The organism is Oligella ureolytica DSM 18253 (assembly GCF_000373745.1).
GTDB classification, from domain to species: domain Bacteria; phylum Pseudomonadota; class Gammaproteobacteria; order Burkholderiales; family Burkholderiaceae_B; genus Oligella; species Oligella ureolytica.
The window spans coordinates 1-57671 of sequence record NZ_KB892357.1 but is presented as its reverse complement, the minus strand read 5'-3'; the positions used below and the strand labels follow the sequence as shown (position 1 = coordinate 57671).

Below are 57671 nucleotides of genomic sequence, written 5' to 3'. Positions count from 1 at the left end.
CGACGTAGTTAAGTTGCACTTATTGTACGGTGGTCAAAAAGACGGCTCTATCTCTAACCCTGCTTTAACAGCTTATGGTGTTGGTGAGGCTTATGATTTCTACACTACTGGTTTAGGTGGTAATGAGTTCTTCGGTGATGGTTACACTCAGCACTCTTGGTTGGCAGGTTTGTCTGCTCCTGTGGGTGATGCCGGTAAGGTAATGTTCTCTTACGCTGGCTCAGTTGCTGATAACGATAAAGTAACTATTAATGGTGTTGCTGGTAAGTTAAAGGCTAAGACTCATAACTTTGCTTTAGGTTACCGTCACGCTTTATCTAAGCGTACCTCTGTTTACGGTGTAGCTTCTTACGGTTGGTCTGATTTAGACAACAATCGCACTAGCCATGAAGTTGAAACTAAGCGCACTCAAGCGATTATCGGTTTACAACACCGTTTCTAATTATCCGCATGGTCTAACCGTGTAGATAAATAGCTAAAAAAGCCACTCTTCGGAGTGGCTTTTTACATTTGTCTTTCTGTTCCTATTTCTGATCTGTTCTGATTGTTCTCTTTTCTCTAATTACTAATCTGTCGTATCATTGCCTAGTCAATAACTTGGTGTAATTTACAACACAATACGAAATCTTTGAATTTTATTGTAACGTCGTCGCTTGTGGTGTTCAGCTATCTACTTCGCCACTTAGGTGCTGTGTATTTACAATTAATAGTCGGGTTTTGTAATGCTTTAGCAATATTCTAACTACCCTTAGGGTGTTAGAAAATGATACAATAGAAAAGTTTATTTAAGCGCTATGTTTTGGTGGGGTTATGTAGTATGCAGGTTGTAACTTAGCCTTGATGTTTGCCTTAGATTTGACGATTCATAAGCTTTAGTAAAAAGGTGTTTCATGAATATAGCTGAGTATTTTCCGGTACTTATGTTTGTGCTGGTAGCAGGGGGCCTTGGGGTCCTATTGTTGTTGCTTGGGGTCGTATTAGGTCCCAGAAACCCATATGATGCGAAGCTGTCCCAGTTCGAGTGTGGTTTCGAGGCCTTCGATGATGCGCGCATGCGATTCGATATTCGTTACTACTTAGTCGCCATTTTGTTTATCCTATTCGACTTAGAGATTGCCTTTTTGTTCCCATGGGCGATTGCCAATGATCAAGTTGGTCTAGTCGGTTTCTTTACAGTCCTAGCATTTTTAGTCATCTTGACCGTTGGCTTTATCTATGAGTGGAAGAAAGGCGCGCTGGATTGGGATTAATTTTCAGAAAAGGGTTAGAAAATGTCTGAACAAACTCAATTAAAAGAAAAGGGCTTCCTGGTAACCTCAGTGGATGCGGTCATGAATTGGTACCAGACCGGTTCTATGTGGCCCGTTACCTTCGGTTTGGCCTGTTGTGCGGTGGAGATGATGCATGCGGGTGCGGCTCGTTATGACATGGACCAATTTGGTATTATTTTCCGTCCCACACCGCGTCAGTCAGATGTGATGATTGTTGCCGGTACCTTATGTAACAAAATGGCGCCTGCATTGCGCAAGGTCTATGACCAAATGGCCGAGCCGCGTTGGGTTGTATCTATGGGCTCCTGTGCCAATGGTGGCGGTTATTATCATTATTCTTATTCGGTGGTTCGAGGCTGTGACCGTGTAGTGCCGGTCGATATCTATGTGCCGGGCTGTCCGCCGACATCTGAGGCGTTGATTTATGGCTTGCTTCAGTTACAAAACAAGATCCGTCATTCCAAGACGGTTGCTCGTGAAGCGTAGGGGGCTTTGATGACACGCTTACATAATTTACAGCAAACCTTAGTCAATCTTTTGGGTGAGCAGGCTCAATTAGTAGAGCATGCCAATCAATTGACACTGACAGTGAGTCCGGAGCATTGGATTCAAACCTGCTCAATGCTACGAGAGCATGAGGATTTGCATTTTGAGCAGGCCATTGATCTTTGCGGTGTGGACTATCTTACCTACGGTGGCGTATCAGTTCATCCCGAGGATAATCAGCCGATATTGCATGGCGCAGATGGTCAGGGTGAAGAGGTGGTTGCAGAGGCTTCCGACATGATGCAGACTGAGCAGCCAAGTCAGTTCCCGGGTCGCTTTGCCGTGGTGTTGCACTTGTTATCTCTTAAGCATAATTGGCGCTTACGTGTACGCACCTTCCCTCAAAGTAATGATTTCCCGGTTGTACCGAGTCTGGTCAATATCTGGAATGGTCTTGATTGGTTTGAGCGCGAAGCGTTTGACCTGTTCGGTATTGTTTTTGAGGGTCATCCGGATTTACGACGTATTTTGACTGACTATGGCTTTATTGGTCATCCTTTCCGCAAGGACTTCCCGGTGATTGGTCATGTTGAGATGATTTATGATCCTGAAACTCAACGTGTAGTTTATCAACCCGTCACAATTGAAAATCGTGAGATCACGCCACGTGTGATTCGCGAAGAGGGTTATGGAGCAGGGCAAGAGTAATTATGGCAGATATTAAAAGTTATAACTTAAACTTTGGTCCACAGCACCCGGCAGCTCACGGCGTATTACGCTTGATTCTTGAGCTTAATGGTGAGGTGATTTTACGCGCTGACCCGCATATCGGTTTATTACACCGCGGTACCGAAAAGCTCGCAGAGCAGCGTACCTACCTCCAAGCGTTGCCGTATATGGACCGTTTGGACTATGTTTCTATGATGGTCAATGAGCATGCGTTTTGCTTGGCCACCGAAAAGCTTTTAGGTATCGAGGTACCTAAGCGTGCGCAGTATATTCGCACTATGTTTGACGAGATCACTCGTATCCTGAATCACTTGATGTCCGTCGGTTCTCATGCGCTTGACGTAGGCGCGATGGCCGTTTTCTTATATGCTTTCCGTGACCGTGAGTACCTCATGGACTGTTATGAGGCAGTTTCCGGTGCGCGCTTGCATGCGGCCTATTATCGTCCCGGTGGTGTTTACCGTGACTTGCCTGATAGCATGCCGAAGCACGAGATTGACTCTAAGTATCGCAGCGTTCGCGAGATGAAGCGATTAAACGAATGGCGTCAGGGTTCTTTGCTCGATTTTATCGAGGCCTTCGTTGATTATTATCCTTCCGCTATTGATGAGTACGAGACCCTACTGACTGATAACCGTATCTGGAAGCAGCGTTTGGTTGATGTGGGTGTGGTGACACCTGAGCGTGCGCTCAATAAGGGCTTTACAGGTGTGATGTTACGCGGTTCAGGAGTCGAGTGGGATATCCGTCGTAAGCAGCCTTATGCCGCATATGATGAGTTGGACTTTGATATTCCTGTCGGTGTCAATGGCGACAGCTACGATCGTTACTTATGTCGTATCGCAGAGTTACGCGAGAGCACCAAGATCATTAAGCAGTGTGTACAGTGGTTACGTGCCAACCCCGGTCCGGTAATTGTCGAAGACCATAAAATCGCACCCCCTAAGCGTGTCGATATGAAAACCGGTATGGAGGAGTTGATCCATCACTTCAAGTTATTCTCCGAGGGTTACCCTGTGCCTGAGGGTGAGGCGTACGCCGGCGTTGAGCACCCCAAGGGTGAGTTTGGTATTTATATGATTTCCGATGGTGCTAATAAGCCATATCGTATGAAGATCCGTGCACCGGGCTTTGTGCATTTACAGGGCCTAGACGAAATGTCACGCGGTCATATGCTGGCGGATGCGGTCACCATTATTGGTACGCAGGATATTGTATTTGGTGAGATTGACCGCTAGGGAGCCACGCTTCACAGCATCAATGAATTACAGGAATTAAAAATGTTACTTTCTGAACAGGCTTATAAACAGATTGACAAGGAATTGGCTAAGTATCCTGCCGATCAGCGTCAATCAGCAGTGATGGCTGCATTGCGTATTGCCCAAGTGGAAAAAGGCTGGGTTTCGGATGAGGTGATTGTCGATGTGGCCGAGTATATCGGTATGCCGGCAATTGCTGTACAAGAGGTCGCCACCTTTTACGATATGTATGAATTAAAGCCGGTAGGTAAATACAAGCTCACAGTCTGTACTAACCTGCCCTGTGCTTTAAGAGATGGCGAAAAAACTGCGCACTACATTAGTGAAAAATTAGGTATTGCAATTGGCGAAACAACTGCAGACGGCTTGATTACTTTACAAGAAAGTGAGTGTCAAGGCGCGTGCGGTGATTCACCTGTTTTATTAATTAATAACCATCATATGTGTGTCCGCATGGACAAAGAGCGTATCGATGAGTTGTTAGCCGATATTCAAAGTGAGGGTTAATCGTTATGGGTTTACAACGAATTATCCAAAAGTATAGCGGCGGACTGGAAATTAACCCGGGTGGTGATTTGGCGAACAGCATGATTTTTCATGGTCGTCATATTAATCCCCAAATTCTAAAAGGTTTAGACGGTACTAACTGGGGTATCGAGGGTTATATGGCGCGTGGTGGCTATGAGGTCCTACGCAAAATCTGCTCCGGCGAGTTAGATCGAGAAACCGTTATCAATGAGTTAAAGCTTTCTGCTTTGCGTGGCCGTGGTGGGGCAGGCTTCCCTACGGGTCTGAAGTGGAGCTTTATGCCTAAGTCCTACGAGGGGCAGATGTATGTTGTCTGTAACTCTGACGAGGGTGAGCCGGGTACATTTAAAGACCGCGATATCTTGCGTTTTAATCCTCACTCTGTGATTGAGGGCATGATCATTGCCGGTTTTGCCATGGGCGCATCGGTGGGTTACAACTACATCCACGGTGAGATTTTTGAGGTCTATGAGCGTTTTGAAGAAGCGCTTGAGCAGGCTCGTGCACATGGCTTCTTAGGCGATAACCTACTCGGTAGTGATTTCAGCTTCCAATTGCATGCACATCATGGTTATGGAGCTTATATTTGTGGTGAAGAGACCGCTTTGCTGGAGTCACTAGAGGGCAAAAAGGGTCAGCCACGCTTTAAACCGCCATTCCCAGCCGGTTTCGGTGTCTATGGCAAGCCGACCACGATTAACAACACAGAAACCTTTGCCAGTGTACCTTATGCGCTAGCGATGGGTGGTCAGCAGTATTTAGAGCTTGGTAAGCCTAACAACGGTGGTACTAAGTTATTTTCTATTACAGGTGACGTTGAGCGTCCCGGCGTGTATGAAATCCCTATGGGTACACCCTTTGCGACCTTATTAGAGCTCGCAGGCGGTATGCGTAATGGCGCCAAGCTAAAAGCAGTCATTCCGGGCGGTTCAAGTGCGCCGGTGTTGCCGGCAGACATCATGATGGACTGTACGATGGACTATGACAGCATTGCCAAAGCCGGCTCGATGTTGGGTTCCGGCGCGGTGACCGTGATGGACGATAGCCGTTGCATGGTTCGTTCGTTACTGCGTTTGTCTTACTTCTATATGCACGAGAGCTGCGGTCAGTGTACTCCTTGTCGTGAGGGGACCGGTTGGTTATGGCGAGTTGTTAACCGTATCGAACACGGGGAAGGTCGTCCGGAGGATCTGGATGAGCTTGATCGTATCGCCGGCAACATCATGGGTCGCACGATTTGTGCCCTTGGTGACGCAGCTGCCATGCCGGTTAAGGGTTTCTTAAAGCATTTCCGTGATGAGTTCGCGTACCACATTGAACATAAGCAATGTGTCGTAGCGCCATATATTTAATAGGTTTTTACCATGGTTGAACTTACCGTTGATGGCAAGAAAGTATCAGTTCCTGAGGGCAGCTTCGTTATGCATGCGGCCACGGAATTAGGTCTTTACGTGCCACACTTTTGTTATCACAAAAAATTATCCATTGCCGCTAACTGCCGTATGTGCTTAGTGGAGGTTGAAAAAGCGCCTAAGGCGTTACCGGCTTGTGCGACACCTGTTGCCGAGGGCATGGTGGTGCACACTAAATCGCCCAAGGCCTTAGCAGCACAGCAAGCTGTGATGGAGTTTTTATTAATTAATCACCCCCTCGATTGTCCAATCTGTGACCAGGGCGGTGAGTGTCAGTTACAAGACTTGGCTGTGGGTTACGGCCACGATGCCAGTAACTATAAAGAAGAAAAGCGTGTGGTTTTCCATAAGTCAATGGGTCCACTGATCTCCGCAGAGGAGATGACGCGTTGTATCCACTGTACTCGTTGCGTGCGCTTTGGCCAAGAGATTGGCGGCGTCATGGAATTAGGTATGGTACATCGCGGTGAGCATGCTGAAATTACCTCATATTTAGGTGAGGCAGTAAGCTCTGAGCTTTCGGGTAATATGATTGATTTATGCCCGGTTGGTGCCTTGACTTCTAAGCCTTTCCGTTACCAAGCCCGTACTTGGGAATTAGCACGACGTCGCTCAGTGAGCCCGCACGATAGCGTGGGTTCCAATATCGTGGTTCAGGTTAAAAATGAGCGCGTACTCCGTGTGGTGCCATTTGAAAATGAAGCAGTTAACGAGTGTTGGATTAGCGACAAGGATCGTTTCTCCTACGAAGGTTTATATGCCGAAGATCGTCTAACCACACCGATGGTCAAGAGCGATGATGGCGTCTGGCGCGAAACCTCTTGGGAAGATGCCTTAGTTGCCGCTACCGATCTGCTAATTAAGGCCAACGAACAGCAAGGTGTTGGCAGTATCGGTGCGTTTGCCGCTGAATACGCTACACTCGAAGAAATGAGCTTACTCAGTAAGTTGATTCGTGGTTTAGGTTCTGACCATATTGATAGCCGTCTACGTCTGGGTGATGAAAATATCGACAAGGCATTAGAGGGTACACCTTGGTTGGGTATGCCGATTGCCGAGTTAAATACGCTTGATGGCGTGTTAATTGTTGATAGTAATTTACGTCAAGACCACCCATTATTTGCTCAGCGCTTACGTCAGGCAGCTAAAGCCGGTGCGCGTATTGTGTTACTGGACAGTAACGGTGAGGACCCATTGTTCCCGGTCGCCGCTCGCCTAACCGTCGCACCTAGCCAGCTATGTGCTGCGATTGATAGCATTGGCAAAGCAATCGCTAAGCTTCAAGAAGGTGCTGAGGTTGATGAAAACGATCAGTTCAGTCAAATTGCCAATATCTTAATCAGCGGTACAAAGCCTGCTGTATTTATGGGTAACGGCGTATTGAGTAAGTCTTCTGCGAGTAATGTCCTCGCGCACAGCCATGTTCTTGCGCAAGCTTTGGAAGCACCTTTAGGTTACTTGACCCGTGGTGCTAACCACGTGGGAGCATGTGTTGCCGGTGCCGCCCCTCAAAATGGCGGAATGAATGCAGCACAAATGATGAAGAATCCACTCAGTGCCTATGTTGTATTGCATGCAGAGAGCTTGGACTTTGATGATCCGATTCGCGCTCGCGAGTTGTTTGCTCAAGCCTCAACCATTGCGTTAACTTCTTATGCTTCTGATGCTAAGCAGTGGGCCAAAGTCATGCTACCGGTCGGTCCGTTTACAGAGACCTCAGGTACCTTTATTAATGCTGAGGGCCGTGCGCAAAGCTTTAAAGGCGTGGTTCCGGCGCTGGGTAATAGTCGCCCGGCTTGGAAGGTATTACGCGTTATCGGTAATTTATTAAAATTAGCGGATTTCGACGCTGAAAGTTCTGAAGCGATTCGTGATGTCGTCTTAGCACAAAACTATACCGGTCAGTTTAATAATCAAGTCAAGGCAGAGCCTTATAATCCTAATGTCGCGGTAAATGCTTTTGAGCGTGTGGCTAATATGCCAATTTACCGCTCGGATGCGGTTGTTCGTCGTGCGCCGGCGTTACAGCAACAAACGCCTAAGTTGGTTGCCGGTCTTAATGCCGCTACCATGGCCGCATTAGAGGTTGAAGAGGGCGATCAGGTACTTGTTAAGAGTAATCGTGGCGAGGTCGTTCTACCGGTTAAATTGCAAAATCAGCTGGTTGATAACACGGTCAGCGTACCATTGGGCTATGAGCAAACTGCTGTACTTGGTGGTGCCCTTGTTCAATTATCAGTGGAGAAAGTCTAATGAATACTAATATTTGGGGCTGGTTTACTGATGCTGTTTCAGCAATTGACACATGGGGTGCCGGTTTGCTTGGCGAAACCCTGTGGTTGGTCATCTGGACAGTTATCTTGATCCTTGTGATCGCGATGCCGATTATTATTTGTGTGGCTTTCTTAACACTTTGGGAGCGTCGCATGATTGGTTATATGCATATGCGTCGTGGTCCTAACCGTGTGGGTCCCGGTGGTATTTTACAGCCTTTTGCTGACGTTCTTAAGCTACTGACTAAGGAAGTGATCGTACCGTCCAAAGCGCACAAGGTCATGTATAAGTTATCACCTATTATGACTTTGGTTCCGGCACTCGCCGCTTGGGCTGTGATTCCCTTTGGTCCCGAAGCGGTGTTGGCCAATGTCAACGCAGGTATTTTATACATTGCAGCGATTACTGCCTTAGGTGTTTACGGGGTGATTTTTGCCGGTTGGGCATCTAACTCTAAGTATCCGTTTTTGGGTGCGATGCGTGCATCAGCGCAAATGATTTCTTATGAGTTATCGCTAACCATGGTTTTGGTGACGGTGATTTTAGTTTCCGGCACGATGAACATGAACGGCATTGTCTTCCAGCAGACCGAAGGGTTTTTTGCAGATAAGGGCTTAACTATCCTTTCTTGGAACTTTATCCCATTATTCCCTTTATTCATTGTGTACATTATCTCGATCGTAGCTGAGACTAACCGTCACCCCTTTGACGTGGTAGAGGGCGAGTCTGAGATTGTTGCGGGTCACATGGTTGAGTACTCCGGCATGGGCTTTGCCATGTTCTTCCTGGCAGAGTACGCCAATATGATTTTATTGTCGGCTCTCTGCTCCATCTTCTTCTTAGGTGGTTGGTCAGCGCCGTTCGATATTATTCCATTCACATGGATCCCGGGCTGGTTGTGGTTAGGTCTTAAGACCTTCTGCGTGGTATCACTATTTATTTGGTTCCGTGCATCGTTCCCACGCTTCCGTTATGACCAGATCATGCGCTTAGGTTGGAAGGTGTTCATTCCTGTTACCGTGGTCTGGTTCTTGGTGGTGGCGGTTTGGATGCAAACACCATTAAGTATTTGGAATTAAGGGTGAAATTATGAGTAAATTTAAACGCTTTGTTGACAGCTTTATGCTGAAAGAGTTGCTAAAAGGGATGATGCTCACCGGCGGTTATTTCTTTAAGCCGAAGTTCACCCTTAAGTATCCCTACGAGAAAACACCAATGTCTCCTCGTTTCCGTGGTTTACATGCTTTACGTCGCTACCCTAATGGGGAAGAGCGTTGTATTGCCTGTAAATTGTGTGAGGCGGTGTGTCCGGCCATGGCGATCACCATTGAATCGCATGAACGCGAAGACGGTACACGTCGCACAAGCCGATACGATATTGATTTAACCAAGTGCATTTTCTGTGGTTTTTGTGAAGAAAGTTGCCCGGTTGACTCAATTGTCGAGACGCACATTCACGAGTATCACGGTGAAAAGCGCGGTGATTTGTACTTCACAAAAGACATGTTGCTGGCGATTGGCGATCGTTATGAAGACGAAATCGCTAAGCGTCGTGAAGCAGATGCGCCGTATCGCTAATAGGTGGAGATCATGATTTTTTCAACAGTTCTTTTTTATATTTTGGCCTTTGTGGCAATCGTCGCGGGAGCACGCGTCGTTCTGTCACGTAGTCCGGTGGTTGCCGCCTTACATCTGATGCTGACTTTCTTCACTGCGTCTATGCTGTGGATTTTAATTGGCGCAGAGTATCTCGGCCTATTGCTGGTCATTATTTACGTCGGTGCCGTGATGGTGATGTTCCTCTTCGTGGTGATGATGATTGATATCGTACCGGAGAGTTTACGTCGCGGTTTCCGTGCTTATTTGCCGCTCGGCCTGGTGGTTGGTGGGGTGATGGTATTAGAAATTGCTTCTGTGTTGGGTACTGTCTATTTTGGTACTGGCGGACCGATTGCTCAGGACTTACCTTCGTCCTATAACAACGTGGTTGAAATCGGTAATGCGATGTACACCGAGTATAGCTATGCGATCCAAGTCGGTGCTTTAGTTTTATTAGTCGGTATGATTGCTGCCGTAGGTATCACCTTACGTGAGCGTAAAAATCGTAAATACACTAGCGTTAGCGAGCAACTAAGAGCTAATCCAAAAGAGCGCGTACGTTTAGTGAATATTGCTTCGGAAGCAGAGGCTCAACAGCTAGCTGTCGCTGAAAATCAAGAGGGAGAGAGCAAATGACATTGAGTTTGGCGCATTATTTGATATTAGGCGCAGTGCTATTTGCCATTGGGGTTTTTGGAATTGTCTTAAACCGTCGCAATATGATTGGTATTTTGATGTCAATTGAATTGATTTTGTTATCGGTCAATATGAACTTTGTGGCATTTTCTCAATGGCATCCCGGGCCTGATGGGCTACCGGATACGGCAGGACAAATCTTTGTGTTTTTTGTCTTGACGGTTGCTGCTGCTGAAGCTGCTATTGGTTTAGCTATTTTAGTGATGCTATTCCGTAAGATTAACTCGATTAACGTTGACGACATTGGTCGTCTGCAAGGCTAAGGGGGTAAACCATGGAATCAACTTTATCTCCAATGTTCTTACTCGCTATCGCCTTAGCGCCTTTGCTGGGGTCGATTGTGGTGGGTTTATTTGGTACCGGCTTTTTCGGTCGCCAAGTAACACGTACCGGCGGACATGGCCTTACGATTGCACTAGTAGCTTTTTCTACCATTGCTTCCTTATATGTGTTGTACCAAGTCGTTGTCAACGATGCGTACTTCAATGAGACGATCTATACGTGGGCGCTTATCGGTACGGTACCTATTGAGATCGGGTTTTTAGTGGATTCACTGACAGCCACAATGATGGTTGTGGTGACTTCGGTGTCACTGATGGTTCATATTTATACCATCGGCTACATGTCTGACGATCCCGGCTATAACCGTTTCTTTAGTTATATTTCACTCTTTACTTTCTCTATGTTGATGTTAGTAATGGCAAACAATATGCTTTTACTATTCTTCGGCTGGGAGGCAGTAGGTTTAGTGTCTTATCTATTGATTGGTTTCTGGTACGAAAGACCAACGGCTATTTTTGCCAATATGAAGGCCTTCTTAGTTAACCGTGTCGGTGACTTCGGTTTCTTATTAGGTATCGGTCTGTTATTTGCTTATAGCGGCAGTCTTAACTACGAGCAGGTATTTGCGAGCAGCTCTTTATTGTCATTTACTTATTTACCAGGTACGGATTGGACCATCGTTACCGTGGCAGCGATTTGTTTGTTTATCGGTGCGATGGGTAAATCAGCTCAGGTGCCATTACATGCTTGGTTACCTGACTCGATGGAAGGTCCTACGCCGATCTCTGCGTTAATTCACGCGGCAACCATGGTAACCGCCGGTATCTTTATGGTGGCGCGTTTCTCTCCGGTGTTTGAGTTATCTAACACTGCGTTGTCCTTAGTGATTATTGTGGGTGCGATTGGTGCGTTATTCCTCGGTATTCTTGGTTTAATTCAAAACGATATTAAGCGTGTCGTTGCTTACTCGACTTTATCGCAATTAGGTTATATGACCGTAGCGCTGGGTGCTTCAGCCTACAGTGCAGCAGTATTCCATCTAATGACTCACGCTTTCTTCAAGGCGTTATTGTTCTTAGGCGCGGGTTCAGTCATTATCGGTATGCACCACAATCAAGATATCCGCTACATGGGTGCGATTCGTAAGTATATGCCGATTACATGGATTACCTTCTTGATCGGTACGCTGTCTTTGGTCGGTACACCTTTCTTCTCAGGTTACTATTCCAAAGAGCACATCATTGAAGCAGCTCACGCAGCCAATGTCTGGGGTGCAAGCTTCGCGTACTACTGTGTACTCATCGGTGTGTTTGTTACGTCGCTCTACTCGTTCCGCTTGTACTTTGTCGTGTTCCACGGTAAAGAGCGCTTTGATCAGGTACCTGCCGACGATCCGCATCGCTTGGCAGAAGGTGAGAAGCCAAAAGAATCTTCTTGGGTGGTTACTTTGCCATTGATTCTGTTGGCCATTCCTTCAGTACTTGTTGGGGCATGGGCGATTGAGCCGATGTTATTCGGTGATTTCTTCAATAACGTGATTTACGTTGATGGTGCACTGCATCCTGCGATGGCTACGATTGCATCAACTTTCCATGGTTGGTATGCTTACGGCTTACATGCTGTTCAGACAGTACCATTCTGGTTAGTGGTGGCCGGTTTTGTCGTAGCGCTCTATCTCTATGTGATTAGCCCAACAACACCCGCTAAAATTTACAATGCCTTCTCCGGTGTTAACCGTATTTTGGAAAACAAATACTATGTTGACTGGGTTTATGAGAATGTCTTTGCCCGTGGTGCGCGCGTGATTGGTAAGGGCTTCTGGAAGGGCGGCGATAGAGGCGTGATTGACGGCTTCATCATTGGTGGTAGTACCAAGCTGATTGCCGGTATTGCGGCGATTAGCCGTAAGCTACAATCCGGTTATGTCTATCACTATGCAGCGTCCATGTTGGTAGGTGTTATTGTTTTAATCTCTTTCTTTGTATTGGTGCGATAAGATGACAACATTTCCTTGGCTTTCCTTATCGATTTTTGTGCCAATTATTGCCGGTATCTTTGTACTCGTGTTCGGTCATGATGACCGAGCTGAGTACACCAAGAAAATGGCCTTGGTCGGTGCGATCGTTAGTTTCTTAGTCACTCTGCCGTTACTAATCGGTTTTGACTCAACGACTGCAGAAATGCAGTTTGTGGAAAGTGTGCGTTGGATTTCGGCATTTAACGCACACTATCATCTGGGTATTGACGGTATTTCCGTTTGGTTAGTGCTTTTAACCGCATTTATTACCATTATGGTAGTGATTGCCGGTTGGAAGGTGATCACTGACCGTGTCGCACAGTACTTTGCATCTTTCCTGATCTTGTCAGGCATGATGGTCGGTGTATTTGCGGCACTCAACGGCTTATTGTTCTACGTGTTTTTCGAGGCGACTCTAATCCCTATGTACATCATCATCGGTGTATGGGGTGGTCCAAATCGTGTTTACGCAGCCTTTAAGTTCTTCCTATATACCTTATTAGGTTCTTTATTGACCCTAGTTGCTTTCATCTACCTATACACCAAGGCCGGTACCTTTGATATCGCCGCTTGGCATGCATTACCGCTAACGCTCAATGAACAGCTGTTTATCTTCGTTGCGCTTTTTGCAGCCTTTGCGGTCAAAGTGCCTATGTGGCCGGTACATACGTGGTTACCTGATGCTCACGTTGAAGCGCCGACCGGTGGTTCTATCGTCTTAGCAGCGATCATGCTGAAACTGGGTGCTTACGGTTTCTTGCGTTTTTCTTTACCCATTGCGCCGGATGCCTCTCACGAGCTTGCTTGGTTGATGATCGCTTTGTCGCTAGTGGCATTAATCTACATTGGTCTAGTGGCCATTGTTCAAGACGATATGAAGAAGCTGGTCGCTTATTCATCCGTTGCTCATATGGGTTTCGTGACCTTAGGTGCTTTCCTATTTACTGAAGCCGGTGTTGAGGGTGCCATTGTTCAAATGATCTCTCACGGTTTTGTCTCCGGTGCGATGTTTATGTGTATCGGTGTGCTGTATGACCGTTTACATAGCCGCCAGATTGCCGATTACGGTGGTGTGGTCAAGGTCATGCCTAAGTTTGTGACTTTCTTTGTGCTGTTCTCAATGGCTAATAGTGGTCTACCTGCGACATCGGGTTTCGTCGGTGAGTTTTACGTGATCATGGGTGCGGTTGATTTCAACTTCTGGGTTGGTCTGTTAGCTGCAACGTCATTGATTTTAAGTGCCTCTTACTCACTATGGATGGTTAAACGAGTGGCTTACGGTCCTGTGACAAATCCTGAGGTTTCAAAAATGCTCGATATCGATAATCGTGAGTTTTTGGTCCTAGGTCTGTTTGCAATCTTTGTGTTGTATATGGGTATTCATCCGAAACCATTTACTGATGTGATGCATGTTTCAGTTCAGCATTTGCTAGAACAGGTTGCACAATCCAAACTGTAGGTTAGAACAATGATAGAAAATCAATTTAATTTTGCCATGGCCTTGCCGGAGATCTTGCTTTGTCTCTTGGCAATGGGTGTGTTGTTGGTCGATGCCTTTGCTCGCAGTAAGGACAGTGTGTTGTCTTATGCCGCTAGTTTGGCTTCGTTAATTTTGATATTGTTGGTAGTTTTGTTCCAGTGGAATGCCGGTGTTAGCGGTTCTACCTTCTATCAAATGTATGTAGCAGACTCACTCGGCCATTTCCTTAAGGTCGGCTCAGTCATTGCCGTGATTGTGACCTTGATTTACAGCCGTCAATACTTAGTTGACCGTAGTATGGTCAAAGGTAATGAGTTTTACGGTTTGGTCTTATTCTGTTTATTAGGCCAGTTTGTGATGATTTCGGCCTCCAGCACCCTGACGATTTACTTAGGTTTAGAGTTGATGTCTTTATCACTTTACGCCTTAGTGGCTTTACGTCGTGACTCGCTAAACAGCGCCGAAGCGGCAATGAAGTACTTCATCTTAGGCTCTCTAGCTTCCGGTGTGTTGTTGTACGGTATTTCACTTATCTACGGTGCAACCGGTGCAATTCACTTGGCTGCCATTATGCAAAGCTTGCAGAGTGGTGAGGCAGAGTTAACTGTCTTACTGCTTGGTTTGGTGTTTGTGGTGTCAGGGATTGCCTTTAAGTTTGGTGCGGTACCGTTCCATATGTGGGTGCCTGACGTTTACCAAGGTGCGCCAACTGCTGTTGCGCTGACTATTGGTTCCGCTCCTAAGTTCGCCGTGATGGCGATGGCTTTACGCTTCTTAATTGAAGGGCTAAGTGAAGTAGCGATTAGCTGGCAGCCAATGCTGATCATTATGGCTGTGTTGTCTTTAGCCATTGGTAATATCACGGCGCTTTTACAGACTAACTTTAAGCGTTTATTGGGTTACTCAACCATTTCTCATATCGGTTTTGTTCTCTTAGGCTTACTCGCCGGTGTCGATGCTAATGGTCAGGTGACGAGCGGTGCTTATGCCACTGCCTTGTTCTACCTAGTGACTTATGTGTTAACCACATTAGCCAGCTTCGGTATCATTTTGATCTTGAGCCGCGCGGGCTTTGAATCAGAAGAAATCTCTGACTTCAAGGGCTTAAACCGTCGTAGTCCTTGGTTAGCCTTTGGTGTGTTAATCCTGATGTTCTCACTGGCCGGTATCCCGCCTTTTGTTGGCTTCTACGCCAAGTTAGCGGTGTTGCAGTCAGCAGTTAGTGCCGGTCACGTTTGGTTAGCGGTGGTTGCCGTTCTCTTCTCTCTTATCGGTGCATTCTACTACTTGCGTGTAGTGAAAGTGATGTACTTCGATGAGCCTGAAAAGGACGCACCTGCATTAAACTCATCATTGAGTTTCCGCGAAGGTGTGTTATCTATCAATAATTTATTAATTCTTGTTTTAGGTATCTTGCCAGGCGGCTTAATGGCTCTATGTGTACAGGTTATTGATGCTTCATTGAAGTTCTAATTACCGAGTGCTGTGGCACTTTGAACATTGAATAACACCGAATTCCTTGAGAGGAGTTCGGTGTTTTTTTTGGGGGTGCTGAGTAAATGAGTTTTAAGTTATATAAAATTATAGCTTGTAGGCTATAATATGCTTTGTGTATTAAGTGGAGCAATAATATGGAAGTCGTAAATTTAAAAGAATTAATAACTAAACGTTCCGAAGAGAGTCAAGAGCGAATTAACCAGTTATGCGATGAGATCCTCTTGGATAATGCTTTGATGCAGTTAAGAAATGAAGTTCGACTATCTCAGCAAGAGCTTGCTAAAAGAATGGGAATTTCTCAGCCATCACTGTCTGCTATGGAAAAGATTAATCTCAATATGAAATTAACAACCCTCAAAAAATATATTGAAGCAATCGGTGGCAAGGTTTCCCTTAGTGTTGAGCTTCCTAGCTCCAAGAAAATAGTAATAAAGATTTAATAGAAAGCACTCGGTTTAAAGATTCGCTTTGAACGTGCTTGAATGATCGAAAATTCCACTCTGAACTCTGAATTCTGAAAGAGGGGAACTGTTCAAGAGCCTTCGTAACATGACCCTTGAACTCGTGAATCTGATAGTTCCCATGGAGCCTTTGCCGTTTTCAAGGCTGTTTTTTGTTTTTTTGAGTGTTTTATCAATTGACTACTTCGTAGACTTCGTCGCAAGGTAAGCTAAGCAATTTTGCTGCCATCTCTGCTCTGAGTTCAACTATGCGAGCTTTTTCTTCTGGCGTTTTATTTTCCTTATCTACGATCGCAATAAATTCCGGTAGAAGTAAACCGTCTTTGACTTGTAATTTTACTGTCTTGCCACGATAGGAAAACTCAAAATAATACAGTTCTACTCGCGGACCGCGTCCGCTTCGACGCAAACTGGGGTCAATGTGATATCGATTATCGGTGACAGCACGGGTCACCATTTCTATTGCATCGCGAGCTCCGCGTCCGGGAGTAAATGGTGTGCGAACTTCAATTTCACGACGTTCCGGTGGATTGCCGTTATCTAGAAGAGGCAGTGCCAGCCGCATGACTTGAAAAGCATGGGCAACACCATTTAGAAGAACAGTACCATGATAGCGGAGTAAATCCTCGTGGGTGTAGCTAAAAAGTTGACCATTTTCTTTAACAATTATTGTCGCTGATTTCATATTGATAAGATCCTATAGTTTGAAACAAAAAACTTCTTTGTCGCACCGATGGAACTTGAATTTCCTAGTAGGTGCGACTCGCTGCCTAACTCTTAATCAACGAGCTCGTAGATATCCTCGCAAGGAGCACCGAGTAGCCTATCTGACATGTCCACTTTGAGTACTTCAAGTCGTGCGTCTTCTTCTGCTGTTCGATCTTTTTTGTGTTCGAGCGTAACGAACTCCTCTCGTACCAAGCCCTCTTTAACTTGTAGTTTAACTGTTGTACCACGATAGTTAAAAACAAAATAATATCTGGCTAACAATGGACCTCTTTCAGTGCGAGCTAAGTTTGGATCGATGTGGTACCGGCCATCGGTGGTGGCGCGAGTGACCATTTCTATACCATCTCGGCCACCGGGTCCTTGAAAGGCAGTGTGAATTTCAATTTCGCGACGCTCTGGTGGATTACCATTATCCAGCAAAGGGATTGCGCGTCGCAGTACCTGAAAAGCATGAGCAACACCGCCAGGAAAACCGGTACCGTGGTAGTTAGTTAGATCTTTGTGACGGTAGGTAAAAAGTTGACCGTTTTCTTTGACAGTTATTTCAGCTGTGTTCATTGAGAGTAACTCCTGTTTCTACATATCAAAAAGACCATGAATCATGGTCTTTTTCTTTGCCATTTAGTTTTATGGCGAGTGATTAAATGTCTACTTGACGTAGATGATTAAGCTTCAACTAGAACCACTTCAAATAGTTCGTCAGAGCTTAGTGGCAGGATTCTATCGGCCAATTCAAGTCGAAGTTCTGCGAGTAACTCGTTTTCTTCATCATTGCGTTTTGGCTTTCTGGCTAAGGCAATATAATCGTCACGAATGTGCTCTGGTTTAATGCGTGTCTCGACGACTTTGCCGCGATACTCAAGGCGGAAATAGTATTTACCAGTTGGACCCTCGGTCACATCGTCACCACCGAGTGAGGTGTCTATCTTGTAACGACCGCTAGTTACGGCGCGTGCGAGCATTTCGAAGGCGTCTCTGGCGCCTGGACCTGGAAATGCTGTCGTAATTTGTAGCTCACGACGCTCGACTGGTTTACCATCTTCTAATAGTGGCAAAGCAAGTTCAAGTACCTTAAACGCTTGTGATAGACCGCATGGCGATTTGTAGCCATGGTATTTGATAAAATCATCATAGGTGAAAGTCATTAAGTTGTCATTTTCAGAAACGGTCAGTGTTGACATGTGTTGATCCTTATTCATACGATTGTTAAAAACACGGAATTTCTCTAATTGAAATCCCTATGCACAAAAATATTACATAGGAAAAGCCCTGGACTGTCAAAATGGTATTTTCGTTGACTTCGTACGAAAATATCGTACGAAGTCAAACAAATTATTTTTTATTTCTAATTGGCTAAGTCAGCGTTTAGTGTTTTAACAATTTTTGCCCCTATCGTAAATGACTCTCGCCAAATGCAAGTGATGGTTCTTTCTTCGGATAATGCTTGGGGCAATTGAATAATAGAGATATTGTTCGGTAGTGGTATGCTCTCGACCCACCTTTTAGGCATGAGAGCAAAACCATAACCTGCTAATACCAGCGCTAGCCGATGGCTGATGCTAAGACCATAACTTCGGGTCAAGGCCGAGTTCAGCATAGGTTCTAAACCTCGAGTGATTATCTCGGGTATAAAGTCGTCCTCACTCAATGGTAACAAACTGAGGGCGGATGGGGTGACGGGATCCAATAGCGGTTTTTCTAAATCAGAGCGGCAGAGCAGAACAAAAGACTCATGAAATAACTCGGCATGGGAAAAGCCGTCCGGCACCTCCGTTGAAGCAGTAATAAGAAAATCAATCTCTCGTTCCTGTAGGCGACGTAAAAGACCGTGGTGCTTACCGCTAACAACCTCAACCTTGGTTTGATTTGAGTCTTGTTGGCACTTCTCTATGATATGCAGCAAATCATTAGGAGAGAGCGATGAAATCACCCCAACACGCAAGGTTGGTCCGAAGGGAATAGGGCTGTCATTACGTAGATTTTCAAGCTGCGTAATACTGGCTAAAACAGAAGCAATAACATCTAATACTGTATTGCCGTAAGTGGTTGGGGAAACCCTATTGCCACGTTCAAAGATTGCCTGACCTAGGGAGCCTCTGAAAATCTCAGCTTATTCTTGAGCTTTTCTGAAAACGACTCGAAAACTCAAAAAAACAGCTAAAAAAGATCGCTTTCAAGGTAAAATCACCTCTTTTAGCCCTTAATTCGCCGTTTTGGCGGATTAAGGGCGCACTAACCCTAAGCTAGCAAGTGTTTTCTGCCGATCATGAGGTTCGTTAGCCCCGCCAGCAGACACAAACGGTTATGGTTTTTATCAAGCCCTTTGTAACGAACTTTGTTATAGCCAAATACGCACTTGATGTAGCGAAACGGATGCTCAACTTTAGCGCGTAGCTTGGCTTTCATTTTTTCAATTTCCTGCTCATTTTCGGTCATGGTTTTACGTTTACTGATTCGAGCACTGATCAACCAAGCAAGATTTTTGCGCTCTTTGTTTTCTTTACGTTTTTCAACACCTAGGTATCCAGCATCACCAAATACGCGTTTTTCTTCGCCATGCAGTAAGCTTGCCGTCATGGTTACGTCGTGCACATTGGCAGCCGTACTTTCCACACTATGAATCATACCTGTGACATCATCCACGCCGATATGCATCTTCATGCCAAAGTGCCATTGGTTGCCTTTCTTGCTGGAGTGCATTTCTGGGTCGCGCTTGCGGCTTTGATTTTTCGTTGAGCTCGGTGCGGAAATAATGCTGGCATCCACAATGGTGCCTTCGCGAAACAGCAAGCCTTGATGCTGCAAGTGCTTGTTAATTTCCTTCAGAAATAGCTTGCCCAGCCCATGCTTTTCAAGGAAGTGACGGAAGTTTAAAATCGTTGTTTCATCAGGAATATTGTCTGACAAACGCAATCCTGCAAAGCGGCGCATTGATTCAATTTCATACAGCGAATCTTCCAGAGCTGGATCGCTGAGGTTGTAGAATAGTTGCAAGCAATGCACACGCAGCATCACACTGAGCGGATAAGGGGGACGCCCCATTTCACCTTTTGGGTAATGCTTAGCGGCGCGATTCTCCAAGCGCTTCCAAGGAATAATGGCATCCATTCTTTCCAAGAAAATCTCACGACGCGTCTTACGCTTTTTGTTCTGGTATTCTGCTTCGGCAAAGGTCAACTGGCTCATGATTCGGCTCGCTGGGCTAAAAAATGGTCGATGCGGCTATTATCGCAAAAAGTGGGGAGTTATTCAGAGGTTCCCTAGAATTTCCTCGACTTTACGGATTTGATGGGAAAGACCAGAGGTCGAGATATCCATCGCTGTAGCAGCAAGTCGGAAGCTATTATGCTTGGCAACCGCCTCAACCAAAAGCAGGTCACGGATGGAAACAGAGGCTAATTTGTTCGAGATTACTTCACGTACCGTCAAAATTTATAAACTCCCATAAATAATTCACTTTTTCTATAATACCGATACGAATTGATATCAATTAAAGTTTTGATACTAATTATCATAATCATTCTTATTTGGTTTTATTGGAAAGTCATATGAATTTGAAAAAGAAGTGTGTTGCCAGTTTCGCCATGCTGTTTTGTTTATCGGCTAGCCCTTTAGCAGAGGAATTTACATTTACCGATGTGACTGGTCAAAAAATTGTTTTGAAAGCACAGCCTGAGCGTATTGTTACTTTACCTAATCCTGCCGCTCCGACGTTTATCGCTATCGAAGGTTCTTCCAAACGTATTGTGGGTATGAATCAAGGTTCCAAACGAGCCTTTAATAACGGGATGATGAGCGTCATGTTTCCTGAAGCACTCGATATCAGTAGTGATGTAGTTGCTGAAAGTGGTGGTTGGATGCCCAATGTTGAAGGGATAGCTGCATTAGAACCGGATTTGGTGATTCAGTGGGGTGGTCGTGGAGACGATTTAATTGCGCCCTTACGTAATGCTGGTATTCCGGTTGCACTTATGGTCGGTGGTGGCAATAACGGAACAGAAGAGTTAGCACGAGAAAATATGCGCATGGCGGCCGAAATCACGGGACAAACTGAAAAATATAATCGCTTGATTGAGTGGCGTGACGAGGTTATTAACGAGATTACTTCGGCACTAGCGGCAGCTGATATAAAAGACAAGCCAAGTATTTTGCATTTGCGTTCTGCTAAATCACGTTTACGGGCAACTGGTGAAAAAAGCTGGCAGCAGACCTTTATTGAGTTGGTCGGTGCCGTTAATGTAGCCGATGGCGTTGGTGTAGAAAAAGTAGTCAGTATTGAGCAAATTTTAGAATGGGATCCCGATATTATCATGCTCTCCTCTGAAGAAATTGATGCTGGGCTTGAAGTTATTTACGACCATCCATTGTTTTCACAATTAACTGCAGCCAAAGAAAAGCGTGTTTATAAAACGCCGGTGGGTGGTTATATCTGGGATAGTGCCTCGCATGAGAGCCCATTTACATGGATGTGGTTAGCTAACTTGACTCATCCTGAAATTTTCCAGTTTGACTTACGTGCAGAATTGCCCGAGCGTTTTCAGCTTTTATATAACTACGCGTTATCGGAAGCCGAAATCGATCAGATTTTACGGGTTGAGATGAATGGTGAGGCTAGAGGCTATCAGGTCTTTAGTAAGAAATGAGTAATAGCCAAACTTTAGTGAATACGGACAATCAACAAAAATCGCGAGTGGATTTTAGCTCTTTTCGATATGTTTACTGGCCTGTGCTAGTGATGCTTTTACTGCTTGCTGCTTTTGTTGGCTTAGTTGCAGGCCGTTATAACATCTCATACCCCGAGGTCTTTTCAATTTTATACCGTGGAGTTTTAGGGTTGGGTAGCGGCAGCATTCAAGAATTGGTGGTACTAAATGTGCGCTTACCGCGAATTCTTTTAGCAGGTATTACTGGTGCCGGCTTGGCGATTAGTGGGGTGGCGCTGCAGACACTGTTTCGTAACCCCTTGGTTTCTCCCAAGGTCTTGGGGCTTTCATCCGGTTCAGCACTGGGCGGTACCTTAGCTATCCTGATCGGTATAAGTGGGCCTATGTTGATGGGGGCGACTTTTATTACTGCTTTCGGCGCATTATTTTTGGTGGTGTTCATCTCAAATGTTGCTGGTCGAACATTGATGACCATTGTGTTGGCAGGGATAGTAATTGATGCTTTATTTGCTGCAGGGGTGTCCTTGGTTCAATTCGTAGCAGATCCTGAGGATAGTTTACCAGCCATTGTTTTTTGGTTGATGGGTAGCTTTGCCACTGCCAGTTGGAACAAAGTCGCACTAACGTCTATTCCATTAATAGTCGGTATTTTTCTGCTTAACCAAATGCGTTTTCGTATTGCAGTATTGGCCATGGGTGATGACGAGGCTCAGGCCTTTGGCATCAAGGTTAAGCAATCGCGATTGATGGTGTTTGGCCTGGTTTCTTTGGTCATTGGTACCTGCGTCACTGCGTCTGGTGTAGTTGGCTGGGTAGGGTTGGTGATTCCTCATATGGCTCGACTCTTAGTAGGAGAAGATCAATTTAAGTTATACCCGACCACCATTATTTTAGGGGCTACTTTTATGATTTTTATTGATACTTTAGCGCGTAGTTTAGTGGCAGCAGAAATACCTTTGGGAGTATTGACAGCCTTAATTGGTGCTCCCGTTTTTGTATATTTACTCTGCACCCGCAAAAGAAGGGGCTGGTGATGAATGAATTAAAAACTGCTCATGTTAGCGTAGAGCAAGCTGAAGTGCGTTTTGGTTCTCGCGTAGTATTTGACAATCTCAGTTTCCATCTTACTAAAGGCGAGACGATGGTTATCTTAGGGCCTAATGGCCGTGGCAAAACTACCTTGCTAAAATCATTAATCGGTACTCAGACGCTAACTCGCGGTCGACGGAAAATACCGCGTTTAATCGGTTATGTGCCACAGCATCAACATGGCAGTGAAGAGCATCGCAGTTTAGATGTGGTTTTAATGGCGCGCGCTGCATTGCTTCCAATGTTTTCTCTACCGACTCGCCGAGATCAGGAAAGAGCGTTTGATGCCTTGGAGCGAGTAGGTGCAAGTCACTTGGCTAATCAACGTTTTGGTTCATTGTCTGGAGGTGAGCGTCAGTTGGTGTTATTAGCAAGAGCGCTAGCAACCGGAGCTGATCTGTTGATTTTAGATGAACCTGCCGCAGCCCTGGATCTTGCTAATCAGGACTTGCTACTGAGCGTTTTGTATGAGTTGCGCTCTGAGCGCAGTCATACAGTTATTTTTACTACCCATAATCCGCAACACGCCCTTTATCTAGCCGATAAGGTGCTGTTGATGCATGAAAAGGATGAAATACGCTTTGGTGCAGCGGATAAATTATTAAGCGAGGCCGAATTATCACGGCTATATAAAATCCGCTTGCGTCGTTTGCAGATGCAAGAAGGCGAGTATCGACAAAGTACTGTGTGCCCAATCTTTGGATTAAATCAAAGCTATGACAATTTGAACTTGGGTGTTGATTGTAGATATGCCAAGGGGCAACAATGAAGGAGCTGAACAGCCAGGCAAGCAATCCACAACGGGCAGAATGGCTTGCTTTGTTAGCTAGAGCGGAGTGTGAGTACCTTGAGAGCCTATGGGCTGATTTGGGTAAAAATAAACAACCGCAGATCATATCTGGACCGGAAACCGGCTTATTGCAGTTGACTACTCGTGCAGGTGGTGGTGCCGTCGCTTTTCAGTTTGGTGAAGCAACTTGCAGTCGTTGTGTAATTCAACTGGGTAAGGTTCGAGGTTATGCAGTACAGCTGGGTTCAAATCTTCGCAAAGCTGAATTAGCGGCTTACCTTGATGCCTTATTCCAGGAGCTGGGTGATGAACAGAGGCACATCATATTAGTGCCGATTCGAGAGCGTCTTGCTCAAATAAACGTTGAGCGAGAAATGTTGGTGTCATCCACCTCAGTGCAATTTTTTACTACTAAAACATCGTGATTTAAATGAAGATTCCTTTAAATACAGAAATTGATAGTCCTCAAATTCTGCATCAAAATACACAGCGCTACCGTCGTTTTTTGCAGGCTTTTGGTTATCCTATGCGCGTTTATGAATTAGATATTGATGTTGTTTATGGGGTTATTGCTTGCTTCTTGGATAGTACAACAGGTGCTGTATTAAGCAATGACAGCTTAAAACTAGAGCATGAGGTACTGGCTACCGGAGCGACGATTAGTAGTCAAGCTGAATGGTTTTTTGCGACATCAACACTTGTTGATTTAACTGATATACCCATTGGAAGCCGTGAGGCGCCGGAAGATGGTGCGATGGTTGTGATAGAAATTGATGCCATTTCAGAGTCCAGCGGCTCTTTATGTGTCGAAGCAACAGGAGCTGGTTTGCCCGCTGCGCGACGAATGTTTTTTTCTGGTTTAAATGAAGGGGTTATTACTGACCATATTGCTTTACATGATTCTTATCCGTGTGGGATAGATTTATTGCTTTGCGCGGGTAAGAAAATGGTAGCTATACCCCGTCATCTGCGTTTGGAGTTGCTCTAATGTATGTGCCGGTAAAAGGTGGGGCTGAAGCAATAGCGGCTTCTCGAGCTGCTGTGGACAAAGCGAGACGCGGTGATTTAGGCCTAGATGAAATAGCTATAGAACAAATTATTGAGCAAATGGCTTTAGCTGTTGATCGAGTTATGACTGAAGGCGGGCTTTATGACCGGCGTTTAGCGGCAATTGCCTTAAAACAGTCTCAAGGTGACATGGCCGAAGCGGTTTTTCTGTTACGAGCTCATCGTGCGCAGTTGGTTGATTTTGGTGCGGCGGAAATGCTGGATTTGAATCATTTAAAGCGAACACGCCATATTTCAGCGACTCAAAAAGAATTGGTTGGTGGTCAGATCCTTGGTGCAACCTATGACTATACTCATCGACTGCTTGATTTTAGTTTAGCTAATTCATCACAGCCCAACGCAGAGTCATCAGAGAGTGTGTCTGAATCACCGGCAGTCGCCGTCGATAAAAACTCTACACAAACCACTCATTATGAGGATTTAATTAGACGAGAAGCGCCGCAAGAGCCGGTTGATATTACCCGTAAAGTGACTGCGCTTGAAGTTGGAAGCAGTGAGAGATTGGCAACTCTGGTGCGTGGTGAAGAAGGTTATTTGACTGGTTTAGCATATGAGAGTTTACGTCGGGCATCTTCAACCCATCCTTATGTGGCCGAGCTTAGCGCCGGTGCTATTGAGGTGATGGTGGCAGTAGAAGAACTTGGCTTGACGGTTTCAGTGGGTGAGATTGATTTAACTGCGTGTACTACCCTGATGCCGGACTTTGGGCAAGAAGCCCAATTGCTCGAAGGCTTTGGGATTGCTTTTGGTGCCAATGAACGTAAAGCGGTCGCCATGGGTGTTGTAGACCTAGCGGTGAAAAGCGATCAAAACCTTTCTGCGGATGTGCTGATGCATGTCGATGGCGTCGCTTCTTCGGGCTACGTTAGTCATTTGAAATTACCACATTATTCGGACTTTGATGCGGACATCGCTAGATTACGTCGAGTCCATGCTCAGAAAAAACTATGAATTACGCTTACCTTGATCAGTTGTCCAAGCGCGAAGTGCGCCGAAAAATTATCAAAGCCCTGTGCTTGCCCGGGCGACAAATTCCCTTTGTCATACCTGAATTACCTATTGCCTATGGTTGGGGCGTAGGGGGTATAGCGGTGACGGCATCGCTATTACACCCAAAGGATAAGCTTAAAGTGGTTGACCATGGTTCAGACGATACTGTTAATGCGTTGAATATTCGTGATTTTTTTCTTAAAACAGCTAATGTTGTGGCCACTGAATCGACTGCTGAGGCGACCTTGATTCAAACTCGTCAGCGTATTCCTGAGACACCTCTCAAAGAAGGGCAGGTATTAGTTTATCAGGTGCCACGTCCTGATCCCCTGCGTGGTTTTATTAATAATGCCAAGGAGTCGCGAATGCGGCATGCGCATCATGATTATGGTTTGATTTTGACCTCTTTATTTGAGCGTTGGTTAAAGCAAGGAGAGGGTAGTCTTGGATACGATCATCCGGTCTTGATTGAGGGGGGCGCATTAATGTCACCTTCACCTATACCTGTCATGGATAATGCGCGCATGAACCAGATGCCGGCGATTCAGGTCTTTGGTGCGGCACGTGAACGTAGGATTTACGCTTTACCGGCGTACACACAGGTAGAAAGTATTGCGTTTAGCGATGTTAGTTGCATTCCACCTAAGGTTTCGGGCATGTGCAAGGTTTGCGGAACGAGTACCCATTATCTGGACAATATTGGTACCGGTGAGAAGCCTGATTGGGTTTGTTCAGATTCTGAAGCTTGTTGGAGTCGTGCCAATGTTTAAGTTGCCACCACCAGTGCTTGATATTCAGCAGGTGAGTTTAGTCAAGTCTGATCGTCAAATCCTTAGCGCATGTGATTTGCAACTTTACCCCTCAGAAGTATTAGCGATAGTAGGGCCTTCGGGCGCTGGTAAATCAAGCTTGTTAAATATCCTGGTTGGTAAGGATAGTCCAAGTGAGTGTCATCTATTTAAGCTCAAAGAGCATGATATACAAAGGACGGATACGCACAGGATTTATCAACTACGTAGACAATTAATGGGCTATGTCGCGCAAGATGCCGACAAAACACTAAATTTGAAACTCTCAGCAGCCGCTAACATAGCGCAGCGCTTATTTGATCTTGGTCTTAATAGTGCGAGTGATGCATTGTCTCGCGCAAAAGCTTTGAGTGAGCGTTTGGGGCTACCGTTGGAAAGGTTAGATGATTCGGTAGCAACCTATTCCGGCGGGATGAGACAGCGTGTTCAGATTGCCGCAGCCATAGTGCATGAACCTGAAATACTGTTTTTGGATGAACCGACTTCAGCCTTAGATTCAGTGTCTCAAGCAGAGTTTATTGATTGTTTATTAGACCTTAAAACCGAGCGGAATCTTTCTATGGTGTTTGTTACCCACGATTTACGTCTTGTACGGTTGATTGCCGATCGTGTATTGGTGATGGATAAGGGTAAGGTGGTAAGCCAAGCCGTCATTGACCGCATGCTAACGGAACCCGAGCATCCTACCGCCGAGGCGCTAGTTAAAGCGATGATCTAATGAACACTAAGACTCTTCAACTTTTCTTTCAAAGTGAAACCGCTTCCATACCGTTAGAAATTAGAGCTGACAGCGGGCAGCTAGTGCACCTGTGGGGACCTTCGGGTGTTGGTAAATCGACTTTATTGGCACGGATTTGGGGCAGCCGAAGTATTGGCAAGGGTAGTCTGATTATTAACTTTGACAATGGACAAAGTCTTGACCTGGGCAAGATGTCGCCAGCTCAACTTGCTTTTGTACGGCCAAGACTAATGACTTATGTAGCTCAAAACCCCCTGGTGTTGCCGCGAAGCAGAATGTCTGACTGGTTCACTGATTACTCTATAGATGAACTCCATGAAAGACTGTTTTATCTCGACTTGGCGCCGGAGCTCTTACAACGCTGTGCCACCGATTTATCGGGTGGTGAATTGCAGCGATTTGTGTTGTTACGAGCTGTTTTTTCCGAGACACCAATCCTGTTACTTGATGAGCCCTGTACGGGCTTGGATCCTAAGCGCTTCCATCAGGTTGTTAGACTTCTTAAAAAAGAAAAAGACCGACAGAAGCTAGTGATCTTTAGTAGTCACACTCATGAAACTTGGGTTGACCAGTCGATTCAATTGTTTTAGTGGGTTTTTATAGTTAATAAAGGTTTATTTTATGAGAAAAAATTTTGTTTTATGTGGAGCTTTGTGTGTGCTACCTTTTACAACGGCACAGGCGGACACAAGTGTTACTTTATACGGGTCGGTGACTGCTGGTTACGCCTATGAAAAAGTGAGTGGGCCATTACATGGAGGTTATTACTCAAATACAAAAACCGGCGCCATTGATGCCGGACAACCTGGCAGTCGTTGGGGTTTAAAAATTGAAGAAGATATAGGTAATGGAACCACTGTAGTTGCTCAACTCGAAAGCGGGTTTAACCTTTTGACTGGCGAAAGTAAGCAAGGTGGTAGATTATTTGGTCGTCAGAGTACCCTGGGACTGTCCAATAAAGACTGGGGGCGCTTAGAGTTTGGACGGCAGACCAATATTTCCAATAAGTACGGGAAAAATATCCTGGATCCATTAGGTTCCAGTTATAACCAATTATCAATTGGGATGGCATTCAGCTCTTTAGATTCTGTGCGTTATGACAATATGGTTATGTATCAAAGCCCAACTATCTCTGGTTTTCAAGGAGGTATAGGTTATTCTTCCACCATTGATGGTGAAGAAGGTAGTACCGATGATAAGGCCATCACTACAGGTTTGCGTTATAACCAAGGGGCAGTCAAGGCTTTTCTTGTCTATGACAGGATTAGACTAAAAAAAGAGGGTATGAGTCATAGGCTTCAAGCATGGGCTGCCGGTATGTCCTATGATTTTGATGCCCTGACCTTGTCTCTTGGTTTTGGTAAAACCAAAGACGGTTGGTTTGCCGGGGGCAACGTGGGTGATTTAAAGACTGGTAGCTTCGTAGCGGCTGAAGGCTTTGACTTGAATTCATATCATGTAGGTCTAGCTATTCCAATGGGTAATGGGCAAATCGGTGCTGCTTGGCGGATGGCCGATCCAAGAAGAGCGGCGATTAGTAGCAAATCCGTCTACTTAGTGGGTGATGAGTTGGAAAAACAAAATGTTTTCGCCCTAGGTTATAGCTATAAACTGTCGAAACGCACAAATTTATATACCTACGCCTCTTATGCTAAAAATGCATTCTTTCAAGATGGGTTGAAATCGAGGTTAGTCAGTGTTGGTATCCGCCATCGTTTTTAGTAAAAAAGAAAAACGTGTTCAGTGTCGATATTGAGTAATCAGTTGGAAAATAGTAATAAAGATTTGTGATAGAAGGGGGCTTTGAAAGCCCCTTTTAATTTGAAATTACAGCTTCTGAATCAATTCTTTAACGTCATCAACATTGAGCGTTTTGGCTGCCCCAAATCCTGCGACTTGTCTGACGCGAGTAATTTCCAAGACAAAGAAATGGAAATCTTTGAAGTGGGTCATAAACTCTACATCAGGAAAGCGTTCTAAATAAATATCACGATAGTAGCTCCATTCTTCACTATCACGTTCAGGTTCTGTGGCCTTGACTGCAAAAGTCACGCGTGAGAGATCGTGCACAGGCTTGTCCGCTTCTTCACTGGTGCAAATCATCAATGAAGCAGTCGGACGCTGTTGTATGTAGCGTGTATGGGCTGCAAATTCACTGATATGAATGACCAAATTGGCCGTTTTTTTATCAATGGCAAAGGGCACCATTGAGGCAAAAGGTTCGCCTTGGTTGGTCAGTGTGGCAAGAGAGGCACTGCGCTTAGTACGCAGCAATTGCTGCAATTGTGGTACTAAATTATCTTGTTCAGACATCACTATTCCTTCTTTAAAAATTAACTAAAACTTGGGTTTTCTGTATTCTTGTCCGGATTGCTTTGAGTATCAGTTTCAAAGACAATATGGCGAGAGTAATCAAAACCTTGTGGTTGATGGTGTGAGAGTAAAATAATGGCACTATCAGGTAATTTCTCTGCAATGATACGGAGAATTTTGCTCTCACTATTGGCATCTAATGCACTTGTTGCCTCATCCAAAAATAACCATTTTGGTGCTAAATAAATAGCTCGCGCCAAGGCTAAACGCTGCCGTTCACCACCAGATAAAGCGCTTAATATGGATTGTTGCTCTTCCTGAGGAAGTGGCAACTTATCAATCAAGTGCTCCAAGCCAACAGCCATTAGTAGTTTTTCAGCCTTTTCATGGCTTAATTCTTCTTTAGCTAAGGGATAGCATAAGGCGGCCAAAATACCCTGTTTAGGAATATAGGGAGTTTGTGGTAAATAAAGACTGTCTTTTTGCTGTGGAGAGTGTATCTCGCCCTTGGTAAAAGGCCAGATACCCGCAATAGATTTAAGTAAGGTACTTTTGCCTATACCCGAATTTCCCTGTAACCATACACGTTCGCCTGGATGAATATCAAGAGACTCGACGAATAGTAAAGGTTTTTTAGTTGGTGTATATAATTGCACGCTCCTGATTGATAGATGATTATCAGCCTGCAGTGTGTAGTCCGAGCCTTCGGATAAATTGTTATCAAGCTGTTTGAGTAATTGATCAAGACGGCGTGTCGATGCGGCCAATTCTGCCAAATCTCGATAAGAGAAAATAAACCATGAGAGGGTAGTGACCACATTAGTAAATGCGCTGGCTAACTGCATCAGACCACCTAAAGTGACTTTACCGACGATGAAGGCAGGTAACGCTAAAAACATGGGAATACGCAGTACCGTCTGATAGTAAGGGCGGGTAAAGCAGCCTAAGATAAGATTACGAATGTTTAATTGACGCCAGTTTTCTTCAATGGCTTTAAATAAATTAGCTAGGTGCTTATGTTCTTGCTTTTCACCGCGCTGTAGTGCAATAGCCTCACTCGAATCACGGACATGAGTGAGGGCGTAGCGAAAGTCACCTTCACGGCGCTGTTGTTTGACCGTGAGGTTTCTTAATGGTGAACCTAAATAGTGAGTTACACCACTGGATATCAAGACGTAGAGAGGAGCCGCCCATACCATGTAGCGTGGGATTTCAACAGCATAACCAAGCACCGTAAAGGATAGTGCAAAGGTAGATAATGACCATAGAACAGCAAAGTAGGATACCACGGAGATGATAGCCATAATTAACGCGTGTACTTGGGTCACGGTCAGATGGATAAAGATGCGACAGTCCTCGGCAATACGTTGCTCCGGGTTATCAATGTTTTCTGAATTGCTATCAAGTTTGAGGTACCAATGTTGATGGTCAGTTAACCAACGGTTTACGACCGCAGTAGTTAATAGCTTTCGCCAACGTATTTCTAATAAGTTTTGTACGTATTTACCGACTAGGTGTAGTGTGGCGCTAGCGAGCACTAAGAGCACAAAAATACCGATTTGATGAATAATTTCTTCACCATTAATTTCTTGAAGTGCATTATAAAAGTCATTACTCCAGCGAATCATGCGAAGCGAGATGGCAAGCCCCACTAAACTCAGTAACAAGACAAAAATAAATTGAGCAATCCCAATGGCTCCGGCTTTACTATGCGTGCATAAACGCATTAGTCGGAAGAAGGGATAAAAGAATCGTTGCATATAATGTGTTTTTGAAAAATAAAGAGAAAACCACTTTCAAATACTGTCTTTGAAAGTGGTTTTGGTTTTTTGCTAATGCTTAGAAGCGGGCTTGTATACCTGCGCTGACAGTGCGTCCACGTCCGGCTAAAGAACTGTAATCCTGTGAACCGGCATAGCCGTAGTGACGATCTGAGAGGTTTTCTACGTTGACAAATAGGTCAATATGCTTGTTGACTTTGAAATTGCCATATAGATCAACAAGTGTGTAGCCCGGTAAATCATCCCAGTGTGAGTTGCCGGTAAACTGTCCGGCTGCTGCTTTACTTTTGCCAAAGTATCGAACCTGAGCACCCAGATTTACGCGCTCATTAAATAGTCTGGTACCAACGTCGAGAGTCCAGATAGTTTCAGGTGCTAAAGTCGCATTACCACCATTGAATCCTGTGCCGAAACCAATTGGCTGATCAGTTAGTTTACTGTGCGAATATGACAGGTTGATGTAGGCTACACCGGCGTCATAGCCCGCACTTAATTCGACTCCTCGCATACGGACATCGTTGGTCGAGTTAATCCACATGATGGCAGGGTAACTCAGACCATCTACAGGCCCCATATCATTGAAGATGTAGTCTTTGATGCGGTTATTAAAATAACCTAAGCGGAAATTTAAGTTGTCGTTATCAAGAAATACATTGTTATTTTGATAAGAAACAGCAAAATCAAAGCCATCGCTGGTTTCACCTTTGAGAGCCAAGTTATTAACTTGACCGTTACCTATACCGTCACCAAAGGGAGTTCCTGCATAGAAAACCTCATGGGTGCTGGGTGGACGGAAAGTATGTGCGTACATACCGTATAAGCTCCACTGCTCGGTTAAGTCAAACTGGAAACCAATACTTGGTAGTAATTTGCCATCAGATGTTGTTTCCCAAGAATCACCGCAAGCGCCTCCGCCACTTGGGCAACCGGCTAGACCAGCGGCATAGGGCGGGCGATAACCGTTGAGACGATAGTGATCATAGCGTAGACCGGCTAGTAGGGTTGTACGACCGAATGTCCATTGCAGGTTGGAGAACACACTGCCTTTATCTATTTTGCCGGGGTGGTTACCACCGCGATTTTTCTTGGGTGCGTAGCTGTTGTGATCCCATGCAAGACCATAACTCAAAAGCAAATCATAGGGATCCAGCACTGATAAAACGGAGTCGTTGGTAATATTGATACCCCATGTGTCATTATCAATGCGTCTACCGGCATAGGTACCACCAATGTGGTCGGCATAATCTAGTACTGTTTGATTATAATAAGCTTGGGCTTTAAATGAAATTAGTGGATTGTTGGGTGTGTAAGCGTAATCAGCGGTGACGGTTGTGTTATCAACGTCCCACTCGTAATTAGAGTTATTAAATGTATTGCGGTACCATACGCTGCCTAAGTCAAATTGGTGTCTGTCATTGGGCTTAAAGCGCATTTTAACCAAGCCGCCTTTTGGAGAGTTGTCTGATGAGCGGTTGTCAGCTAACTTGGAACCATCACCTGTTTTATAGTTGCCCTCGTTTTTGTAGGCACCTGCGGCAATGATACTGAGAGTGCCGTCATCGCCACCTACACCGGTAAAGCGATGGCCGACTGCGGCAACGCCCGAAGCGTGAGCGCCGTTATTGCCAAAACGCATTCTGGTTAGACCGCCAGTATTGCCAAAGGTTAAAACGTCTTCTTCACTAAGCGTGCGCATATTTGCCGCACCTGCCAATGCACCGGTACCATGAGCACCACTAACTACACCGCGGGTGACGCTAATTCCGGCTAATAACTCAGGATGGACATAAAGTAGATTGTTCCCGGTAGAACTGTGACCGGCAACGTTTTTAAAGTTTTGCGGAACCCCGTCAATCATACTATTGATTCGACCATAGCCGCTTAAACCACGAATACTAATCTCAATACCCGGCTGGTTACTCAGTTGATTGGTAAATACACCCGGCATGCTTCGTAAAGCACGCTGTGGATTACCGGCATTTTTTATTTGCAGGTCTTCTTCGTCTAACTGATTGTTGGTGGGATTAGCACTTGTTTGTATATTAATACCAATCAGCTCGACGACTGGAGTTGACTGAGAAGTGGAAGAGGAGCCTTGTGAATAAACAGGCATGGAAAAAGCACTCGCAACAACGAGTACTGATAGTTTTACGCGCATCAAAACCTCAATAACTGAACATTAATGATAATAAGAATGATTTCTATTTAGAATTTTATGCCATTGTAAATTAATTTGAAAAAAAATTTCACACAATAATGCTTTGCGCAGGATTTAATAATGGCTAATTCCGCTTTTTAATCGCTTTATCGTTAATTAGCGGTGGTTTGATTTGACTAGCAGATTGATCGAATAGACGAAGGGGCTCGTCTATTCATTTTGATTAGAATTGATTAGGACTTTTTGACAAACTCAGACTTCAAGTCCATTGCTTGACCGTCTACACGACCGGAAAAGTTGTGATCACCTTCTTGGAGGCGGATAGATTTGACGCGAGTACCTTGCTTAATGATCATCGAACTGCCTTTGACCTTCAAGTCCTTGATAAGGGTTACGTCATCACCATCTGCCAAGGGTGTTCCATGTGCATCCAGTACTTTTAAGCCGTCATCTTGCTCTACTAGTTCTTCGGACTCAAGCCACTCATGCGCACATTCGGGGCAAACAAGCTGTATGCCATCACTGTAGGTGAACTCTGATTGACATTTAGGACAGGCAGGGTAACTCATCACTATCTCCATCTAAAAAATAATTAAAACTTATAGTAATTAATCATATAGTATAGGCGATATTGAAGAAAGCTGTTTTGTAGGGTGCTAGTTATCCCAACGATCCGGTGAGTAGGTGAAAACCGGCAAGGACCACTTCCATTTAAGTGCTGCCATGCGTAAGCTAAGCCCCACAATAAAAGGCAGTACAAGGGTCAGATTCTCATCAACTTCAAAGTAAATCAAAAGCAAGTAGAAGTTTGCAACAATAAAAGACACGCTTGCATAGAGTTCGTGACGCAGTACGAGTGGTGTACGGTTACACATAATATCACGCAAAATGCCGCCAAAAATCCCCGTGATAATTCCGGCCATAACCACCACCGGCAGAGTATAGTCGAGTTTCATGGCGACATTGCAGCCGATGATGGTAAAGGCTACTAAACCCATGGCATCAACTAATAAGAAAATCCTGTTGAGTTTGCGCATGTACTTAGCGATGATAATGGTGAATAAGCCGGCACCAATAGTGATGTAGATATAAAAGGGGTGCTGAGTCCATGTGACAGGGTAGTTGCCAAGCAACATATCACGTACGGTTCCGCCACCCAAGGCGGTAATAAAAGCGATTAAAGCGACACCGAACAAGTCCATATTACGACGGCCGGCCGCAAGGGCGCCGGACATGGCTTCTGCAGTAATAGCAATAACAAAAATATAGGTTAGCATTTAATAAATCCTAGTGATTGTTATGCCACTCCCTCTGTTCTTGGTACCTGAGAGTTTGTGTAGCTGGCGCCACTTGCCCCTTCGGTGGGTTGATTTGACAACCGCTCTCCAGTTGGCGGATACGAGCTGTGCAGTGCTTGAGCCTGAGCGTTTATGGGAGTTTTCGCCTTCGGCGGGTAGGTGGTTACCACTCTCCTGCGACAGCAGTAGATTATACGTTAGTGTGGAGGATTTCGCTGAGAATTTGAATTGGCCATCAATAAAACAAAAGATAAATAAGAATCTTCAACCGCTTCTTGAGAGGCTTTTGTTATAGATCAATTTTATTTATTTGGCTCTTCACATTCATAGCAATTTTTGTCATACTAAGCATAGATCATTAGAGGTTGCGAGCGAAGTAAATTTTGGCTTGAGTGCGCACCTTTTTTATTTATATATAACATGTATTTATAATATATGTTATGATTTTGATAGTGAAATTCCTAAGAAGCAGCGTTTGCCTCAAGCAGCTTTTCTTCACAGGAGCAGAGGAGAGAACCTTGGAACATCCCGAACATAGTCAATTAAATGGTTTCAGTCATTCAGCTATGGTTGAATCACCATCGTATTTGCAGTTTTTCAGGCGAATTGTTGTGAGTCTGCTGCTGCTTTTCTCCTGTATGTTTTTTAGTTCTATTGCGCAAGCGGATTCCCGTTTAGCTGCATTTTTGCCTAAGGTACAAGCCGCTGACATATTCCCGGGGGCTGATGGCTATGGTCCTGTCGAGGGTGATGAATTACCGATTGCTCGCGTTTTTAAAGGACAAGATGCAGTCGGTTATGTGTATTTGACGACTGATATTGTCAATACACGCGGTTATTCAAGTAAGCCTATTGATACTTTAGTTGCCTTGGATAATGATGGCGCTATTGTTGGTGCCAAATTAGTTGAACACCATGAACCGATTGTTTTGATTGGTATTCCGGAATCTCGGATGGTAGAGTTTATTGAAGGTTACATTGGTATGAACTTCATTAAAAATCCGTTGCCTATTGGTTCACCGCCACCAGTAGACATGATAAGTGGGGCGACTGTCACTCTCATGGTGATAGGCGATAGTATCCTCCGTTCCTCACGCATCTTGGGTCAAGCCTATCAAATCGGTATGTCACAAGAGGCTGCTGCATTAGCTGCTAGTAGTACTGAAGCAGAACCAACGCCACAGGTGATTAATCAAGACTTGTTAGAAATAAAATCTTAGGACACCTTGGTTCAAGAAGGGGCCGTTGGTCATCTACATATGACGATTGGCGAAGTTAACCAACTGTTCGAGGAGTCCGGTCGTCCGGGTGCCGGTGATAAGCCACAATCAGGTAATCCTGAAGATACATTCTTCGATATTTATACCGCTGTGGTTTCGGTACCTTCAATTGGTCGTAGTCTTTTGGGCGAGTCCGAGTATGAATATATGCAGTCCAGACTCAAAGAGGGACAGCAAGCAATTCTGATCGCCGGTAATGGCCTCTACTCATTTAAGGGCTCTGGTTATGTACGAGGTGGTGTGTTTGACCGCTTTGATATTATCCAGGGCTTACATAGTTTCCGTTTTACCGATTTACAACATCGACGCCTTTATGATGTTCTGGCTGATGGTTCACCGCACTTCAAGGAAGTGGGATTGTTCTTCGTGTCTGAAGAAAATGATTTCTTTGATCCGACAGAAATGTGGCGTTTTCAATTGTTAGTGCAGCGTGAAATTACGGTGCATGAGAAAATTTTCTTGCCAGTCGAATTAAATTATCAAGTACCGTCAATTTATACTATTGATGATCCATCAGCGCCTGTACTAACTGAAAAAGTAGAGCCCCCTCCGGCAACCTCTGCAATTTCTCAAGCTGTACCCCCAGCAGAGGTTGTCGGTCCTATTGAGCACCAAGCGGCTGGTCCTGCGGATATGTTTGCAGACGAGATTCCTCTCTGGCAAATTATCTGGAAATCTAAAGTCCATCAAATTGCTGTGGTGAGTTTGGCGCTAGTCGTGCTTTTATTTGTCTTCTTCTTCCAGCACCAATTGGTTAAGCATGAGAAGTTCTATAACTATTTTCGTACTGGCTTTTTGATGTTCAGTCTGTTCTATATCGGTTGGTACGCCAATGCACAGTTATCCGTAGTTAATGTCTTGACCTTTACCACCTCGTTACGGACGGAGTTCAGTTGGGAGTACTTCCTGATGGATCCCATTGTCTTTATCTTGTGGTGTGCAACAGCCATCTCTATGGTGTTCTGGAATCGTGGCGCGTTTTGTGGTTGGTTATGCCCATTTGGATCGTTACAAGAATTGCTCAATAAATTAGCTAAAAAACTGAAAATCAAGCAAGTAAAGGTGCCTTACGCTATTCACCACCGAGCGGCAGCGATTAAATACGTTATTTTTATTGCTTTATTCGGCTTTTCGCTCTACGACTTGGCGTTTGCAGAGAAGCTTGCAGAAGTAGAACCGTTTAAAACAGCCATTATTCTGAAGTTTTTCCGTAGTTGGCCTTTTGTAACTTTTGCTGTCTTGCTATTGGTTGCAGGGCTATTTATTGAACGTTTCTACTGTCGATACTTATGTGCTTTAGGTGCAGGCTTGGCTATTCCTGCGCGTTTACGTATTTTCGATTGGTTACGTCGTTACAAAATGTGCGGTGACCCCTGTCAACGATGCGCAGTGGAGTGTCCGGTGGATGCGATTACGCCTGAGGGGCCTATCGAACCTAATGAGTGTATACAGTGTTTGCACTGTCAGATGCTTTATCACCATGAGAAGAAGTGTCCTGAATTAATTCAACGTTCGGCTAAGCGTCGCCGTCGCCCGGCACCGGGTAAACAAGCGAAGCAAGAGCCGGTGTTTAATGAAGAGGTGTTGCGCTTTATGCCCAATGCCACCGCTTTTGAAGCAAAACCCAAAAAGAAAGAAGACGATGAATAGTATGTCGTTCATTAGTTTTATTTACCGTGCTTTATGCACATTTATCTATGAGGTCTATGATGAAAGATCAGAATGAGAAACAACCAATTCTAGAAATGAAGCGTCGTCGCTTTTTAGGTGCAGCAGCAGCTACTGGTGCCGCAGGCTTTGCCGGCGGTATGGGGTTGCCCAAGATGTTGGGGGGTAAGGAGGCTTTAGCTCAATCTAAAGGTGAGGAAGGCGGTTTGAATCACTTAGTTGGTCCAGGTGAGCTAGACGAATACTATGCGTTTAACTCCGGCGGTCAGTCTGGTGAGATCCGCATCATGGGCTTACCATCAATGCGTGAGATCATGCGTATTCCGGTTTTCAATATGTGTAGCGCGACCGGTTGGGGCCGTACTAATGAAAGCCTAGAAGTACTTAATGGCAATATCACACCACAAACAGCTCAGTTTTTAAAAGATCAAAACCTGCGTTGTATGCCTAACGGTGACGCTCACCACCCGCATATGTCATTTACTGATAGAACCTATGATGGTCGCTATATTTATATTAATGACAAGGCCAATAACCGAGTAGCGCGTGTTCGTTGTGATGTGATGAAAACGGACAAGATTGTTGAGATTCCTAACGTTGCCGCAGTGCATGGTTTACGTCCACAACGTTATCCTAAGACCGGTTATGTGTTTGCTAACGGTGAGCATATCGTACCTCTACCTAACGACGGTACCGTGATGGATAATCACAAGGAAAACTTCTTTGCTGTCTATACTGCGGTTGATGGTGAAACCATGGAGATTGCGTGGCAGGTCAAAGTTGACGGTAACCTTGATAACGGTGATGCAGACTACCAAGGTAAATATTCATTTGCAACTTGCTATAACGGTGAACAAGGGCTAAGCTTGGCTGAGTCTTCTGCTTATGAGCAAGACTGGGTTGTGGTCTTTAATATCAAACGTATTGAAGAAGCCATTGAAAAGGGTGATTACGAAGAGATTAATGGTGTTAAGGTAGTTAATGGTCGCAAAGGTTCGCCTTACACACGTTATATCCCAGTACCTAACTCACCTCACGGTTGTAACGCAGCGCCTGATGGTATTCACGTGATGCTTAACGGTAAGATTTCACCGACAGTGACTGTACTTGATGTACGTACTTTGGATGACCTGTTTGATGACAAGATCGAGCCACGTGATTGTGTGGTGGCTGAGCCTCAATTAGGTTTAGGTCCTCTACATACTGCCTTTGATGGTCGTGGTAATGCCTACACCACACTTTTTATTGACAGCCAGATGGTTAAGTGGAATATTGATTTAGCTAAGCGTCAATATGCGGGTGAAGATGTGGAACCAGTGATTCAGAAACTAGATGTTCACTATCAGCCAGGTCATAACCATAGTACGATGGGTGAAACTAAAGATGCCGATGGTAAGTGGCTAGTGTCATTGAATAAATTCTCTAAAGACCGTTTCCTTAATGCCGGTCCGTTAAAACCTGAAAATGATCAGTTAATTGATATTTCCGGTGATGAGATGAAATTAGTAGCAGACGTGCCGAGCTTTGCTGAACCACATGATATGTTGCTGGTGCATCGACGCTTTGTAAACCCTAAAAATATCTGGGATCGTGATGACCCACAATGGGCGACAGCGAGAAAGCAAGCTGAGGCAGATGGTCTTGATTTAGATACTGCCAATGAAGTAATCAGAGATGGTAATAAGGTGCGTGTGTATATGACATCAACTGCGCCCCAATTTGGTTTGAATAATTTTACCGTCAATCAAGGTGATGAAGTGACAGTGATTGTGTCTAACGTTGAAGTGATTGAGGACTTGACCCATGGCTTTACGCTAGAAAATCATGGTATTGCCATGGAGGTTTCTCCAGGGCAAACAGCCTCTGTCACCTTCGTAGCATCACGCCCAGGTGTTCATTGGTACTATTGTCAGTGGTTCTGCCATGCTTTACACATGGAGATGTCTGGGCAAATGTACGTGAATCCCAAGGCTTAAATGGGTGGCGATATATGACTTTTTTTAGATGGCAACGTCTTTTAAGTCTAGTATCTGTTGGGCTATTGACTGTGGTTTTTGCACAGTCAATAGCCTACGGTGCTGTGCATGTGGTTCAGGAGGGTGATGATTTACAAGCCATCCTGGACTCGGCGCAGTCCGGTGATACAGTTCAATTGAGCTCGGGTGAGTACGAGGGTCAATTTGTTGTTGAGGTTGATGGCATCACCTTGACTGGTCCTGAGGATTTCAGCGCCATCATCAATGGTGCGCGCAAAGGTCGAGCACTGTGGGTCAAGTCAGCCGATGTTACTGTACGTAATTTGACCGTGACTAAATCTGGACTCAGCTTGTCAGAAATGGATGCTGCTATTTTTTTAGACCAAGGAGCCGATCGTGCTGTGGTTGAAAATAATCAGTTACTGGATAATTTAGTCGGGGTCTATGTTTGGGGACCAGACAATGTCTTGGTTAATGCAAATTACATTACGGGTAACCAAGATTTAAGAATGTCCGAACGTGGTAATGGCGTGACCATCTGGAACTCACCAGGTAGTCGAATCGTTAATAATAAAATCCATTATGGTCGTGACGGTATTTTTACCAACTATAGTAAGCAAAATACTTTTTCTGGTAATACGTTTAAAGACTTGCGCTACGGCGTGCACTATATGTACACCAACGATAGTGAGGTGTCAGATAATATTTCTATCGATAATAATATTGGCTATGCGATCATGTTCTCCGATCGTATCCAAGCCTTGCGTAATATCTCACTAAATAGTAGAGATCAAGGCATCATGATGAACTATGCCAATCACTCTAGGGTTGAGGGTAACTCAGTTTATCAAGCTGAAAAATGTGTTTATTTTTATAACGCTAATATTAATCAGATTCATAATAATCATTTTGAACAATGTGAAATAGGCATTCACTATACCGGTGCAGCACAAGGTAACGTTATTTATGATAATGCCTTTGTCTATAACCAGACTCAAGTTAAGTACGTAGGTACGCGCTATGAGGATTGGAGTCATGAGGGTAGAGGTAATTACTGGAGTGATCATAGCGGTTTTGACCTAGATGGTGACGGGATTTCCGATACCGCTTATCGACCTAATGACATCATTGACCAGGTGGTCTGGCGAGCGCCGAGCAGTCGAATTTTATTAAATAGTCCGGCGGTAGCCGTGGTGCGTTGGGCCCAATCACAGTTTCCGGCTTTATTGCCTGGTGGCTTGATGGATAGTACGCCGATTATGAAAATGCCAGAGAGCATTAGCTATCAAAAATTACAGGAGTTATTGCATGAGCGCCAATGAATTAGTTTGTCTTGAAAAGGTCAAGATGCGCTATGGGAAGCGCACCGTTATTGACTCGCTGGACATGGTTTTACGAGAGGGTGAATGTGTGGCCCTAGCTGGTCATAATGGTGCTGGTAAAAGTACCGTAATGAAGTTAATTTTAGGTCTCATCAGTCCGAGTGAGGGTGAGGTTCGTCTATTAGGGCATCAGGCTTCTGGGAGTCAGTCGGTCAAATTGCGCTTTGATATCGGTTATTTGCCCGAGGTGGTGTCTTTGTACCCGAACTTAACTGGCAAAGAAACCTTGGATTTCTATGCTAAATTGAAGCAAATCAAGGATAAATCTTATCCTGAGTTGCTAGCTAAGGTTGGTATTGCCAATGCCGCCAAGCAGCGGGTTAATACGTATTCTAAGGGAATGAAGCAGCGTTTGGCTCTAGCACAAGCTTTATTAGGTGATCCAAAGATTTTACTCTTTGATGAACCAACGACTGGTTTGGATCCGGCTTCTCGACAGCAGTTTTATGGCATTGTACGTGAGTTACGAGAGCGTGGTGCAACCATTCTTTTGTGTACCCATGCGTTGGCCGAACTTGAGCGCAATGTTGATCGCGTGTTGGTCATGAATCAGGGTCAAAAAGTTGCCGATGGCAGCATGGAAAGCTTACGCAGCGAGAGTGGTCTGACTTATCGGGTTCAGGTCAAGACGAGTAAAGACAGTCCGCCAGATACGATGCATGAGTGGCAGCGCATCGCACCTAATTTATATCGATTTAATTGCGAACAAAATGAAAAGATGTCCTTATTAGGTCGCTTACTGAAAAATCCTGAGGTGCTTGATGTCAATACACATGCGCCAAGCTTAGATGAAATTTATGCACATTATTTAGAAAGAGAGGATGTATGAGGCAAATCCTGTCTATTAGTATTAAAGAAATTCACGACGGTTTACGTAACCGTTGGGTACTGGCAACGACCTTATTATTGGTCATCTTTGCCTTGGTGCTAGGGATGATGGGTACGGCACCGACCGGAACGGTTAAGGTCGATCCCTTGACGGTAACTTTAGTCAGTTTATCCAGTTTATCGATCTTTTTAATTCCTTTAATCGCTTTGCTACTCAGTTATGACGCGATTGTCGGTGAGGTGGAACGAGGCACGATGTCGTTGCTCCTGAGTTATCCAGTGGCTCGTTGGCAGGTATTGGCTGGCAAGTTTATTGGCCATGTTGTTATTTTGGCGATTGCCACTGTCGTGGGTTATGGCTTGGCCGGTGTGGTTCTGCATTTTATACACGGTGGTTCAAGTACTACGGCTTGGTTTGATTTCTCACGCATGATTGGCCTCAGTATTTTCTTGGGGGCGAGCTTTTTGAGTTTAGGTTACTTGCTGAGTACGCTTGTTAGAGAGCGTGCCACTGCGGCAGGCTTAGCGCTTTTTGTTTGGCTATTTATGGTGGTGATTTTCGATATGGCCTTAATTGGGGTATTGGTGGCAGACACTAAGCAGGTGATTACAGCCGAAATGCTTAACCGTATTCTACTCTTTAACCCCGCCGATATTTATCGCCTATTGAATTTGGTTGACTCTGAAAATATCTCCCTATATGCGGGGATGGCTGGTTTGAGTGATCAAATGAATCTACAGGTCAGTGTGTTATACACCGCCTTGAGTTTATGGGTTGTTGTACCTTTTATATTAGCTGTGGTGGTATTTAATCGTAAGCAGTTATAGAACAGATCAGGAGAAGGAAAATGAAATTAAAATTTAAAGTGTTGGGCGCAGTCTTATTGTGTTTTAGTCTGGTGGCGTGTAAGCAAAGCGTCGAGCCTGAGGCAGGGCCTCAAGCGGCTCAAATCAGTGATGAGTCAACCGGGTATTTTTGTCATATGTTCTTAGCTGAGCACGATGGTCCTAAATCACATTTGTTCTTAGCGGATCAGGAGGAGCCAATCTGGTTTACTGAGGTGAATCAGCTATTTGCTTTTAACTTATTGCCGGAAGAACCTAAAAATATCGTTGCCATGTATGTTAACGATGCTTCTGGTATACAGGACTGGACTGATCACTCATCTAATCAACATTGGCTAGAAGCTAAAAGCGCATTTTATGTGATTGAAAGCTCATTTATTGGTGGTATGGGTAGTGCTGATGCCTTACCCTTTAAAGAGCGAGCGATGGCTGAAGAATATGTAGCAGAGCATGGTGGGCGTGTCGTCACCTTTGACGAGATGCCTGAATCCTTTGTGTTTCAGCAGCCATTACAATCACAGCCTCACGACCATCATGGACATAGTGCGCCAGCACATGATCATCATCAGCATCACTAAAAGGTGAGTAAACATGAACACGCATTTTCAAACAAAACGTCGACAAATCATAGGCTTATTTTGCACTTCAGCGGTTTTGTCCCAATTGCCATTGGCTGCAATGGCTAGTAGTAGGGCGGTTGGTGCCGGTCTAGTAAGTGATATCGAGGTTCTGGAGTGGCGTGGCATTGCCCTGGGTGCTGACGCTCAGCTCAAGATTTATCATGAGGATCAGCAGGAAGCGCAGCGACTACTTAAAGCAGTTTTACACGAAGTCGAACGACAGGAGCAATTATTTAGCTTATATCGTGACGACAGCGTGCTGAGTCGCTTAAATAGTGATGGTGAGGTGAGAGACTTTGCCCATGATTTTTATTGGCTCATGTCCTTGGCTGACGAGCATGTGAAGTTAACTCAAGGTGCCTTTGACCCAACGGTACAGATTCTTTGGGAAACTTACCGAGATTTTCTGATGACACAGCCAAAGGCGACACCAGAGATGCTGTTAGGCGAGGCTCAACGAGTAAAGTATTTACTTGGTTGGGAGGGGATTCAACTAGCGCCTGACTACATACGCTTAGCTAAACCGGGTCAAGCCATTACGCTTAATGGGATTGCACAGGGTTTTATCACCGATAGGGTCACCGCGTTGCTACAACAACAAGGTGTGGACCATGCTTTGATTAATATGGGCGAGATACGTGGTTTATTACCAGCGGGTCAAGAAGCTTGGAGGTTGGGCATCAGTGACCCTGATGATGCGCAGAAGCTATTGCATCAACTCAGTTTAGCTAATCAGGCGATGGCTACTTCTTCAGCTAAAGGCACTTTTTTGAGCTATGAAAATAATATCGGTCATATATTCAATCCTGCGACTTTGCAGTCGGATGACCGTTACCTAAGTGTTACGGTAGTGGCTAATACCGCAACTCAGGCGGATGCACTAGCGACGGCTTTCTCCGTGATGCCACTAGCCGTGATAAAGGAAACATTAAAGCAGCTATCAGGGGTTGAGGCATATGTATTAAATCAAGACCGTCAATGGTATGAGTTGATGTAAGTATTTGATTGTTGTGTTGTGGGTGGGAGTAAATCAGGGATTTGGCGGTGGGCTAGGTCCCTGATTTTTTTGTTGGTGATTATGAATTTGTGAGCATTGATGCTATACACTATACATATAATAAAAAGTTTTAATGGTATCACTAGGAGAATTCAAATGCGTATGCATAATCCAGCCCATCCAGGAATCGTATTGCGTGAGTACTTAGGTGATTTAACAGTTACTGAAGCTGCTTCACGCTTAGGCGTAACTCGAGCTGCTCTTTCTCGAATTTTAAATGGTTCAGCTGGTATATCTGCTGATATGGCCTAGCATCTAAGGGATGCGCTAGGAACTAGCGCTGAGATGTGGATTAAGATGCAAGGACAGTATGATTTGTGGCGAGCCGAGCAAAAAGAGAGGCCATTAGTGTGAGCATTTGCTGAGTTGTTGCAGACAAACCCTTAACTTCGGATTGTCTTAAAAGAGAAATATACTTATCTTTTTCATCATTTAACCATATAATGATAAGTATATTTCTCTTTTTTTGTTGATATTTATGGATTTATTTGAAATAGGTGAATTAATTCGTACTGAACGTAAAGCGCTAGGCTTGACTCAAGAAGCTCTTGCTAAGAAGGTAGGTGTCAGTCGTCGTACCGTGAGCCAGCTAGAGCTGGGGCAAGTATCGGACTTGGGTATTCGTAAGGTGATGGCCTTATTAGGTGCTTTGGGTCTTGAGCTACAGGCTACTCCTATTCGCGTTAAGCGACCTACCTTAGACGAATTGCAAAAAGAGAGAGCGGCGGAAAAACAAGCAGAGTTAGAAAGACTTAGCGGTAGAAAAATGCGAGTTTAAGGGGAGGGACGATGGCAAACTCATACAGCATCTCAGCACAAGAACTGCAACAAAACTCAATTGCTCTTGAGGTTTTTGTGAATAACAGAGCGGTTGGAGTAATTGAAAAACAATCACTAGGATATGCGTTCCAATACTACGCTAACACAAAAAGCACTGACTTCGTCTCACTCACAATGCCCGTCAGAACCACTCCTTATTTTCATTATCGTGATGATTCTTTACATCCGATTTTTGACATGAATTTACCAGAAGGAGGGTTACGCTCATTTCTAATACAAAAATATAGCAAGGTAATTAGTTCATTTAATGAGTTAGCATTACTCTCCATCGTTGGCCAAACTATGATTGGTCGTATTACATATGGTGGGATTGCAAAAAAAGTAGACTCAACGTTTGATTTACAGCGACTCGTCGACTGTGAGGATACTGAGGATTTGTTGCTTCAACTGTATACAGAGACAGCCCATGTTTCGGGTATTGCTGGCGTACAACCCAAAGCGCTAATTGATATTGACGAACAAAGCATTAAAAAATTAAGTGATCAAGATGCACCAGGACAGGATCTAAAAATAACTTTTAAAACATCAAGTAGTATTATAAAAACATCAGGAAAGGAGTATCTATGGTTGGCTGCTAATGAGTTTTATTGTTTACGTGCAGCTCGCCTGTCTAATATTGGTGTGCCTGATTTCCTCCTTCTGAAAGGAGGTCAAATTCTTGTTGTCTCTCGTTTTGATAGAAAAACCGAATCAAACAGTGAGTTGTCATTATTAGGTCTAGAAGACTTCTGTGTATTGAATGGCTTAACGTCTAAAGATAAATATACCCTTTCTTACGAAAGAGTAATAAAAACACTTTCAACTTTTGTGTCGCCCCATTACCGTAATAATGATATGGAAGAGTTATTCCGCTCCATAGCGTTTAATAGTGTTATTCGCAATGGTGACGCTCATTTGAAAAACTTTTCTGTTCTTTATGATGAGGTGAATAGTGGAGCCGAAGAACCTGATGTTCTCTTATCACCTGCATTTGATCTTTGCACGACAAACGCTTATATACCTAAGGATATGTTAGCCCTAATACTTGACGGTAGTAAACGTTATCCTACTCGTAAAAAATTAGAATTATTTGCTTTGCGACATTGTGGCTTATTGCCTGAACGTACTAGGGAAATACTGGCAGAAATAGAAAATGGAGTTTTTCAAGCTGCACAAGAACTGTCCATTTACTGCCATCAGCAACCAGAGTTTGCAAATCAGGTAGGAAGTAATATGCTAAGGTTTTGGCAAGCAGGACTAGAGTCATTAAAATCAACGTTAAAGCTGCCAGAAATAACAACAAACTGAACGAGTTAAAAGGTGTTGTTTAAACGGAGTTGTATTGTACATGTCTACTTTACAGCTTATGGTTTGTAAAATGAAAATACAGTGTAAAGTTTGTATATCAGAAAATCAGGGCTCCAACTTAACGTCAGAACCCTGATTTTTAACGATAAAAAGTCGCTTAATTACTGACTAAGTACGTTGTAACCTTTCTGCATGATAAGCGATATGCTCGGCAACGAAGCTAGAGATAAAGTAGTAGCTGTGATCGTAGCCCTCATGGTAGCGAATATCGGCTGCAATGCCTGCATCAGCGCATGCTTTTTCCAGTAGGGGAGTGCGTAACTGCTCCTCGTAGAAATTATCCGCTAGACCTTGATCCACTAGTAATGAGCGAATACGGGCACCACCTTCAATCAGTCTAACGGTGTCGTATTCAGCCCATGCAGCTTGATTGTCTCCTAGGTAGGCACCGAGGGCTTTATGACCCCAAGGTACTTGAGTAGGGGAGACGATGGGGGCGAAAGCCGACACACTGGTGTAGAACTCTGGGTTTTTTAATGCTAAAACTAGCGCGCCATGACCACCCATGGAGTGACCGAAGATGGACTGCTTATCTGTCACAGGGAAGTGCTGACGGATAATTCCTGGCAACTCCTCAAGGATGTAATCATACATGCGATAGTGCTTAGCCCAAGGCTCTTCCGTGGCATTGACATAGAAGCCAGCGCCTTGACCTAGATCGTAGGCCTCGTCATTAGCAATGTCTTCACCACGTGGGCTGGTATCAGGGCAAACGACAATCACGCCTTGCTCGGCGGCATAACGATGAAAGCCAGCCTTGGTGATAAAGTTCTGCTCATTGCAGGTCAGGCCAGAAAGCCAGTATAGTACGTCCAGCTTTTTATCTTTAGCCTGAGGTGGAATAAAAATTGCAAACTTCATCGGGCAGCCAAGAATCTCGGATTGGTGTTCCCAAACTTCTTGAGAGCCACCAAAAACCAAGTGCTGTTCTTTTTGTTCCATTAAAACCTCCAAATTAGTAAACAATAACTGAGCGGATAGACTTGCCTTCGTGCATTAAGTCAAAGGCTTCGTTAACCTGCTCTAGGGGCATGGTGTGTGTTACAAAGGGAGCTAATTCAATGTCGCCCTTCATGGCATCTTCAACCATACCGGGTAATTCTGTACGACCTTTGACACCGCCAAAGGCTGTACCTTTCCAGGTGCGTCCAGTAACTAACTGGAATGGGCGAGTAGAAATCTCCTGACCGGCACCGGCAACGCCGATAATAACTGATTGACCCCAACCTCTATGTGCAGTCTCTAAGGCATCGCGCATGACATTGACATTACCGATACACTCAAAGGTATGGTCAAACCCCCATTTACTCATTTCCAATAATACATCTTTGATAGGTTTATCGTGATCCTTGGGGTTGATGCAGTCTGTCGCGCCAAATTGCTTAGCCAGTTCGAATTTATCCGCGTTGATGTCAACCGCAATAATGCGACCTGCTTTGGCTTGACGAGCGCCCTGAATAACGGCGAGACCAATGGCACCTAAACCGAAGACTACCACGGAGTCACCTTCTTGCACTTTGGCCGTATTGTGTACAGCACCTAGACCAGTGGTAATGCCACAACCTAATAAGCACACATGCTCAGGATTGGCTTCTGGGTTGATTTTAGCCAGTGACACCTCAGCAACGACGGTGTATTCACTAAAGGTTGAGCAGCCCATGTAGTGATAGATCGGCTCACCCTTATAAGAAAAGCGAGTTGTGCCATCAGGCATCAAGCCCTTACCTTGCGTTTCGCGTACGGCAACGCAGAGGTTGGTTTTACCTGAAGTGCAAAACTCACATACTTTACACTCTGCAGTGTAGAGAGGAATAACATGGTCGCCGGGCTTGACACTGGTGACACCTTCACCCACCTCGACCACAATACCTGCGCCTTCATGACCTAAGACAGCAGGGAATACACCCTCTGGATCTTCACCTGAGAGAGTGAAAGCATCAGTGTGGCAAACGCCGGTATGGGTGCAACGGATTAATACTTCACCCTTTTTAGGTGGGGCAACATCAATTTCTACGATTTCTAGTGGTTGACCCGCTGCGAAGGCAACGGCAGCACGAGATTTAATCATCTTGTTCTCCTAGTAAATGGTCAAAACTAATGAATTGAGCTTCATCAGTCACGTTAAGTGATGGTCTCAATTAATTGAGTAAATAGCAATGAAGACCATGAGTAACTATAGCGTATAAACGTGATTGAGTTAATTTGTCCTGCCGGTAACTCGACGTTTTGTTAAAAAATTGAACTTTACGTAGCTTGTAAACTCCAAGTCTTTCAATAGTTGAACGCTAAGCGCTATGCTTTCGGTTAAAATAATGGATTCGCTCACGCTAGAGCGATAGTCATTTTATTTGTTTAGGCTCTGATTTTATGTTTCCAGATTCTTCGATTTGGTTAGTTATTGGTATTGCTTGGGTTACTGCGTTACTGCCCTTTTTTACTGAGAAGTCTTTTGTCTTTGTTCCTTGGCGTCAAGAGGGCGAGTCCGTCAAAACACCTTATTGGTTGCTCGTTTGTCGTGCTTTGGTACATTGGTTTTTGATTATTTATGCAGCCACTGTGCTGGCGGGTCCACACAGTCAAACAGTTAAGCTTGCTGCCATTGTAGCGAGTTTGGTTTTATTTGCGTTACCGATATTTGTATTGGCTAAGCAAGTTCGGGTCAAAAGCTTTGCGGTCAGGTTGTTTGAGCTGTTAGGCTTTTTCTTTTTTAGTGGTGGGATCGGTTTTGCTATTGAGCATTTTTATGCTAACTCGCACCCCCAAGATTGGCAGTTTTATGCGATCGCCTTATGCTTATATATTGTATTAGCTTACCCGGGGTTTGTGATTCGTCATTTGTTTAAAAATCGTCATAACCGTCGTTTGATCGCTCAGACGCAAATCGATAGCGATTAATCTCTCGGTGATATAGCCTTCGGCCATATTAGGGCTGTTAGGGATACATAGGTATTTGCGGGTATGGTCTTCGGAGGCTGATCGTTTCACAATAAGTACCATCTGATTAACTAGGCGGTACTTATGTCCTCAAAGCTTCTCTCTTTTTTTATTCTGCTTTTCTTACTGACTGCGTGCAGCACTCAGCCCGATTGGTTGCAGCGTAAGCGTCACTACCATGGTTGGGAGCATGCCAGCCGGCAGCTTCATGATTATTCTTTTGATTGGCAGCTCAGTGGTGCAGCTGCAGCGCAGCCGTTACAGGTGTTTAGCGCCTCAGATGAGTTGTGGGTTCAGTGGCCCGAGTATCGAGAGCTACCGGTGATCATAGGGATAGGCACCGATGGTCAGCGTCACGTGCTCAGTTATCATCGTCAGTTACCCTATTTAGTGATTAAAAATCATTGGCCTCAGTTACAGTTTACGGTTGGGGGCGAGCAGTCTTATGCCACCTTTAAGCATGGGCAGTAGTTGTAATTAGGCTGCCAATGTCTTGAAATTACACCGATTTTCTATGGATGTCGCTATAATCTAGGGTTAATCATAATATTTTCTATTAAATAGCGGTAGTCAATGAAAGCATCCGAAATACGTAGTAAGTTTCTCCAGTTCTTCGAGTCCAAGGGGCATAGCATTGTTCCATCATCCTCTTTAGTGCCGTCTAATGACCCTACTTTGTTATTTACTAATGCAGGTATGGTGCAGTTTAAGGATGTGTTTACCGGACGTGATTCTCGACCTTATCAGCGTGCGACATCATCACAGCGTTGTTTGCGAGCAGGTGGTAAGCATAACGACTTAGAAAATGTCGGTTACACCGCACGTCACCATACTTTTTTTGAAATGTTGGGTAATTTCAGTTTCGGTGATTATTTTAAAGAAAAAGCCATTGCCTATGCTTGGGAGTTATTGACCGAGGTTTATGGCTTGCCCGCCGAGAAATTGTGGGTGACTGTATATGCCGAAGATGATGAGGCATATGATATTTGGGCCAAGCAAGTCGGTGTACCCGAAGAGCGCATTATCCGTATTGGGGACAATGGCGGCGCGCGCTATGCCTCTGATAATTTCTGGCAGATGGCTGATACCGGTCCCTGTGGTCCTTGTTCAGAGATTTTCTATGACCATGGCCCTGAGGTTTGGGGAGGCCCTCCGGGATCACCCGAGGAAGATGGCGATCGCTACATTGAAATTTGGAACTTAGTGTTCATGCAGTTCGATCGTGACGAGGATGGCGTGATGCATCCTCTGCCTAATCCTTGTGTTGATACGGGTATGGGTTTAGAGCGTATTTCTGCGGTGCTGCAGCATGTTCATTCCAATTACGAGATTGATATTTTCCAGCACTTAATCAAAGCGGCTGCACGCGAAACCGGCACAGATGATTTAGAAAATAGTTCACTCAAAGTTATCGCCGATCATATTCGTGCCTGTAGCTTTATGATTATTGACGGTATTGTGCCGGGTAATGAGGGGCGCGGCTATGTACTACGTCGTATTATTCGTCGTGCCTTACGTCATGGTTATCGACTAGGTCAAACCAGTCCTTTTTTCCATAAACTGGTGACCGATCTTGCTGAGCAAATGGGCGAAGCGTATCCGGCTTTAGTAGATCAGGGTGAGCGTATTAGCAAAACTTTACTCCAAGAAGAGCAGCGTTTTTTACAGACCCTCTCTAATGGCATGGATATCTTGGGTCGTGCGATCGCGGATCTCAAAGAGGGCGATCGTTTGGATGGTCAGGTGGCCTTTACGCTATATGATACGTATGGCTTCCCCTTTGACTTGACGGCAGATGTTTGCCGTGAGCACGGTCTTGAGGTCGATGAAGAGGGCTTTGACTTAGCCATGAATAAGCAACGCGAAATGGCGCGTGCAAGCGGTAAGTTTAAAGCGAAGCAACAGCTTAGCTACGAGGGTGAGGAAACCCTTTTTGAAGGCTATGAAAAAGCCGAATCCACATCCACCGTCCTTGCGCTCTATGTCGAGGGTACCCAGGTCGATCAGGTCGAGGAAGGGCAGGAAGCAGTCGTTGTACTGAATCAAACGCCGTTTTATGCCGAGTCCGGTGGTCAGGTAGGTGATTCCGGTGTGTTAAGTGGTTTCGGTACACAGTTTTCGGTAGAAGATACGCAAAAGATTTTGCCTCACGTCCATGGCCATTATGGTGTGGTTAGTCTGGGTACGATCAAGGTAGGTGATGAGCTGGAGGCAAAAATTGATGTCCGCCAGCGTCAGAAAACGATCCGTAATCACTCCGTCACTCATATTATGCACAAGGCCTTACGCGAGGTGTTGGGTGATCACGTGCAGCAAAAGGGTTCGCTGGTCGATGCAGATAAGACGCGTTTTGACTTCTCTCATGATGCACCGATGACGGCTGAGCAGATTGCTCGTGTTGAGGCGATTGTTAATCAAGAAATTCTCAATAATACGCCTGTCCAGACAGCGCATATGAGTTTTGATGAGGCGGTTGCCGGTGGTGCGATGGCACTCTTTGGCGAGAAATACGAAGATGAGGTGCGTGTATTGGATATCGGTACTTCTCGCGAACTGTGCGGTGGTACGCACGTTGAGCGCACCGGTGATATCGGTCTGTTTAAGATTGTCTCCGAGGGCGGTATTGCTGCCGGCATTCGTCGTGTCGAGGGGATTACCGGTACCAATGCCTTGGCATGGGTCAATGGTCTTAACCAGCAATTACATCAAGCATCCGCGGTGTTAAAGGCCAGTCCAGCTGATTTGGTTGAGCGCGTTAAGTCGACCCAGGAGCATGTCCGTAGCTTAGAAAAAGAGGTGGCCCAGTTAAAAGCTAAATTAGCGTCTGCTGCCAGCTCTGATCTGCGTTCAGAGGTGGTGACGGTCGATGGTGTTCAGCTTCTGGTCAAAGCAGTTGATGGTGTTGAGAGTAAAGAGTTGCGCGGTATGATTGATCAGCTTAAGGATCAGTTAACGTCAGCGGTGATTGTGTTGGCAACAGCAAGTGGCGATAAAGTGTCGGTTGCCGCTGGCGTGACCAAGGATCTGACCGATCGATTTAAAGCGGGCGAGATTGTTTCTCTGGTGTGTTCGAAGGTTGGCGGTAAGGGCGGAGGACGCCCTGATATGGCCATGGGAGGTGGTTCTGACGTGGCTGCCTTACCTAGCGCATTGGAACAGGTCTTGCCTTGGATTAAAGGTCAACTAAATTAAGTAACAATTACTTGCACCTTTTTTAAAAGGTGGTATACTCTTCCAATCTTTGCATTAGTGCCCCGGTAAATTGCTGGGGCATTGTTGTAACTGGTTGATTTAATTGGTTTTTATAGGGGGTTGATTGATGGCCGAGATCGTTTTTGATCAGGTGGTTGAAGCTAAGAATTTACTTTGTCCTTTGCCTATTTTGAGAGCGAAAAAGGCGTTGTCGACGATGGAGAGCGGTCAGATTCTAAAAGTGATCACTACCGATCCCAAGGCGAGGGGGGACTTTCAGGCGTTCTGTGCTCAATCTAAAAATGAATTAATCGCTCAAAAAGATAACGAAAACACTGTTGAGCATTACATTAAGCGTCGCTAGTTTTACTCATAAGAAGGCTAATTAATTATAAAGTCCTTCAGCGATGTTTAGAACACCATGACATAGAGGGTGGAGACCGATTTTCTATTTAATGGAGTTGTAATCATGACAGAACCCAAACCACATATACAAATGACACGGTTTATGCCGCGTGGCAGCTTTAAGGCAGCCGGCACGGCATTGATCGCTCTTGTTTTGTCCTATTTGCTTTACTCGATTTTGCCTTTTGATAATGATGTCAATAAAGGCTTATCGCTTCTACTATTTGTAGCCATTTTATGGTTTAGTGAGGTTGTTCATATTTCTGTGACTGCACTGATGATCCCGATTATTGCGGTGGTCATGGGCTTTGATGGATTGACGACTAAGTCAGCATTGAGTAATTTCTCAGATCCGGTGATTTTTATTTTCTTTGGTGGTTTTGCTTTGGCGACCGCCTTACATATGCAGAAACTGGACCGTAAGATTGCGTTTTATCTGGTGTCTTTAGCCGGTGGTAATATGTTGGTTGCTGCTTTGCTGATTTTTGCTGTGACAGCTTTTCTGTCCATGTGGATCAGTAATACGGCGACTGCTGCGATGATGTTGCCTTTAGCGCTAGGAGTGATGAGCCATTTGGACCGTACCAAGCACCATAATAGTTATGTGTTTGTGCTGCTTGGCGTGGCTTATAGTGCCAGTATCGGTGGTTTAGGGACACTTGTCGGTTCACCGCCTAATGCGATTACAGCGCGCGAGTTAGGTTGGGGTTTTGCTGAGTGGATGAAGATCGGCATACCGATGACGATTATTTTGATGCCGGTCATGATCGCGACATTGTGGTTCGTGTTCCGACCAAAATTCGATAAATCAGTGGGTGAGCTTAAGGATCAAGAGGCAGTTGAGTGGACTCCCATCCGGATTGTGACCGCATTGCTTTTCTTGGTGACTGCGTTAAGCTGGATTTTTAGCTCTAAAATCACGGCATTATTAGGTACTACCGGTACCGATTCATTGATTGCGATGGCAGCGGCAGTACTGGTTGTGGTGCTTGGTTGCGCGAGTTGGAAGGATGTGGTTGATAATACTGACTGGGGTGTGTTGCTGCTATTTGGTGGCGGTATTACGCTAAGTAGCGTGATGCAAGTATCCGGCGCATCTCAGGTGCTAGGGCAATTGGTGGCGGATACCTTTACCGGGGCTAATCCGTTACTGATTATATTTATCGTTTGTGTCTTTATTATTGTCTTAACCGAGTTTACCAGTAATACAGCGTCAGCGGCTTTATTGGTGCCGGTGTTTGCCGGTGTGGCAACACAAATGGGTATGCCGCCTGAGGTCTTGGTCGTTGTGATCGGTGTCGGTGCTTCTTGTGCATTTATGTTGCCGGTGGCAACACCACCAAACGCGATTGTTTTTGGTAGTGGCCTAATTAGGCAGCGAGAAATGATCAGTGCGGGCCTCGTGCTCAATATCATTAGTGTATTTGTCATTTCTCTCTTTGTTTATTTTTTTGTCGTATAGGCGGTAGTTAGTCATTGGCAAAGAGTTGGGGGAAAAGGCGACACTTTTTCCCCTAGGTGCGTGAGTTGATTGCATTAATGGATCTTAAGTTGTTATACTCTAGGGCTTAGTTTTATAAATTTTTATTATTTCATGAGGATAGTACACCTATGGTGGTTATTCGTTTAGCCCGTGGTGGCTCTAAAAAACGTCCGTTTTATACTATTGTTGCAGCTAATCGTAGCGATCGCCGCGATGGTCGCTTTATCGAGCGTCTAGGTTTTTACAACCCAGTAGCTCCTGAAGGTACTGAGTCATTACGTATCGCGTTAGATCGTTTAGAGTACTGGAAAGAGCAAGGTGCTCAGTTGTCAGAGACTGTAGCTCGCTTAGCTAAAGAGTACACTAAGCAGCAAGCTGCCTAATTGAGCTAGGCACTGTTTGCTTGATTAGCGCTAGTTGGATTAGTTAGTGTTTGGATTTTTATCTTCTAGGATTTAGGTTTTGTTGCAGTTTGTTTGCTGCCTGAGCCATTGTCTTAGGGGGTTTGATTGACCGTCAGTATGCTGGCGGTCAATCTCGTTTTTAATCTACGGTAAAAGCGATATTTGATGAGCAAGCCATTTTCTAATAAGGCGCAAGCTGATATATCAACTCCTGAGGATTTGGTCGAGTTAGGCCATATCACAGGAGCTTTTGGCGTTCGCGGTATGGTTAAGATTAAGCCATACGCTGCAGATTCGGTGTTGGCGAAAGTTGATAAATGGTGGTTGCAGCCACGCCGCATGCCCGCTGCTCGTAGTGCTCAGGTGGCGGCGAGCCCTGTGCCACATCGTTTGGTGCAGGTAGAGCATTGTCGTTGGCATTCTGATAGTTTAATCGCCTCTTTTGTTGGTGTCGCTGATAGGGATATTGCTGAAGACCTCAAGGGGATGGTGATCTCTGTGTCGCGTGCTGATTTTCCCCAAGAAGACGCTGATGAGTTCTATTGGGTCGATTTGATCGGTTGCTGGGTTTATACCGTTGATGCTCAGGTCACGGCTGAGGGTGGGCAGTCCGAGATCTCGCCGGTGTTGTTGGGGCAGGTCAAGGAATTATCTGACAATGGCGTTCATGCCATATTGCATGTTGATCGTTATGTCGATGGTGTCGCGGGGGGTGAGGCACAGCCACTCCTAACAGCTAAGGGTCGACATCAGCAAAGTATGGTGCCTTTTGTTGAGGCGCATGTGTTGGTTGTTGATTTAGAAAATCAATATATTAAGGTTGACTGGCCACTGGATTTCTAATGCAGGTCAATGTCATAAGTCTATTCCCTGATATGTTTTCGGCGCTCACTACCATGGGCGTAACAGGTAGGGCGCACGAGCAGGGTAAGTGGTCTCTTAGTGCTTGGAATCCGCGTAACTATACCCATGATGTTCATAAGACGGTTGACGATCGGCCTTATGGGGGCGGTCCGGGTATGCTTATGCTGGCTCAGCCGTTGGTCGATTCAATTAATGATATTAAGCAGCATGGTGGTACAGGTCCGGTCATTTTGTTAAGCCCAGCCGGTAAGCCATTTACCCAAGTCAAAGCGCAAGAGCTTTCGCAGTTACCTAGGGTGACCTTTGTTTGTGGTCGCTATGAGGGAATTGATCAGCGCTTTATTGATCATTATGTTGATGAGGAAGTCTCTCTTGGTGATTTTGTCTTGTCGGGTGGTGAAGTTGCTGCCTTAGCTGTGTTGGACGCAACGATTCGCCTGTTGCCCGGAGTATTAAATGATCAACAGTCGGCGCTCCAGGATTCTTTTCATGGCGAGCTTTCGGGCTTGTTGGATTGTGAGCATTACACTCGTCCCGAGGTGTTTGAGGGGGAGTCGGTGCCGCCGGTGTTGTTGTCGGGGCATCATGCCAACATTGCGCAATGGCGTCGCGAGCGCTCTTTGGCGCTAACCGCAGCTCGCCGTCCCGATCTTATTCAGCAGGCCAAAGATAACGGCCTTTTATCAAAAAAAGACTTGCTCTTTCTAGAGCGGTTATCATCTACCTCTATAGCGAATTAGTTTCTCAGTCGGTAGTCATTGCTTGATAATTAAGCGCTTGTCCTCATATGATTTCAACATCATTTATATTATGAGGAATAGATTATGCAAGCCTATTCGGTATTGGATTTCTCGTCCATTATTGAGGGTGAGGGTTCCAAAGAGGCTCTCGCCAAATCATTACAGTTAGCTCAAGCGGCAGAAGAGCACGGTTATTATCGCTTCTGGATGGCGGAGCATCATAACTTTCCGGCCATCGCCAGTTCCGCTACGTCAGTTGCCTTAGCTTCCATTGGCGCAGGTACTAAAACGATTCGTATCGGTGCTGGTGGCGTGATGCTGCCAAACCATTCGCCTTTGGTGATTGCTGAGCAGTTTGGTACCTTGGATGCGCTTTATCCCGGGCGTGTGGATCTGGGGTTGGGCCGGGCACCGGGTACGGATCAAGCCACAGCGCGTGCTTTACGTCGTGACTTGCGAGCGGCAGCGGAGTCCTTTCCGGAAGATGTCCAAGAATTGCAGATGTACCTAGGTGAGCCACAAGAGGGGCAGCGAATTAAGGCGTATCCCGGTGTAGGTTCTGAGGTGCAAACATGGATCTTGGGTTCTAGTCTATATGGTGCTCAATTAGCGGCCTATTTGGGTGTGCCGTACTCCTTTGCATCGCATTTCGCACCTAATATGCTGCACGATGCTTTACGCGTTTACCGTCAGCAGTTTAAGTCCTCAGCGGATTGGCAAAAGCCTTACGCGATGCCCGCGGTCAATATGGTTGTCGCTGAAACAGATGAGGAGGCGCGTTATTGGTTCAGTACACATCAACAGAGTGTATTGGCCTTATTCCGTAATCGTAATGAGAAATTACAGGCACCGATCGAGGGATACTATGAGTCACTTAATGCTTCGGAGCAGCATGCGGTCGATGGTCACCTACGGTATTCTTTTGTGGGTTCAGAGAAAACAGTGGCTTTTCAATTAGAACAGTTTTTAAATAAAGTACCGGTTGATGAATTAATGGTGCATGCTCGAATTTTTGATATTGATGCCCGTATCAAGTCGTTGCGTCATAGTGCTAATGTATTAAAGCAGTTTTTGACATCCTCCCCGTCCTAAAGAACGGGGATTCCTACGGCGTTCAGGCGCCTATCGCCTGACTCGCTTCGGTGGGTTCTTGGCCCGACGCCCTTACCTACAGGCGAAGTCTCTGCACAAGCTAACCGGGTGTGTCCCGCCCTTAACACATTGATCGCGCCGACTACGTCAGCGTTTTCCTCAAAATCACAGTCCATACACTTGAAGCACGCTTGGCTACGCCTATTCTCCTTGGCAACGTAGCCGCAGCAGGGACAAGTCCGGCTGGTGTTTCTGGGGTTCACAGCAAGGAGCTCTCCACCTAGCCAAGTCAGT

Annotated in this window: 59 protein-coding genes, 1 pseudogene and 1 riboswitch (1 of these 61 running past the window's edge); of the genes and pseudogenes, 46 read left to right on the top strand and 14 right to left on the bottom strand. The window is 45.1% G+C overall.

Annotated features, from left to right (window positions below; genetic code table 11):
* The 16 genes from B092_RS0112735 to B092_RS0112660 all read left to right on the top strand — a co-directional run.
* Positions 1 to 442, top strand: partial view of a porin gene (locus B092_RS0112735; protein WP_018575611.1) — the final stretch only. 776 nt of this gene lie to the left of the window's left edge; 442 of the gene's 1218 nt are visible here — the last part of the coding sequence; its start codon lies beyond the left edge, outside the window; it ends in the stop codon at positions 440 to 442.
* A 448-nt stretch (positions 443 to 890) separates the two neighbouring features.
* On the top strand, positions 891 to 1250 hold the full coding sequence (gene ndhC / locus B092_RS0112730) for an NADH-quinone oxidoreductase subunit A (RefSeq protein WP_018575610.1): 360 nt from the start codon (positions 891 to 893) through the stop codon (positions 1248 to 1250).
* Positions 1251 to 1271: 21 nt separating this feature from the next.
* Positions 1272 to 1757 (top strand): NuoB/complex I 20 kDa subunit family protein, encoded by a 486-nt coding sequence (locus tag B092_RS0112725; protein WP_018575609.1) that lies wholly within the window; start codon positions 1272 to 1274, stop codon positions 1755 to 1757.
* Between the two features lie 9 nt (positions 1758 to 1766).
* Positions 1767 to 2465, top strand: a complete 699-nt coding sequence (locus B092_RS0112720) for an NADH-quinone oxidoreductase subunit C (RefSeq protein WP_018575608.1) — start codon at positions 1767 to 1769, stop codon at positions 2463 to 2465.
* A gap of 2 nt (positions 2466 to 2467) precedes the next feature.
* Positions 2468 to 3724 (top strand): NADH-quinone oxidoreductase subunit D, encoded by a 1257-nt coding sequence (locus B092_RS0112715; protein WP_018575607.1) that lies wholly within the window; start codon positions 2468 to 2470, stop codon positions 3722 to 3724.
* Positions 3725 to 3766: 42 nt separating this feature from the next.
* Entirely contained in the window at positions 3767 to 4252 is a 486-nt protein-coding gene (nuoE, locus tag B092_RS0112710; protein ID WP_018575606.1) for an NADH-quinone oxidoreductase subunit NuoE, read from the top strand.
* Positions 4253 to 4257: 5 nt separating this feature from the next.
* Positions 4258 to 5625, top strand: coding sequence for an NADH-quinone oxidoreductase subunit NuoF (nuoF, locus tag B092_RS0112705; protein WP_018575605.1), 1368 nt, complete (start codon positions 4258 to 4260; stop codon positions 5623 to 5625).
* Positions 5626 to 5637: 12 nt separating this feature from the next.
* Positions 5638 to 7938, top strand: a complete 2301-nt coding sequence (gene nuoG / locus B092_RS0112700) for an NADH-quinone oxidoreductase subunit NuoG (RefSeq protein ID WP_018575604.1) — start codon at positions 5638 to 5640, stop codon at positions 7936 to 7938.
* On the top strand, positions 7938 to 9038 hold the full coding sequence (gene nuoH / locus B092_RS0112695; protein WP_018575603.1) for an NADH-quinone oxidoreductase subunit NuoH: 1101 nt from the start codon (positions 7938 to 7940) through the stop codon (positions 9036 to 9038). The genes nuoG and nuoH overlap by 1 nt, the downstream gene beginning before the upstream one ends.
* 10 nt (positions 9039 to 9048) lie before the next feature.
* Positions 9049 to 9537 carry an NADH-quinone oxidoreductase subunit NuoI gene (gene nuoI, locus B092_RS0112690; protein WP_018575602.1) on the top strand — a complete coding sequence of 163 codons (489 nt, stop codon included), beginning with the start codon at positions 9049 to 9051 and terminating at the stop codon, positions 9535 to 9537.
* Between the two features lie 12 nt (positions 9538 to 9549).
* Positions 9550 to 10194 carry an NADH-quinone oxidoreductase subunit J gene (locus tag B092_RS0112685; protein ID WP_018575601.1) on the top strand — a complete coding sequence of 215 codons (645 nt, stop codon included), beginning with the start codon at positions 9550 to 9552 and terminating at the stop codon, positions 10192 to 10194.
* The gene (gene nuoK, locus B092_RS0112680; protein WP_018575600.1) at positions 10191 to 10517 is read left to right on the top strand and encodes an NADH-quinone oxidoreductase subunit NuoK; all 327 of its coding nucleotides are present in this window, start codon (positions 10191 to 10193) and stop codon (positions 10515 to 10517) included. The genes B092_RS0112685 and nuoK overlap by 4 nt, the downstream gene beginning before the upstream one ends.
* Positions 10518 to 10528: 11 nt before the next feature.
* Positions 10529 to 12532: an NADH-quinone oxidoreductase subunit L gene (gene nuoL, locus B092_RS0112675; protein WP_018575599.1), complete on the top strand. Its 2004-nt coding sequence runs from the start codon at positions 10529 to 10531 to the stop codon at positions 12530 to 12532.
* A gap of 1 nt (position 12533) precedes the next feature.
* Positions 12534 to 14012, top strand: coding sequence for an NADH-quinone oxidoreductase subunit M (locus B092_RS0112670; RefSeq protein ID WP_018575598.1), 1479 nt, complete (start codon positions 12534 to 12536; stop codon positions 14010 to 14012).
* Between the two features lie 9 nt (positions 14013 to 14021).
* On the top strand, positions 14022 to 15506 hold the full coding sequence (gene nuoN, locus B092_RS0112665) for an NADH-quinone oxidoreductase subunit NuoN (protein ID WP_018575597.1): 1485 nt from the start codon (positions 14022 to 14024) through the stop codon (positions 15504 to 15506).
* A gap of 158 nt (positions 15507 to 15664) precedes the next feature.
* Positions 15665 to 15970 carry a helix-turn-helix domain-containing protein gene (locus B092_RS0112660; protein ID WP_018575596.1) on the top strand — a complete coding sequence of 102 codons (306 nt, stop codon included), beginning with the start codon at positions 15665 to 15667 and terminating at the stop codon, positions 15968 to 15970.
* Positions 15971 to 16163: 193 nt separating this feature from the next.
* Here B092_RS0112660 and B092_RS0112655 read toward each other — a convergent pair whose 3' ends face one another.
* From B092_RS0112655 to B092_RS15275, 6 genes are all read right to left on the bottom strand, one after another.
* On the bottom strand, positions 16164 to 16676 hold the full coding sequence (locus tag B092_RS0112655; protein ID WP_018575595.1) for a hypothetical protein: 513 nt from the start codon (positions 16674 to 16676) through the stop codon (positions 16164 to 16166).
* Positions 16677 to 16768: 92 nt separating this feature from the next.
* Positions 16769 to 17278 carry a hypothetical protein gene (locus B092_RS0112650; protein WP_018575594.1) on the bottom strand — a complete coding sequence of 170 codons (510 nt, stop codon included), beginning with the start codon at positions 17276 to 17278 and terminating at the stop codon, positions 16769 to 16771.
* A gap of 107 nt (positions 17279 to 17385) precedes the next feature.
* A complete protein-coding gene (locus B092_RS0112645; RefSeq protein ID WP_018575593.1) occupies positions 17386 to 17901 on the bottom strand; it encodes a hypothetical protein in 516 nt (171 codons plus the stop codon).
* Between the two features lie 164 nt (positions 17902 to 18065).
* Positions 18066 to 18662 (bottom strand): substrate-binding domain-containing protein, encoded by a 597-nt coding sequence (locus tag B092_RS14520; protein WP_018575592.1) that lies wholly within the window; start codon positions 18660 to 18662, stop codon positions 18066 to 18068.
* A gap of 296 nt (positions 18663 to 18958) precedes the next feature.
* Entirely contained in the window at positions 18959 to 19906 is a 948-nt protein-coding gene (locus B092_RS0112635) for an IS5 family transposase (protein WP_018575591.1), read from the bottom strand.
* A 63-nt stretch (positions 19907 to 19969) separates the two neighbouring features.
* The gene (locus tag B092_RS15275; protein WP_083907566.1) at positions 19970 to 20149 is read right to left on the bottom strand and encodes a helix-turn-helix domain-containing protein; all 180 of its coding nucleotides are present in this window, start codon (positions 20147 to 20149) and stop codon (positions 19970 to 19972) included.
* A gap of 119 nt (positions 20150 to 20268) precedes the next feature.
* On the opposite strand from B092_RS15275, the gene B092_RS0112630 reads away from it, so the two are divergent.
* The 10 genes from B092_RS0112630 to B092_RS0112585 all read left to right on the top strand — a co-directional run bounded on the left by B092_RS0112630 (position 20269) and on the right by B092_RS0112585 (position 28591).
* Complete coding sequence (locus B092_RS0112630; RefSeq protein ID WP_018575590.1) at positions 20269 to 21363, top strand: ABC transporter substrate-binding protein; 1095 nt, start codon at positions 20269 to 20271, stop codon at positions 21361 to 21363.
* On the top strand, positions 21360 to 22418 hold the full coding sequence (locus B092_RS0112625; protein WP_018575589.1) for a FecCD family ABC transporter permease: 1059 nt from the start codon (positions 21360 to 21362) through the stop codon (positions 22416 to 22418). The genes B092_RS0112630 and B092_RS0112625 overlap by 4 nt, the downstream gene beginning before the upstream one ends.
* A complete protein-coding gene (locus B092_RS0112620; protein WP_018575588.1) occupies positions 22418 to 23242 on the top strand; it encodes an ABC transporter ATP-binding protein in 825 nt (274 codons plus the stop codon). The genes B092_RS0112625 and B092_RS0112620 overlap by 1 nt, the downstream gene beginning before the upstream one ends.
* Positions 23239 to 23688 (top strand): phosphonate C-P lyase system protein PhnG, encoded by a 450-nt coding sequence (gene phnG, locus B092_RS0112615; RefSeq protein WP_018575587.1) that lies wholly within the window; start codon positions 23239 to 23241, stop codon positions 23686 to 23688. The genes B092_RS0112620 and phnG overlap by 4 nt, the downstream gene beginning before the upstream one ends.
* A 5-nt stretch (positions 23689 to 23693) precedes the next feature.
* Entirely contained in the window at positions 23694 to 24251 is a 558-nt protein-coding gene (locus B092_RS0112610; RefSeq protein ID WP_018575586.1) for a phosphonate C-P lyase system protein PhnH, read from the top strand.
* Entirely contained in the window at positions 24251 to 25282 is a 1032-nt protein-coding gene (locus tag B092_RS0112605; protein ID WP_018575585.1) for a carbon-phosphorus lyase complex subunit PhnI, read from the top strand. The genes B092_RS0112610 and B092_RS0112605 overlap by 1 nt, the downstream gene beginning before the upstream one ends.
* Entirely contained in the window at positions 25279 to 26091 is an 813-nt protein-coding gene (locus B092_RS0112600) for an alpha-D-ribose 1-methylphosphonate 5-phosphate C-P-lyase PhnJ (protein WP_018575584.1), read from the top strand. The genes B092_RS0112605 and B092_RS0112600 overlap by 4 nt, the downstream gene beginning before the upstream one ends.
* Entirely contained in the window at positions 26084 to 26848 is a 765-nt protein-coding gene (locus tag B092_RS0112595) for an ATP-binding cassette domain-containing protein (protein WP_018575583.1), read from the top strand. The genes B092_RS0112600 and B092_RS0112595 overlap by 8 nt, the downstream gene beginning before the upstream one ends.
* Positions 26848 to 27459 (top strand): ATP-binding cassette domain-containing protein, encoded by a 612-nt coding sequence (locus B092_RS0112590; RefSeq protein WP_018575582.1) that lies wholly within the window; start codon positions 26848 to 26850, stop codon positions 27457 to 27459. The genes B092_RS0112595 and B092_RS0112590 overlap by 1 nt, the downstream gene beginning before the upstream one ends.
* A gap of 67 nt (positions 27460 to 27526) precedes the next feature.
* Positions 27527 to 28591, top strand: coding sequence for a porin (locus B092_RS0112585; protein WP_232244149.1), 1065 nt, complete (start codon positions 27527 to 27529; stop codon positions 28589 to 28591).
* 105 nt (positions 28592 to 28696) lie between these two features.
* On the opposite strand, the gene B092_RS0112580 is transcribed toward B092_RS0112585, so the two are convergent.
* The 5 genes from B092_RS0112580 to B092_RS0112560 form a co-directional block, all read right to left on the bottom strand.
* A complete protein-coding gene (locus B092_RS0112580) occupies positions 28697 to 29182 on the bottom strand; it encodes a HugZ family pyridoxamine 5'-phosphate oxidase (protein ID WP_018575580.1) in 486 nt (161 codons plus the stop codon).
* 20 nt (positions 29183 to 29202) lie between these two features.
* Entirely contained in the window at positions 29203 to 30942 is a 1740-nt protein-coding gene (locus B092_RS0112575) for an ABC transporter ATP-binding protein/permease (protein ID WP_026253780.1), read from the bottom strand.
* Between the two features lie 79 nt (positions 30943 to 31021).
* Positions 31022 to 33121: a TonB-dependent receptor domain-containing protein gene (locus B092_RS0112570; protein ID WP_018575578.1), complete on the bottom strand. Its 2100-nt coding sequence runs from the start codon at positions 33119 to 33121 to the stop codon at positions 31022 to 31024.
* 233 nt (positions 33122 to 33354) lie between these two features.
* Entirely contained in the window at positions 33355 to 33690 is a 336-nt protein-coding gene (locus tag B092_RS0112565) for a zinc ribbon domain-containing protein YjdM (RefSeq protein ID WP_018575577.1), read from the bottom strand.
* Between the two features lie 87 nt (positions 33691 to 33777).
* The gene (locus B092_RS0112560) at positions 33778 to 34398 is read right to left on the bottom strand and encodes a trimeric intracellular cation channel family protein (protein ID WP_018575576.1); all 621 of its coding nucleotides are present in this window, start codon (positions 34396 to 34398) and stop codon (positions 33778 to 33780) included.
* A 24-nt stretch (positions 34399 to 34422) separates the two neighbouring features.
* A riboswitch (glycine riboswitch) is annotated at positions 34423 to 34520 on the bottom strand.
* Between the two features lie 417 nt (positions 34521 to 34937).
* On the opposite strand from B092_RS0112560, the gene B092_RS15960 reads away from it, so the two are divergent.
* The 11 genes and pseudogenes from B092_RS15960 to B092_RS0112505 all read left to right on the top strand — a co-directional run bounded on the left by B092_RS15960 (position 34938) and on the right by B092_RS0112505 (position 46203).
* A complete protein-coding gene (locus tag B092_RS15960; RefSeq protein WP_232244153.1) occupies positions 34938 to 35639 on the top strand; it encodes an FMN-binding protein in 702 nt (233 codons plus the stop codon).
* Positions 35640 to 35645: 6 nt separating this feature from the next.
* Positions 35646 to 37349 (top strand): NosR/NirI family protein, encoded by a 1704-nt coding sequence (locus B092_RS14515; protein WP_232244155.1) that lies wholly within the window; start codon positions 35646 to 35648, stop codon positions 37347 to 37349.
* 59 nt (positions 37350 to 37408) lie between these two features.
* Positions 37409 to 39343, top strand: a complete 1935-nt coding sequence (nosZ, locus tag B092_RS0112545) for a TAT-dependent nitrous-oxide reductase (protein WP_018575573.1) — start codon at positions 37409 to 37411, stop codon at positions 39341 to 39343.
* A 14-nt stretch (positions 39344 to 39357) separates the two neighbouring features.
* Complete coding sequence (locus tag B092_RS0112540) at positions 39358 to 40665, top strand: nitrous oxide reductase family maturation protein NosD (RefSeq protein WP_018575572.1); 1308 nt, start codon at positions 39358 to 39360, stop codon at positions 40663 to 40665.
* A complete protein-coding gene (locus B092_RS0112535; RefSeq protein WP_018575571.1) occupies positions 40652 to 41554 on the top strand; it encodes an ABC transporter ATP-binding protein in 903 nt (300 codons plus the stop codon). Before B092_RS0112540 ends, B092_RS0112535 begins: the two co-directional genes overlap by 14 nt.
* Positions 41551 to 42381: an ABC transporter permease gene (locus B092_RS0112530; RefSeq protein ID WP_018575570.1), complete on the top strand. Its 831-nt coding sequence runs from the start codon at positions 41551 to 41553 to the stop codon at positions 42379 to 42381. The genes B092_RS0112535 and B092_RS0112530 overlap by 4 nt, the downstream gene beginning before the upstream one ends.
* A 20-nt stretch (positions 42382 to 42401) precedes the next feature.
* Complete coding sequence (locus B092_RS0112525) at positions 42402 to 42977, top strand: nitrous oxide reductase accessory protein NosL (RefSeq protein ID WP_018575569.1); 576 nt, start codon at positions 42402 to 42404, stop codon at positions 42975 to 42977.
* A 13-nt stretch (positions 42978 to 42990) separates the two neighbouring features.
* Positions 42991 to 44016, top strand: coding sequence for an FAD:protein FMN transferase (locus B092_RS0112520; protein ID WP_018575568.1), 1026 nt, complete (start codon positions 42991 to 42993; stop codon positions 44014 to 44016).
* A 162-nt stretch (positions 44017 to 44178) separates the two neighbouring features.
* Positions 44179 to 44430 (top strand): annotated as a pseudogene (locus B092_RS15270) (HigA family addiction module antitoxin).
* Positions 44431 to 44554: 124 nt separating this feature from the next.
* Positions 44555 to 44854, top strand: coding sequence for a helix-turn-helix transcriptional regulator (locus B092_RS14510; RefSeq protein ID WP_018575566.1), 300 nt, complete (start codon positions 44555 to 44557; stop codon positions 44852 to 44854).
* An 11-nt stretch (positions 44855 to 44865) separates the two neighbouring features.
* Positions 44866 to 46203 (top strand): type II toxin-antitoxin system HipA family toxin, encoded by a 1338-nt coding sequence (locus B092_RS0112505; protein WP_018575565.1) that lies wholly within the window; start codon positions 44866 to 44868, stop codon positions 46201 to 46203.
* Positions 46204 to 46371: 168 nt separating this feature from the next.
* Here B092_RS0112505 and fghA read toward each other — a convergent pair whose 3' ends face one another.
* Positions 46372 to 47205, bottom strand: coding sequence for an S-formylglutathione hydrolase (gene fghA / locus B092_RS0112500; protein ID WP_018575564.1), 834 nt, complete (start codon positions 47203 to 47205; stop codon positions 46372 to 46374).
* A 13-nt stretch (positions 47206 to 47218) separates the two neighbouring features.
* Positions 47219 to 48328 (bottom strand): S-(hydroxymethyl)glutathione dehydrogenase/class III alcohol dehydrogenase, encoded by a 1110-nt coding sequence (locus B092_RS0112495; RefSeq protein ID WP_026253778.1) that lies wholly within the window; start codon positions 48326 to 48328, stop codon positions 47219 to 47221.
* Between the two features lie 302 nt (positions 48329 to 48630).
* Here B092_RS0112495 and B092_RS14815 point away from each other — a divergent pair, with 302 nt between their 5' ends.
* The 9 genes from B092_RS14815 (at position 48631) to B092_RS0112450 (ending at position 57377) form a co-directional block, all read left to right on the top strand.
* A complete protein-coding gene (locus B092_RS14815) occupies positions 48631 to 49158 on the top strand; it encodes a DUF2818 family protein (protein ID WP_018575562.1) in 528 nt (175 codons plus the stop codon).
* Positions 49159 to 49281: 123 nt separating this feature from the next.
* A complete protein-coding gene (locus tag B092_RS0112485; RefSeq protein WP_018575561.1) occupies positions 49282 to 49668 on the top strand; it encodes a TrbG/VirB9 family P-type conjugative transfer protein in 387 nt (128 codons plus the stop codon).
* A 102-nt stretch (positions 49669 to 49770) separates the two neighbouring features.
* Positions 49771 to 52389, top strand: coding sequence for an alanine--tRNA ligase (alaS, locus tag B092_RS0112480; RefSeq protein ID WP_018575560.1), 2619 nt, complete (start codon positions 49771 to 49773; stop codon positions 52387 to 52389).
* 127 nt (positions 52390 to 52516) lie between these two features.
* Entirely contained in the window at positions 52517 to 52753 is a 237-nt protein-coding gene (locus B092_RS0112475; protein ID WP_018575559.1) for a sulfurtransferase TusA family protein, read from the top strand.
* Between the two features lie 105 nt (positions 52754 to 52858).
* Positions 52859 to 54256 (top strand): SLC13 family permease, encoded by a 1398-nt coding sequence (locus tag B092_RS0112470; protein ID WP_018575558.1) that lies wholly within the window; start codon positions 52859 to 52861, stop codon positions 54254 to 54256.
* 149 nt (positions 54257 to 54405) lie between these two features.
* A complete protein-coding gene (gene rpsP / locus B092_RS0112465) occupies positions 54406 to 54660 on the top strand; it encodes a 30S ribosomal protein S16 (protein WP_018575557.1) in 255 nt (84 codons plus the stop codon).
* Between the two features lie 186 nt (positions 54661 to 54846).
* Complete coding sequence (rimM, locus tag B092_RS0112460) at positions 54847 to 55524, top strand: ribosome maturation factor RimM (protein WP_018575556.1); 678 nt, start codon at positions 54847 to 54849, stop codon at positions 55522 to 55524.
* The gene (gene trmD / locus B092_RS0112455) at positions 55524 to 56285 is read left to right on the top strand and encodes a tRNA (guanosine(37)-N1)-methyltransferase TrmD (protein WP_018575555.1); all 762 of its coding nucleotides are present in this window, start codon (positions 55524 to 55526) and stop codon (positions 56283 to 56285) included. Before rimM ends, trmD begins: the two co-directional genes overlap by 1 nt.
* Positions 56286 to 56369: 84 nt before the next feature.
* Positions 56370 to 57377 (top strand): LLM class flavin-dependent oxidoreductase, encoded by a 1008-nt coding sequence (locus B092_RS0112450; protein WP_018575554.1) that lies wholly within the window; start codon positions 56370 to 56372, stop codon positions 57375 to 57377.
* Here the strand turns inward: B092_RS0112450 and B092_RS14500 are convergent.
* On the bottom strand, positions 57374 to 57671 hold a 298-nt coding region (locus B092_RS14500), incomplete at its 5' end, for a zinc ribbon domain-containing protein (RefSeq protein WP_018575553.1). The genes B092_RS0112450 and B092_RS14500 overlap by 4 nt on opposite strands.

Coding starts and splice junctions, on each gene's coding strand:
- B092_RS0112610 (WP_018575586.1), top strand. CDS start 23,694: ATGAAGATTCCTTTAAATACAGAAATTGATAGTCCTCAAATTCTGCAT.
- B092_RS0112505 (WP_018575565.1), top strand. CDS start 44,866: ATGGCAAACTCATACAGCATCTCAGCACAAGAACTGCAACAAAACTCA.
- B092_RS0112660 (WP_018575596.1), top strand. CDS start 15,665: ATGGAAGTCGTAAATTTAAAAGAATTAATAACTAAACGTTCCGAAGAG.
- B092_RS0112475 (WP_018575559.1), top strand. CDS start 52,517: ATGGCCGAGATCGTTTTTGATCAGGTGGTTGAAGCTAAGAATTTACTT.
- B092_RS0112565 (WP_018575577.1), bottom strand. CDS start 33,690: ATGAGTTACCCTGCCTGTCCTAAATGTCAATCAGAGTTCACCTACAGT.
- B092_RS0112630 (WP_018575590.1), top strand. CDS start 20,269: ATGAATTTGAAAAAGAAGTGTGTTGCCAGTTTCGCCATGCTGTTTTGT.
- B092_RS0112720 (WP_018575608.1), top strand. CDS start 1,767: ATGACACGCTTACATAATTTACAGCAAACCTTAGTCAATCTTTTGGGT.
- B092_RS0112590 (WP_018575582.1), top strand. CDS start 26,848: ATGAACACTAAGACTCTTCAACTTTTCTTTCAAAGTGAAACCGCTTCC.
- ndhC (WP_018575610.1), top strand. CDS start 891: ATGAATATAGCTGAGTATTTTCCGGTACTTATGTTTGTGCTGGTAGCA.
- B092_RS14510 (WP_018575566.1), top strand. CDS start 44,555: ATGGATTTATTTGAAATAGGTGAATTAATTCGTACTGAACGTAAAGCG.
- nuoF (WP_018575605.1), top strand. CDS start 4,258: ATGGGTTTACAACGAATTATCCAAAAGTATAGCGGCGGACTGGAAATT.
- B092_RS0112485 (WP_018575561.1), top strand. CDS start 49,282: ATGTCCTCAAAGCTTCTCTCTTTTTTTATTCTGCTTTTCTTACTGACT.
- rpsP (WP_018575557.1), top strand. CDS start 54,406: ATGGTGGTTATTCGTTTAGCCCGTGGTGGCTCTAAAAAACGTCCGTTT.
- B092_RS0112530 (WP_018575570.1), top strand. CDS start 41,551: ATGAGGCAAATCCTGTCTATTAGTATTAAAGAAATTCACGACGGTTTA.
- B092_RS0112725 (WP_018575609.1), top strand. CDS start 1,272: ATGTCTGAACAAACTCAATTAAAAGAAAAGGGCTTCCTGGTAACCTCA.
- B092_RS0112670 (WP_018575598.1), top strand. CDS start 12,534: ATGACAACATTTCCTTGGCTTTCCTTATCGATTTTTGTGCCAATTATT.
- B092_RS0112685 (WP_018575601.1), top strand. CDS start 9,550: ATGATTTTTTCAACAGTTCTTTTTTATATTTTGGCCTTTGTGGCAATC.
- B092_RS0112605 (WP_018575585.1), top strand. CDS start 24,251: ATGTATGTGCCGGTAAAAGGTGGGGCTGAAGCAATAGCGGCTTCTCGA.
- alaS (WP_018575560.1), top strand. CDS start 49,771: ATGAAAGCATCCGAAATACGTAGTAAGTTTCTCCAGTTCTTCGAGTCC.
- B092_RS0112535 (WP_018575571.1), top strand. CDS start 40,652: ATGAGCGCCAATGAATTAGTTTGTCTTGAAAAGGTCAAGATGCGCTAT.
- B092_RS14815 (WP_018575562.1), top strand. CDS start 48,631: ATGTTTCCAGATTCTTCGATTTGGTTAGTTATTGGTATTGCTTGGGTT.
- B092_RS0112580 (WP_018575580.1), bottom strand. CDS start 29,182: ATGTCTGAACAAGATAATTTAGTACCACAATTGCAGCAATTGCTGCGT.
- nuoE (WP_018575606.1), top strand. CDS start 3,767: ATGTTACTTTCTGAACAGGCTTATAAACAGATTGACAAGGAATTGGCT.
- B092_RS0112715 (WP_018575607.1), top strand. CDS start 2,468: ATGGCAGATATTAAAAGTTATAACTTAAACTTTGGTCCACAGCACCCG.
- phnG (WP_018575587.1), top strand. CDS start 23,239: ATGAAGGAGCTGAACAGCCAGGCAAGCAATCCACAACGGGCAGAATGG.
- nuoG (WP_018575604.1), top strand. CDS start 5,638: ATGGTTGAACTTACCGTTGATGGCAAGAAAGTATCAGTTCCTGAGGGC.
- nuoI (WP_018575602.1), top strand. CDS start 9,049: ATGAGTAAATTTAAACGCTTTGTTGACAGCTTTATGCTGAAAGAGTTG.
- fghA (WP_018575564.1), bottom strand. CDS start 47,205: ATGGAACAAAAAGAACAGCACTTGGTTTTTGGTGGCTCTCAAGAAGTT.
- nuoL (WP_018575599.1), top strand. CDS start 10,529: ATGGAATCAACTTTATCTCCAATGTTCTTACTCGCTATCGCCTTAGCG.
- nuoK (WP_018575600.1), top strand. CDS start 10,191: ATGACATTGAGTTTGGCGCATTATTTGATATTAGGCGCAGTGCTATTT.
- B092_RS0112595 (WP_018575583.1), top strand. CDS start 26,084: ATGTTTAAGTTGCCACCACCAGTGCTTGATATTCAGCAGGTGAGTTTA.
- B092_RS0112625 (WP_018575589.1), top strand. CDS start 21,360: ATGAGTAATAGCCAAACTTTAGTGAATACGGACAATCAACAAAAATCG.
- B092_RS0112575 (WP_026253780.1), bottom strand. CDS start 30,942: ATGCAACGATTCTTTTATCCCTTCTTCCGACTAATGCGTTTATGCACG.
- B092_RS0112525 (WP_018575569.1), top strand. CDS start 42,402: ATGAAATTAAAATTTAAAGTGTTGGGCGCAGTCTTATTGTGTTTTAGT.
- rimM (WP_018575556.1), top strand. CDS start 54,847: ATGAGCAAGCCATTTTCTAATAAGGCGCAAGCTGATATATCAACTCCT.
- B092_RS0112570 (WP_018575578.1), bottom strand. CDS start 33,121: ATGCGCGTAAAACTATCAGTACTCGTTGTTGCGAGTGCTTTTTCCATG.
- B092_RS0112655 (WP_018575595.1), bottom strand. CDS start 16,676: ATGAAATCAGCGACAATAATTGTTAAAGAAAATGGTCAACTTTTTAGC.
- B092_RS0112645 (WP_018575593.1), bottom strand. CDS start 17,901: ATGTCAACACTGACCGTTTCTGAAAATGACAACTTAATGACTTTCACC.
- B092_RS0112600 (WP_018575584.1), top strand. CDS start 25,279: ATGAATTACGCTTACCTTGATCAGTTGTCCAAGCGCGAAGTGCGCCGA.
- B092_RS0112470 (WP_018575558.1), top strand. CDS start 52,859: ATGACAGAACCCAAACCACATATACAAATGACACGGTTTATGCCGCGT.
- nuoN (WP_018575597.1), top strand. CDS start 14,022: ATGATAGAAAATCAATTTAATTTTGCCATGGCCTTGCCGGAGATCTTG.
- B092_RS0112650 (WP_018575594.1), bottom strand. CDS start 17,278: ATGAACACAGCTGAAATAACTGTCAAAGAAAACGGTCAACTTTTTACC.
- B092_RS0112520 (WP_018575568.1), top strand. CDS start 42,991: ATGAACACGCATTTTCAAACAAAACGTCGACAAATCATAGGCTTATTT.
- B092_RS0112540 (WP_018575572.1), top strand. CDS start 39,358: ATGACTTTTTTTAGATGGCAACGTCTTTTAAGTCTAGTATCTGTTGGG.
- trmD (WP_018575555.1), top strand. CDS start 55,524: ATGCAGGTCAATGTCATAAGTCTATTCCCTGATATGTTTTCGGCGCTC.
- B092_RS0112635 (WP_018575591.1), bottom strand. CDS start 19,906: ATGAGCCAGTTGACCTTTGCCGAAGCAGAATACCAGAACAAAAAGCGT.
- nosZ (WP_018575573.1), top strand. CDS start 37,409: ATGAAAGATCAGAATGAGAAACAACCAATTCTAGAAATGAAGCGTCGT.
- B092_RS0112620 (WP_018575588.1), top strand. CDS start 22,418: ATGAATGAATTAAAAACTGCTCATGTTAGCGTAGAGCAAGCTGAAGTG.
- B092_RS0112560 (WP_018575576.1), bottom strand. CDS start 34,398: ATGCTAACCTATATTTTTGTTATTGCTATTACTGCAGAAGCCATGTCC.
- nuoH (WP_018575603.1), top strand. CDS start 7,938: ATGAATACTAATATTTGGGGCTGGTTTACTGATGCTGTTTCAGCAATT.
- B092_RS0112450 (WP_018575554.1), top strand. CDS start 56,370: ATGCAAGCCTATTCGGTATTGGATTTCTCGTCCATTATTGAGGGTGAG.